Source organism: Desulfothermus okinawensis JCM 13304 (assembly GCF_054654515.1).
Genome location: NZ_BAAIEW010000018.1, coordinates 1 through 57671, shown reverse-complemented (window position 1 = coordinate 57671; position 57671 = coordinate 1). Strand labels below are relative to the sequence as shown.

At 37.9% G+C, this 57671-nt stretch carries 54 protein-coding genes and 1 tRNA gene (1 of these 55 running past the window's edge); 37 read left to right on the top strand and 18 right to left on the bottom strand.

What is annotated here, in order from left to right:
* From ACYQ0O_RS08305 to ACYQ0O_RS08275, 7 genes are all read left to right on the top strand, one after another.
* Positions 1-351, top strand: the 3' portion of a protein-coding gene (locus ACYQ0O_RS08305; RefSeq protein ID WP_075069588.1) for an FxsA family protein. It extends 36 nt beyond the left edge of the window; the window shows 351 of its 387 coding nt (coding positions 37-387); the start codon falls outside the window, past its left edge; its stop codon occupies positions 349-351.
* A gap of 2 nt (positions 352-353) precedes the next feature.
* On the top strand, positions 354-2195 hold the full coding sequence (locus tag ACYQ0O_RS08300; RefSeq protein ID WP_459892024.1) for a UbiD family decarboxylase: 1842 nt from the start codon (positions 354-356) through the stop codon (positions 2193-2195).
* A 19-nt stretch (positions 2196-2214) separates the two neighbouring features.
* Positions 2215-3288 carry an AI-2E family transporter gene (locus ACYQ0O_RS08295; RefSeq protein ID WP_459892022.1) on the top strand — a complete coding sequence of 358 codons (1074 nt, stop codon included), beginning with the start codon at positions 2215-2217 and terminating at the stop codon, positions 3286-3288.
* Positions 3278-3535 carry a hypothetical protein gene (locus ACYQ0O_RS08290; RefSeq protein ID WP_075069581.1) on the top strand — a complete coding sequence of 86 codons (258 nt, stop codon included), beginning with the start codon at positions 3278-3280 and terminating at the stop codon, positions 3533-3535. The genes ACYQ0O_RS08295 and ACYQ0O_RS08290 overlap by 11 nt, the downstream gene beginning before the upstream one ends.
* Positions 3536-3539: 4 nt before the next feature.
* The gene (locus tag ACYQ0O_RS08285) at positions 3540-4760 is read left to right on the top strand and encodes a BPL-N domain-containing protein (protein ID WP_459892020.1); all 1221 of its coding nucleotides are present in this window, start codon (positions 3540-3542) and stop codon (positions 4758-4760) included.
* Positions 4761-4926: 166 nt separating this feature from the next.
* The gene (locus tag ACYQ0O_RS08280) at positions 4927-7089 is read left to right on the top strand and encodes an acetyl-CoA hydrolase/transferase C-terminal domain-containing protein (RefSeq protein WP_459892018.1); all 2163 of its coding nucleotides are present in this window, start codon (positions 4927-4929) and stop codon (positions 7087-7089) included.
* Positions 7090-7214: 125 nt separating this feature from the next.
* On the top strand, positions 7215-7844 hold the full coding sequence (locus tag ACYQ0O_RS08275) for a class I SAM-dependent methyltransferase (RefSeq protein ID WP_459892016.1): 630 nt from the start codon (positions 7215-7217) through the stop codon (positions 7842-7844).
* Between the two features lie 14 nt (positions 7845-7858).
* Here the strand turns inward: ACYQ0O_RS08275 and ACYQ0O_RS08270 are convergent, their stop codons facing one another.
* The 6 genes from ACYQ0O_RS08270 to pyk form a co-directional block, all read right to left on the bottom strand.
* A complete protein-coding gene (locus ACYQ0O_RS08270; protein ID WP_459892014.1) occupies positions 7859-8947 on the bottom strand; it encodes a glucosidase family protein in 1089 nt (362 codons plus the stop codon).
* On the bottom strand, positions 8941-9663 hold the full coding sequence (locus tag ACYQ0O_RS08265; RefSeq protein ID WP_459892012.1) for a class I SAM-dependent methyltransferase: 723 nt from the start codon (positions 9661-9663) through the stop codon (positions 8941-8943). The genes ACYQ0O_RS08270 and ACYQ0O_RS08265 overlap by 7 nt, the downstream gene beginning before the upstream one ends.
* Positions 9650-10993, bottom strand: coding sequence for a glycosyltransferase family 4 protein (locus ACYQ0O_RS08260; protein ID WP_459892010.1), 1344 nt, complete (start codon positions 10991-10993; stop codon positions 9650-9652). The genes ACYQ0O_RS08265 and ACYQ0O_RS08260 overlap by 14 nt, the downstream gene beginning before the upstream one ends.
* Before the next feature lie 13 nt (positions 10994-11006).
* A complete protein-coding gene (locus ACYQ0O_RS08255; protein WP_459892008.1) occupies positions 11007-11483 on the bottom strand; it encodes a hypothetical protein in 477 nt (158 codons plus the stop codon).
* A 239-nt stretch (positions 11484-11722) separates the two neighbouring features.
* Complete coding sequence (locus ACYQ0O_RS08250; protein WP_459892006.1) at positions 11723-13465, bottom strand: long-chain-fatty-acid--CoA ligase; 1743 nt, start codon at positions 13463-13465, stop codon at positions 11723-11725.
* A 171-nt stretch (positions 13466-13636) separates the two neighbouring features.
* On the bottom strand, positions 13637-15064 hold the full coding sequence (gene pyk / locus ACYQ0O_RS08245) for a pyruvate kinase (protein WP_459892004.1): 1428 nt from the start codon (positions 15062-15064) through the stop codon (positions 13637-13639).
* Between the two features lie 310 nt (positions 15065-15374).
* On the opposite strand from pyk, the gene ACYQ0O_RS08240 reads away from it, so the two are divergent.
* From ACYQ0O_RS08240 to ACYQ0O_RS08100, 29 genes are all read left to right on the top strand, one after another.
* Entirely contained in the window at positions 15375-15731 is a 357-nt protein-coding gene (locus tag ACYQ0O_RS08240) for an NADH-quinone oxidoreductase subunit A (protein WP_459892002.1), read from the top strand.
* The gene (locus tag ACYQ0O_RS08235; RefSeq protein ID WP_459892000.1) at positions 15722-16231 is read left to right on the top strand and encodes an NADH-quinone oxidoreductase subunit B; all 510 of its coding nucleotides are present in this window, start codon (positions 15722-15724) and stop codon (positions 16229-16231) included. The genes ACYQ0O_RS08240 and ACYQ0O_RS08235 overlap by 10 nt, the downstream gene beginning before the upstream one ends.
* A 2-nt stretch (positions 16232-16233) precedes the next feature.
* A complete protein-coding gene (locus ACYQ0O_RS08230; RefSeq protein ID WP_459891998.1) occupies positions 16234-16707 on the top strand; it encodes an NADH-quinone oxidoreductase subunit C in 474 nt (157 codons plus the stop codon).
* On the top strand, positions 16688-17857 hold the full coding sequence (gene nuoD, locus ACYQ0O_RS08225; RefSeq protein WP_459891996.1) for an NADH dehydrogenase (quinone) subunit D: 1170 nt from the start codon (positions 16688-16690) through the stop codon (positions 17855-17857). The genes ACYQ0O_RS08230 and nuoD overlap by 20 nt, the downstream gene beginning before the upstream one ends.
* 34 nt (positions 17858-17891) lie before the next feature.
* Entirely contained in the window at positions 17892-18920 is a 1029-nt protein-coding gene (nuoH, locus tag ACYQ0O_RS08220; protein ID WP_075069569.1) for an NADH-quinone oxidoreductase subunit NuoH, read from the top strand.
* Between the two features lie 15 nt (positions 18921-18935).
* Positions 18936-19346 carry a NuoI/complex I 23 kDa subunit family protein gene (locus ACYQ0O_RS08215; RefSeq protein ID WP_459891995.1) on the top strand — a complete coding sequence of 137 codons (411 nt, stop codon included), beginning with the start codon at positions 18936-18938 and terminating at the stop codon, positions 19344-19346.
* Positions 19347-19358: 12 nt separating this feature from the next.
* Positions 19359-19877, top strand: a complete 519-nt coding sequence (locus ACYQ0O_RS08210; protein ID WP_459891993.1) for an NADH-quinone oxidoreductase subunit J — start codon at positions 19359-19361, stop codon at positions 19875-19877.
* An 11-nt stretch (positions 19878-19888) separates the two neighbouring features.
* Positions 19889-20191 carry an NADH-quinone oxidoreductase subunit NuoK gene (gene nuoK, locus ACYQ0O_RS08205; RefSeq protein ID WP_459891991.1) on the top strand — a complete coding sequence of 101 codons (303 nt, stop codon included), beginning with the start codon at positions 19889-19891 and terminating at the stop codon, positions 20189-20191.
* Between the two features lie 12 nt (positions 20192-20203).
* Positions 20204-22120, top strand: a complete 1917-nt coding sequence (gene nuoL, locus ACYQ0O_RS08200) for an NADH-quinone oxidoreductase subunit L (RefSeq protein ID WP_459891989.1) — start codon at positions 20204-20206, stop codon at positions 22118-22120.
* A 20-nt stretch (positions 22121-22140) separates the two neighbouring features.
* Entirely contained in the window at positions 22141-23697 is a 1557-nt protein-coding gene (locus ACYQ0O_RS08195) for an NADH-quinone oxidoreductase subunit M (protein ID WP_459891987.1), read from the top strand.
* On the top strand, positions 23694-25154 hold the full coding sequence (locus tag ACYQ0O_RS08190; protein WP_075069568.1) for an NADH-quinone oxidoreductase subunit N: 1461 nt from the start codon (positions 23694-23696) through the stop codon (positions 25152-25154). Before ACYQ0O_RS08195 ends, ACYQ0O_RS08190 begins: the two co-directional genes overlap by 4 nt.
* 25 nt (positions 25155-25179) lie before the next feature.
* Positions 25180-27936, top strand: coding sequence for a formate dehydrogenase subunit alpha (gene fdhF / locus ACYQ0O_RS08185; RefSeq protein ID WP_459891984.1), 2757 nt, complete (start codon positions 25180-25182; stop codon positions 27934-27936).
* A gap of 109 nt (positions 27937-28045) precedes the next feature.
* A complete protein-coding gene (locus tag ACYQ0O_RS08180) occupies positions 28046-28711 on the top strand; it encodes an HAD family hydrolase (protein ID WP_459891982.1) in 666 nt (221 codons plus the stop codon).
* Between the two features lie 16 nt (positions 28712-28727).
* Positions 28728-28979, top strand: a complete 252-nt coding sequence (locus tag ACYQ0O_RS08175; protein ID WP_459891980.1) for a HypC/HybG/HupF family hydrogenase formation chaperone — start codon at positions 28728-28730, stop codon at positions 28977-28979.
* Positions 28980-28992: 13 nt separating this feature from the next.
* A complete protein-coding gene (locus tag ACYQ0O_RS08170; protein ID WP_459891978.1) occupies positions 28993-29232 on the top strand; it encodes a hypothetical protein in 240 nt (79 codons plus the stop codon).
* Positions 29233-29253: 21 nt separating this feature from the next.
* A complete protein-coding gene (locus ACYQ0O_RS08165; protein WP_459891976.1) occupies positions 29254-30663 on the top strand; it encodes a DegQ family serine endoprotease in 1410 nt (469 codons plus the stop codon).
* A gap of 4 nt (positions 30664-30667) precedes the next feature.
* Entirely contained in the window at positions 30668-31519 is an 852-nt protein-coding gene (gene ispE / locus ACYQ0O_RS08160; RefSeq protein ID WP_459891974.1) for a 4-(cytidine 5'-diphospho)-2-C-methyl-D-erythritol kinase, read from the top strand.
* Positions 31510-31581: transfer RNA gene (locus ACYQ0O_RS08155), tRNA-Gln, on the top strand. Before ispE ends, ACYQ0O_RS08155 begins: the two co-directional genes overlap by 10 nt.
* Positions 31582-31697: 116 nt before the next feature.
* On the top strand, positions 31698-32642 hold the full coding sequence (locus ACYQ0O_RS08150; RefSeq protein ID WP_459891972.1) for a ribose-phosphate pyrophosphokinase: 945 nt from the start codon (positions 31698-31700) through the stop codon (positions 32640-32642).
* A gap of 31 nt (positions 32643-32673) precedes the next feature.
* On the top strand, positions 32674-33288 hold the full coding sequence (locus ACYQ0O_RS08145) for a 50S ribosomal protein L25 (protein WP_459891970.1): 615 nt from the start codon (positions 32674-32676) through the stop codon (positions 33286-33288).
* A 96-nt stretch (positions 33289-33384) separates the two neighbouring features.
* Positions 33385-34005, top strand: a complete 621-nt coding sequence (gene pth / locus ACYQ0O_RS08140; RefSeq protein WP_459891968.1) for an aminoacyl-tRNA hydrolase — start codon at positions 33385-33387, stop codon at positions 34003-34005.
* Positions 34006-34116: 111 nt separating this feature from the next.
* Positions 34117-34620: a CarD family transcriptional regulator gene (locus ACYQ0O_RS08135; RefSeq protein ID WP_459891966.1), complete on the top strand. Its 504-nt coding sequence runs from the start codon at positions 34117-34119 to the stop codon at positions 34618-34620.
* Positions 34621-34745: 125 nt separating this feature from the next.
* Entirely contained in the window at positions 34746-35993 is a 1248-nt protein-coding gene (gene rho / locus ACYQ0O_RS08130; protein ID WP_459892034.1) for a transcription termination factor Rho, read from the top strand.
* A 16-nt stretch (positions 35994-36009) separates the two neighbouring features.
* Positions 36010-37377, top strand: coding sequence for a M48 family metalloprotease (locus ACYQ0O_RS08125; protein ID WP_459891964.1), 1368 nt, complete (start codon positions 36010-36012; stop codon positions 37375-37377).
* A 108-nt stretch (positions 37378-37485) separates the two neighbouring features.
* Positions 37486-37836 carry a preprotein translocase subunit YajC gene (yajC, locus tag ACYQ0O_RS08120; RefSeq protein WP_459891962.1) on the top strand — a complete coding sequence of 117 codons (351 nt, stop codon included), beginning with the start codon at positions 37486-37488 and terminating at the stop codon, positions 37834-37836.
* 11 nt (positions 37837-37847) lie between these two features.
* Positions 37848-39446 (top strand): protein translocase subunit SecD, encoded by a 1599-nt coding sequence (gene secD, locus ACYQ0O_RS08115; protein ID WP_459891960.1) that lies wholly within the window; start codon positions 37848-37850, stop codon positions 39444-39446.
* Positions 39447-39467: 21 nt separating this feature from the next.
* Positions 39468-40538, top strand: coding sequence for a protein translocase subunit SecF (gene secF / locus ACYQ0O_RS08110; RefSeq protein ID WP_459891958.1), 1071 nt, complete (start codon positions 39468-39470; stop codon positions 40536-40538).
* 93 nt (positions 40539-40631) lie between these two features.
* Entirely contained in the window at positions 40632-42542 is a 1911-nt protein-coding gene (locus tag ACYQ0O_RS08105; protein ID WP_459891956.1) for a U32 family peptidase, read from the top strand.
* 122 nt (positions 42543-42664) lie between these two features.
* Positions 42665-46183, top strand: a complete 3519-nt coding sequence (locus ACYQ0O_RS08100) for a cache domain-containing protein (protein ID WP_459891954.1) — start codon at positions 42665-42667, stop codon at positions 46181-46183.
* A gap of 23 nt (positions 46184-46206) precedes the next feature.
* Here ACYQ0O_RS08100 and tsaB read toward each other — a convergent pair whose 3' ends face one another.
* The 12 genes from tsaB to ACYQ0O_RS08040 form a co-directional block, all read right to left on the bottom strand.
* Complete coding sequence (gene tsaB, locus ACYQ0O_RS08095) at positions 46207-46914, bottom strand: tRNA (adenosine(37)-N6)-threonylcarbamoyltransferase complex dimerization subunit type 1 TsaB (RefSeq protein ID WP_459891952.1); 708 nt, start codon at positions 46912-46914, stop codon at positions 46207-46209.
* A complete protein-coding gene (gene rseP / locus ACYQ0O_RS08090) occupies positions 46914-47987 on the bottom strand; it encodes an RIP metalloprotease RseP (RefSeq protein WP_459891950.1) in 1074 nt (357 codons plus the stop codon). Before rseP ends, tsaB begins: the two co-directional genes overlap by 1 nt.
* Complete coding sequence (locus ACYQ0O_RS08085) at positions 47984-49195, bottom strand: 1-deoxy-D-xylulose-5-phosphate reductoisomerase (protein WP_459891948.1); 1212 nt, start codon at positions 49193-49195, stop codon at positions 47984-47986. The genes rseP and ACYQ0O_RS08085 overlap by 4 nt, the downstream gene beginning before the upstream one ends.
* A gap of 30 nt (positions 49196-49225) precedes the next feature.
* The gene (locus ACYQ0O_RS08080) at positions 49226-50074 is read right to left on the bottom strand and encodes a phosphatidate cytidylyltransferase (RefSeq protein ID WP_459891946.1); all 849 of its coding nucleotides are present in this window, start codon (positions 50072-50074) and stop codon (positions 49226-49228) included.
* A gap of 20 nt (positions 50075-50094) precedes the next feature.
* Complete coding sequence (gene uppS / locus ACYQ0O_RS08075; RefSeq protein WP_459891944.1) at positions 50095-50799, bottom strand: undecaprenyl pyrophosphate synthase; 705 nt, start codon at positions 50797-50799, stop codon at positions 50095-50097.
* A 37-nt stretch (positions 50800-50836) separates the two neighbouring features.
* A complete protein-coding gene (gene frr, locus ACYQ0O_RS08070; protein WP_459891942.1) occupies positions 50837-51391 on the bottom strand; it encodes a ribosome recycling factor in 555 nt (184 codons plus the stop codon).
* The gene (gene pyrH / locus ACYQ0O_RS08065; RefSeq protein WP_459891940.1) at positions 51391-52113 is read right to left on the bottom strand and encodes a UMP kinase; all 723 of its coding nucleotides are present in this window, start codon (positions 52111-52113) and stop codon (positions 51391-51393) included. The genes frr and pyrH overlap by 1 nt, the downstream gene beginning before the upstream one ends.
* A 53-nt stretch (positions 52114-52166) precedes the next feature.
* Positions 52167-52769, bottom strand: coding sequence for a translation elongation factor Ts (gene tsf / locus ACYQ0O_RS08060; protein WP_459891938.1), 603 nt, complete (start codon positions 52767-52769; stop codon positions 52167-52169).
* Positions 52753-53562, bottom strand: a complete 810-nt coding sequence (rpsB, locus tag ACYQ0O_RS08055) for a 30S ribosomal protein S2 (protein WP_459891936.1) — start codon at positions 53560-53562, stop codon at positions 52753-52755. The genes tsf and rpsB overlap by 17 nt, the downstream gene beginning before the upstream one ends.
* 194 nt (positions 53563-53756) lie before the next feature.
* Positions 53757-54509 carry a fumarylacetoacetate hydrolase family protein gene (locus ACYQ0O_RS08050; RefSeq protein ID WP_459891934.1) on the bottom strand — a complete coding sequence of 251 codons (753 nt, stop codon included), beginning with the start codon at positions 54507-54509 and terminating at the stop codon, positions 53757-53759.
* Positions 54510-54529: 20 nt separating this feature from the next.
* Positions 54530-56191, bottom strand: a complete 1662-nt coding sequence (locus ACYQ0O_RS08045; RefSeq protein ID WP_459891932.1) for a ribonuclease J — start codon at positions 56189-56191, stop codon at positions 54530-54532.
* Positions 56170-56922, bottom strand: a complete 753-nt coding sequence (locus ACYQ0O_RS08040; protein WP_459891930.1) for a lysophospholipid acyltransferase family protein — start codon at positions 56920-56922, stop codon at positions 56170-56172. Before ACYQ0O_RS08040 ends, ACYQ0O_RS08045 begins: the two co-directional genes overlap by 22 nt.
* Before the next feature lie 218 nt (positions 56923-57140).
* Here ACYQ0O_RS08040 and ACYQ0O_RS08035 point away from each other — a divergent pair, with 218 nt between their 5' ends.
* On the top strand, positions 57141-57539 hold the full coding sequence (locus tag ACYQ0O_RS08035) for a GSKIP domain-containing protein (RefSeq protein ID WP_162507723.1): 399 nt from the start codon (positions 57141-57143) through the stop codon (positions 57537-57539).
* Positions 57540-57671 lie beyond the last annotated feature (132 nt).

Genomic DNA, 57671 nt, shown 5'->3' with positions numbered 1-57671 from the left:
ATTATTGAGCTCTATTTTCTCATAAAAATAGGTTCAATAATTGGTCCTTTTAACACAATTATGCTGGTTATCTTAACTGCTGTGTTCGGGGCATATCTTGCTAAAAGGGAAGGTCTAAAGACGCTTTATAAGATCAGAGAAAATATGTATCAGGGTGTTATGCCAACAGAGGAATTGGTTGATGCATTTTTGATTTTTATAGCCGGGGTATTACTTTTGACACCAGGGTTGATTACAGATATTTTAGGCCTTTGTATGTTGTTTCCTGCATCTAGAGACATCTTTAAAGAATATCTGAAAAAGTGGATGAAAAACAGGATCCACAAGACAGATTTTTATATTGATTTGTAGTCATGGGATATACCAATCTAGCTTCTTGTATAAAAGACCTCTTACATATTAAAGATCTGGTAATTGTAGACGCAGAAGTTGATCCAGACTTAGAAATTGCCGCAATCCAGAGACGGGTCTTTAAAAGGGGCGGTCCTGCCGTTCTATTCACCAAGGTAAAGGGCACAAGATTTCCAATGCTGGGAAATCTTTTTGGAACTAAAGAGAGAATCAGGTTTATTTTTAGAGATTTTTTTAAAAGATGGGATAAGGTTTTAAAGGTTGTTAAGGATCCAAAGTCCCTTATTAAAGATCCAGTGTCATGGTATTACCTATTAAAAATGGGTATCTGTATAAAACCTAAAGTTATACAAAAGGATCTAGGTCAATTTTTTGGAACCTGCAAAATAAGCGACCTTCCCTCCCTAAGGTCCTGGCCAATGGATGGGGGTGGATACATTACCTTGCCCCAGGTGTATAGTGAGGACCCTGAAATGGGGGGTTTTAAAAAGTCAAACCTGGGAATGTACAGGATACAGTTAAATGGCAATAATTATATTAAAGATAAGGAAGTGGGACTCCACTATCAAATACATAGGGGCATAGCATCTCATCATCAAAAGGCCATAAAAAGGGGTGAGAAGTTCAAAGTAAACATCTTTGTTGGAGGTCCTCCAGCAATGACTTTTAGTGCAATTATGCCCCTACCAGATGGTATGCCTGAGGTGTATTTTGCCTCCCTTATGGCAGGGCACAGAATAAAATTTTTAAAAAGTAAGGGGGCTTTGCCAATACCAGTTTATGCAGATTTTTGTATAACTGGCCATATTGAGGGAAAAGAGACAAAACCAGAAGGTCCATTTGGAGATCATCTTGGATATTATAGCTTAATACATGAGTTTCCTGTTCTCAAGGTGGAGGGGGTATATTGTAAGAAAGATGCAATCTGGCCCTTTACTACTGTTGGGAGGCCTCCCCAGGAAGACTCCATTATTGGAGAAGTGATCCACGAGATTGTAGCCCCATTTGTATCCAGGGTGTTTAGTGGGGTAGAAGAGGTTCACGCGGTTGATGCTGCAGGGGTACATCCCCTTTTGCTTGTAATTGGAAGAGAAAGCTACGTGCCCTTTGAGGAGGAGAGGATACCCCAAGAAGTAATAACTGCTGGTATGTCTGTTTTAGGCAGTACCCAGACGTCTTTGTCAAAGTATGTGTTTATAGCTGCAAAAGAAGATAGTCCCAATCTTACTACTAGAGATGTCCCTAATTTTTTTAAACACATAATGGAGAGGATAGATACAACAAGGGACCTTCATTTTATCACTAGAACAACCATGGATACCCTGGATTATTCAGGCATTAGTCTAAATCAGGGATCAAAGGTGATAATTTCAGTTGCTGGGAAAAAGAAAAGAGAATTGGCCTCAAATATAAATACTAGTCTATCCCTCCCAAATGGCTTTTATGACCCCAAGATTTTTTATCCAGGGATTTTGATTTTAAAGGGCCCACCTCACAATTTAAGCAGGGACACCCATGATCCATCAATAGTTGAGTTGAGTAGTGTACTCAAAGGTCAGGACCTAATGGGAATTTGCTTTATAGTAATTGTTGATGATGTGGATTTTACTGTAAAAAATTGGGATAATTTCCTTTGGGTTACCTTTACAAGGTCGGACCCTGCAACAGATATCTATGGGGTAGATTCATTTACTAAATGTAAATACTGGGGATGTATGGGGCCAATTATTATTGATGCAAGACTAAAAAAGTATCACGCACCTCCTTTAGAAGAAGATCCCCAAATTATAGAGAGGATTAAAGACCTGGGAAAGCGTGGTGGTCCATTATATGGACTGATTTAATTTAACCAGTGAGGGGAATATGTGGTTTAGGGAAAAAATAAGGGAATATCTAAATGACCCTCAAGTCTCTATTTTTTTGCTAATAAGTTTAACAGTTGTCATGTCCATACACTTTCTAGGTCAATATTTGATCCCTGTTTTTACCAGCATAATTTTAGCTTATATATTAGAGGGGTTGATAAGACCAATAGAGAAACTCAAAGTCCCAAGGACAGTTGCAGTAATTTTGGTATTTATCTTCTTTATGACCTCATTAATATTTTTAATCTTATGGATAATACCCATTGCAGTAAAGCAGTTTTCACAGTTTTTACAGGCCCTACCATCAATGGTAATTGCAGGGAAAACCCATATAAAAGAGCTTTTGCAAAAATATCCCAATGTAATATCCAAGATACAATTAGATGCCCTTACTGGTTTTATTGTAGAACAGATAAGAAGTATGGGGAAAAACGTCCTGTCCTACTCAATTTCATCAATAATGGGGATTGTTAATTTTCTCATTTATATGGTATTAGTTCCTCTCATTACTTTCTTTTTGCTGAAGGATAAAGATATTATTTTATCTTTTTTAAAAGATCTTTTACCAGAGAACATAGAATTTACGTCACAGATATGGTCTGAGGTAAATGCAAAAATAGCCAGATTCCTCCAGGGAAAGATGTGGGAGATAGTTATTGTATGGATTGCAACTTATCTATTCTTTATCTTCATCCACTTAGAATTTGCTTTGTTGCTTAGTTTGTTTATAGGTCTTTCTGTGTTGATCCCCTTTGTTGGGGCAATTGTTATGACCATTCCTGTAGCTTTGGTTGCATATTTTCAGTGGGGGTTTGCCAGGGAGTTGGTTGTGTCAGTAGCGGGTTATTCTATTATTCAATTTTTAGATGGAAATCTGTTGGTACCACTCCTTATGTCTGGTTTTGTAAATTTGCATCCAGTTGCAATAATGATTGGTGTCCTTGTTTTTGGAGGGCTTTGGGGGCTTTGGGGGGTGTTTTTTGCCATACCACTGCTTACTTTGATTCACACAATCATAAAAACATGGCCAAGAAAGACAAAAAAAGCCGAGGAGGTTGAAAGTGAAGGATAAAAGAGGGGTTTACTATTATCCTGTCCCTTTAAATAAAAGGGTTAAGATGTATGTGAGAGAGGTTAATGGAGTTATTGAATTTAGATTACACAATGATGACGATCCAAAACTCTATGAAGAGCATGGATGGATTACCTATGAGGCTGCCAGATTGGCGTCTGATATGTATAAAGGACCTGGTATGAATCCACTTAGATTGTATGATATAGATGCTGCTATCCATGCCCTAAAATCAGAGGAAAACTAAGTAAATGATTGGATTTTATTATCCAGACTCCCATATGTGGGGAAGTTTGTTTATACATTTTTTTCAGGAACTAGATATTGATTTTGAGCTAATTGACAATCTCAGCTTTGATAAGCTTAGGGATATAGAGCTAATTATAGTCCCAGGTGGTTTTGCTTCTCAAAAGATAAAGAGATTGAGAGATAGGGGACTTAATATAATAAGGGATTTTGTGAAAAGTGGAGGTAGCTACATTGGCATTTGTGGAGGCGCAGGTTTAGCCCTTTCTCATGGAAAATTCAATCTTGGGATCTGTCCTCTGGGTAGGAAGGATATGACTTCTCGGGTCCCCAACTTTAGCGGTCACATATGGGTGAACTTAAATTTGGACTCATCTCTTGGTATTAATGGCTCTGTTCAAACAAAAGGGCAACTTCCTGTATGGTGGCCCTCTCAGTTTAATTGGGATTTTGAGAGTAAGGTACGTGTTCTTGCCTCCTATAAGGCGCCAGGAGATGATCTGTGGATTGCAGACATCCCCTATAATATCCTAAAATGTATGGATATTTCTTTAGTCCAGGATATTTATGGCATAAATCTGGATTTTGATTTAATCAGGTCTGATCCATGTATTTTGGTTGGGGACTATTTTAAGGGAAGGTTTGTTTTGAGCTATCCCCATCTTGAAACCCCATCATCTGAGTTTGCAAATAGGCTTTTTGTTTGCATTTTGTCTGAGTTATTACAAAAACAGGTACAATATAATGAAGTGGGGGAATTTGATATAAAGGATCCAGAGATTAATTGGCCAGATGAAGATTTGGTCTTTGTAAAAGATTCCCTTGTAAAGCTTATTTGTAAGGCACAGGAAAATTTTCTCATGTGTTGGAGAAAAAAGTGGTTACTTGGATGGAGGCGGGGGGTTATTGGTCTGTGTGTAAACAGCCTACTTTGCATGTGTTCGCTTCTAATTAAATCCCATGCATCTAAAAATGCAAAAGAGTTTTGGAGAAGCTCCAAAAAAGATTTTTTAATCCTGTTTAATGAATTTGTTTCAAGTTTTGAAAAATATATAATTTTGCAGAGAGAATTTTACCTGGAAAATCCCCAGCGCCCGCCAGATAGGTTTGGCACATCAAAAATTCACAAACAAATACTTAAGTTAACAGGTCCATTTCCCGGAGATGGTGGCCTGTTTAAAGACCTTTCCCAAATCTTAGAGAAAATCACAGCAAGTCTCTTTTAATTAGCAACTTTTTTCCCAATGAAATCTGTTTGTCTTGTCAATTGGGTCTATAAAAGAAATTGTGCTTTCTAATTAAAAACCATGTTTCTTTTTTAACTTTTCTTGACATACTAGATAAATTTTCCCATAAGGTGTAAAATTTAAAATCTAGAATGGGAGATTTACTATGGGTAAAACAAGACCATTATATTTAGATCATGTGGAGGAGTGTGTAGATGAGATAATAAAAAAGGTGGGGAAAAATTTAGTTGTAGCAGCCCCATTTGGTATTGGTAAGCCAAACCACCTTCTAAATGCCATTTATCGCAGGATAAAAAAAGATAAGTCTCTTCATTTAAAGCTCATCACTGCTTTAAATCTCAATCCCCCTACCTGGAAATCAGAATTGGAAAAAAGACTCATTGAGCCTATGGTGAAGAGGCTTTGGCCTGACTATCCAGTTTTAGAATATGTGGATGAACTCTGTAATCCTCCCTCAAATTTTGAGCTCATCCAGTTTTTCTTTAAACCAGGTGCAAGGCTCCACTGTGCCCATTCTCAACAAAATTTTCTATGCTCCAACTATACCCATGCAGTGAGGGATGGTGTGATTCAGGGTGTAAATGTGTTAGTTCAACAAATCTGCAAAAAAAAGATAAATGGGAAAACATACTTCAGTATGAGTTCTGATCCTGATACCCATCTTGAAGCTGGCCAGATAATGAGAAAGGAGATGGAAAAAGGCAAAAAAGGGATACTGGTTGCCCAGACCAATCAAAAGGCACCTTTTGTGTACGGAAAGGCTACTGTGGATGAGGACTTTTACGACGTTGTGATAGACAATAGAAAATATGACTTTGAGATGTTCCACGTGCCAAAAGAGTCTGTTTCTCTTACCGACTGGACAATAGGGTTACAAGCAAGCGCCCTGGTTAAAGATGGAGGCACTTTGCAGGTGGGTATAGGGTCCCTTGGAGACGCTGTTATTAGCGGTCTGGTGCTCAGGCATCAAAATAATAATGAATATCAAAATATTTTAAAAGATCTCGGAATCCTGGATACTGCTAGTGAACTAATAGGAGACTATGGTGGAACAGGTATATTTGAACAGGGCTTACATATATCTTCTGAGATGTTTGTTGACACAATGATAGAGCTCTATAAGGCTGGAATTATTAAAAGACGGGTATATGACGATATTACGATTCAAAAGTTAGTTAATGAGGGAAAGATAAATTCAAAGATCACTCCAGATGTCCTGAAATATTTAATGGATGAGTTGGCAATTCATCAACAATTGACCAGTGAAGATGTGGATTACTTAAAGAAATTTGGCATCTTAAAACAAGAAGTGGTTTTTGAGAACAACTCCCTGAAAATAGACGGCAAAGAATTTTCAAATGATTTAGGAGATCCTTTAAATTTTAAGGAAGTTACTAAATATTGTCTAGGCGAGCATTTAAAAAATGGCATACTTATAAATGCAAGTTTCTTTTTTGGCCCAAACAAGTTTTATGAGTATTTGCGGTCCATGCCAGAAGAAAAATTAAAAGAAATAAATATGAGAGGGGTAAATGAAATAAATCAGCTCTACGGTGATGAGAAATTGAGATCCCTTCAAAGAAAGGATGGTCGTTTTATCAATGCTGCACTTATGGTTATGTTAAATGGGGCTATAATTTCCCACACCCTTAATAACTCAAAGGTCCTCAGCGGTCCAGGAGGTCAATATAATTTTGTTGCCATGGCACACGCCCTACCTGATGCAAGATTTGTTATAATGCTAAGGAGTACAAGGAATATTAAGGGTAAGGTAAGTTCAAACATAGTCTGGGAGTTTGGAGAGGTAACAGTTCCAAGGCACTTGAGGGATATAGTGGTTACAGAATATGGTATTGCTGATTTAAGGGGTAGGACAGATAAAGAAGTGATGATGGCCCTTTTAAATGTCACAGATTCAAGGTTTCAGGAAAAGCTTTTGAAAAAGGCCAAGAAAAACATGAAGATACCCAAAAATTATAGAATCCCTGACAGGTTTAGATACAATACACCAGAAAAAATAATGGGTGTTATGAAAAAGTATAAACAAAAGGGAGTTATAAAGGATTTTCCATTTGGAACTGAGTTCACAAAGGAAGAATTGGTTTTGGGTAAGGCATTAAAGGCCTTGGCTAAAGAAGATATATTTGGTAAATTAAGACTCGGCAAAAGCCTTCTCAAAAAAGTCACATATCCTTCTGAGGCCAGAGGTTATTTGGAGAGGATGAAATTGGATAACCCAAAGACCTTTAAAGAGAAGTTGATGCAAAAGATAGTTCTTTATGCCCTAAAAAATGCAAATATTATTTAAAGTTAATACAAAGAGGGGATAAGTAATTTATTTTCCATCCCTTCGTTGTACTGTTAGCCTTATAGGTTACTTTCCATTAGTACTTGTTAAACATTGAACTTTGAAGCTTTAGCTTTAGGGGAATTATGACCAACATAATACAAAAGGTCCCTTTTTTATCAGAAATAAAGGGGTTTTTAGCAGAAGATGAAATGAATCTTTTATACCAAATGGGGAAGACAGCCGCCCCAATGGGGCCATGTCTGGAAGTTGGGAGTTATTGTGGGTTATCTACAATATGTATAGGTCTTGGGGTAAAAGAAAAGGAAGGGATTCTTTACTCCATAGACCATCACAGGGGCTCTGAAGAGCATCAACCTGGTGAAGAGTATTTTGACCCAGACCTCTATGATGAAAGGTCAGGGCGGATAAACACCTTTTATGAATTTGAAAAAAACATAGAAAGGGCTAAATTACTGGATTGGATTGTGCCTATAGTCTCAAAATCACACATAGCAGCTAGAAAATGGGTAACTCCTCTATCATTTGTATTTATAGATGGAAGCCATAGCTTTGAATCTGCAAAAAGAGATTACATCTCCTGGTCTCCTCATATTATGCCCGGGGGATTTTTGGCAATACATGATGTGTTTTTTGATCCATCTCAAGGTGGAGACGCTCCCAGGCGTGTATATGAAATGGCCCTGGCATCAGGGCTTTTTGAAAAATACAGTTTTGTAAATACCCTTGGAATACTAAAAAGGATAGAATTGTAGTTAGTCCAAGTTTATCAAAATGATAAACTTGGACTAAGGTAAGATCTATTTTGCTCCCCTTCATCCTGTTGAAAGAGCCAATCCTGCAAGAATAAATTAGCTGCTGGGGTCAATTTTAAAAGGGCATCTGCTGCAAGTAAAAGTACCCCTGCTGTCCATGTGGGTTTTTCTTTTGGCCAGAATATCCTGAGTTCCTTTTGGTATCCAGTCCAATAAGCCCCATCTTTATCCCTGTTTTTGTGTAGCCAGTTAAACAGCTTAATTGCCCTTGAATTCATGGAAACAGCCAATAGGGCCATTACAAGTTCGCAAGATTCAGCAACGGTTATCCAGGGTTCATCACTAACACATCTGCATCCCAACTCTTCGTCTATAAATATACACCATTTTTCATTAATCCTCTTTCTGGCAGCTGATCCTCTTATTACCCCGCACATCACAGGATAAAACCAATCCATTGCAAAACGTTCTTTTGATGGCCATGTCCTGTCAAACCTATGGGGTTTTTCCAATAATGCGCATTTTAGCTCTTCCCTGGCCTCAATCCAGTGGGGTCTATTTATTCCAATCTCCTTTGCAATCAAGATTGCACACTCTAGGCTTTTATATATTGAGGAACACCCAGTAATAAGGGCGTCTTTATAGATCTTGTTTTCAGGAAGTGATGCCCAATATATTTCCCCCTGGGGACTCTGGAGCTTTAAAGCAAATTCAATTGCAGCTTCCACACTTTCCCACATTTTATACAAAAATTCTATATCTCCAGTGATTAAATAGTAGTGGTATAGACCAGTGGCAAGATAAGGGGCATGGTGGGATTCTTTTCTGCTCTTATCAAGCGGGATAGTGTCATCATAACCAGGCCAATATCCTCCATCTGTCTCCTGCATCTTTGCCATCCACGAGAAGGCCTTTTTGGCCTCATTGACCATTCCAGCAACAGAGAGCCCCATTGCTGCTTCAATGTGGTCCCATGGATCCAGTATGCCTTTTTTAAACCAGGGTATACCTCCTGAAGGGTATTGATTTTCTGCTATGTACTCTGCAGTCTTATTTAGTTCGCGTTTTGATATTAATTTAAAAGGAAATCCATTTTTTACCACTTTTTCCCTACCTTTTTAAAATAAAGCACAACACTTTTGCCAATTATTGGTGTAAGTATTTTATCTAAAATTCTTGTAAACCTGGGACCCTTCATTATATCTAACACAAGTAAGTTGTGGTATAGTTTGACAGGTAGCCAGGTGTCCCTTTTTCCCCAGTTTAAACATTTTAGCCACCAATATGGGGAATGGAGGCCATGGGCATAGTGTTTTTTATAGAGTTTAAATCCAAGTCTTTCGATTTCTATTTTTAGAGGACCTATCTTAAAAATTCTAATATGGCCTCCTTTTTCATACTTATAATCTTCACAAAGGGCCCAGCATATCCACTCTGGCATATATCTAGGCACAGAGACAACTAGATCACCATTGGGAGTCAAGATTTCCCAAATTTCTTTAATTACCCTGTGATAGTTTTCTATGTGCTCTAAAACCTCACTGCACACAACTATGTCAAAGGTCTCTTTTTTAAATGGCAGTACCTCGCATCTACCCTTTAGAACCAGCCAGTTTTTATCCTTGTTTTTCCCGAGGTTAAAATATTTTTCACAATTTTCATTGGTCTTTTTAAGTGCATCAAAGTCAAGGTCAAGACCAACTGCTGTTACTGATTCTTTTAGGTAAATATTGTGTAGATGCCTGCCTTCTCCGCAACCCAGATCAAGGATTTTAGTCCCTGGCCCAATATTTAGATTGGAAAAATTAACGGTTAACATGGGTTGACAGGGCCTCCTCATATACTTTCACTGTTTTTTTAGCTGCTAGCTTCCAGTTGAATTTTTCAATTATCCTTTTCCTTGCCTTTTTGCCCAACTTATCCATAATATAAGGATGTTCAAAAAGATACAAAATTGCATTTCCCAGGGCCATGTGATCTGCTGGAGGGACCAAAATCCCAGCATCTCCTACAACTTCCTTTAATGCACCTCCTGTGGTGGAGACAATGGGTTTCTCACACGCCATTGCCTCTGCTGCAGGTAGACCAAATCCTTCATAAAGGGATGGGGAGACTGCTAAAGATGCCCTTGCATACTCTTTTACCATTTCTTCTTCTGACAGACCAAACACAAACCTTACAGCTCTATTTAGAGAGAACTCGTTTATAAGTTTTTCTGTTGAACCTCCTTTTTTGGGCCTTCCAATAACTGTTAAGTTTGCCTGGGGAATTTTTTGTGTGACATGGGCCATGGCTTTAATCAAATAATTAAGCCCCTTTAGGGGAACATCTGCACTGGCAGTGGTAATAATCCTAAAGGGATCCTTATCAATGTGGGGTATGGGCCTAAATTTTTCAAAATCAACCCCATTGTAAATCACTGAAATTTTCCCTGGGTCCATATGAAAATCTTTGCAGATATCTTTTTTAGAAGTTTCTGACACTGTTATTATATGAGGGAGTCTTTTTGCCACTCTTTTTTGCATGGAAACAAAGCTATGCCACCTTTTTATGAGTAATTTCAAAAAAAAGTCTTTTTCGTGGCCAAGGGAAAATTTAAGGTCCCTTGTTATTGGATGATGGATTGTGGCAACCAGGGGAAACTTTTTCTTAATCCTTAGCAAGCCATAACTCAGACATTGGTTGTCGTGGACTATGTGGTAGTAGCCAGTGTTTGCATTCTTATGGGAAGTGGATTTTTTTGACAAAAAATTGGCTGCTCTTATGCTAAAGGCAAGGGGTTCTGGGAATCCTCCTGTGTTGTATGAGATGACTTCATATAGGTCTGCAATATTTTTTATTTTTCTCTCTTTTATGGCAGTTAGGGTCTTGCTATATCCGTAAAAATTCATCCCTGGAAGGGGTATTAGTTTAACCCCTTCAAATAGGTCGGGGTAAGGCTCTCCACTTATTACATCAACCTGGTGTCCAAGGTCGCACAATGCCTTGCTCAAGTATTTTACATAAACCCCCTGTCCACCACAAAAAGGATTGCTCCTGTAACTTAATATGCATATCTTGAGTTTATTTGGTGGATTTATTTTTTTATTTGCTAAACGGTAAGTAACGTTTTTAAAAGTCCTTTTTAAAGGATATCTTAGTATGTCCATATTATTGTTGTTTTTAACCAATTAAATGGCTTAGTTTTTCCATGGTGTTTTCCTGTCCAAAAATATAGAGAAGACCCATGACAACTATGGAAAAGACAAGGGCACCAGTGCCTATTTCTTCATTTTTTATATTGTCATCCCTTAGTCTTTCTTTTTTTAAAATATTTAAAAAGAAATTCCATAGTTCAGGTTCCAGATCTTCTATAATATCTCCAGGAAGTTTTGCAACTTTTTTATTTGAAGAGAATTTTCTCCATAATGCCTCAAAAAATCCTGAGGGTATATCTCTTTTGGATTCACTTGTTTGTCTATAGGCCATAATGGATAGACAAATGGTGTAAGTTACAATAGGTCTAATCCTTCCCAGGGAGTTTTCCTTTGATTTGAGAAAATTAAAAATTTCAGGACAAAATTTAAGTTGATCCATTAACTTGCCTGGGGTAAGTTGGTTTAAGCTTAAGTGTAAAAGTTTTTCCCTTGAAATGTACATGATTATATTGAAATTACTGTTTGTTTTAGTAGGAATTTTATTTGTTTTTAAGCTGTTGTATGTTTTTTGGGAGTTGTGGTCTCCATAAAACGCACCAAAGGAGCCCTGTTTGTACCAACTCCCAGAGTTCGAATAAGCTGTGTGTTAGAAAACATATATCTAAGAAAAGGTCAACTGGTTGTTGATTTTGGTTGTGGGGATGGTAAGGATGAACCCATTTTTGTCTATTGTCTGGACACCTAGTTTGACATCTTTTGTTTTTTTAGCTCTTCATCCTTTAGCACCCTTCTCAGTACCTTTCCAACAGCAGAGGTTGGTAGTTCTTTTCTAAATTCTACATATTTTGGTCTCTTGTAACCTGCAAGGTGCTTCTTACAAAATTTTATTATTTCTTCTTCTGTCGCCATTTCTCCTTTTTTTAATTGCACAAAGGCCTTTACAACTTCACCGCTTTTTGGATGGGGAACACCTATTACTGCTGCTTGGGCTACCTTTGGATGGGCAAATAGAACTTCTTCAACTTCCCTTGGATAACAGTTAAATCCGCCAACTATTATGAGGTCTTTTTTTCTGTCAGTGATAACGAGATATCCATCCTGGTCAATATGTCCAATATCTCCAGTTAAGAAAAATCTTTTTCCATCTATCTCTCTAAATACCTGCTCATTGGCCTGAGGATTTCGCCAGTATCCCTTCATTACTTGAGGGCCACATACTGCTATTTCTCCATCTTCCCCCTGGGGTAACTCTATTGTACCTGTATCTAAGTCCACAATTTTGATCTCAGTGTTTGGCACGGGAAAACCTACAGAGCCAAATTTCCTCTTATTTTTGTCTGAAGGATTTGCACATATTACTGGAGATGTCTCAGTAAGACCATAGCCTTCATAAATTATGCAACCAGTCCTTCTCTCAAAATCCTTTGCCAGTTCCACTGGGAGAGGGGCTCCACCTGATGCACAGCATATAATGGACGTTAGGTCAAATTTGTCAATAAGTGGATGGTTCACAAATGCAGAATATAAGGTGGGAACACCAACCACAAAGGTAGGTTTAAATTTTTCAACCTGTTTTAGTACTTCAGTAAATGGTGGATTCCCTGCCCTTGGATCAGGTATACAGATTAGTCTGGACCCACTGCCACATGAAGCGAGCATGCAAACTGTGAGTCCAAAGCTGTGATACCATGGTAGCACCCCAAGATAACAGTGGAAACCACCCCTTCTTGGAGGCTCTGGTGGTGCACCTTCTTCATGTTGTACTCTTATGTATTGTTCCAATGCCATTACGTCAAACACTAAATTGGTATGGGTAAGTACAGCACCTTTGGGAAGGCCTGTTGTACCTCCAGTATAAATTAGGACTGCTGGGTCATTTTCTGGATCAACTTCTTCGTTTCTTTCAAGTGGAGGGGTATTTTTTAATATTTCATCTAAAAATTGATGTCCAGGCTCATAAGATTTTGCCTTTGGTATCTTCCCAAGCAAAGATCCCAATATACCCTTTACCTTTGGCAACCAGTTCTTAATATTGCAGATAACAACATTGTTTTTGCCAACATCAGTGCCTTCAATTGCTTGAATGGCAGTTTTATAAAATTGGGGGTGGTCCATACAAAAGACCCAGGTGGCTCCAGAATCCTTTAATTGGTGGTTCAGCTCCCCTGGTGTGTAGAGAGGATTGCAGTTTACACAAATTCCTCCTGCTTTTAAGACCCCAAAGAATATAACAGGAAATTGAGGGAGGTTGGGCAAAAAAATGGCTACCCTATCCCCTTTTTTTAGACCATTTTTCTTTAAAAAATTGGCCACCCTGTTTGCATAATTCCTTACTTGCTGAAAGGTCTTGGTGGCGCCGTGAAAGATTGTATAGATCTTGTCTGGATAAAGCTTAGCTGACTGGTCTAAAAGATCATATAATGGCCTGTTGAATCCCTTTATCTCAGTTGGTACACCGTCTGGCCAGTAAGGACTTCTTTTCATTTTTACCTCCTGCACAATATTGATTTTAGTTGGTATTTATGTAACATAACTATGTTTAATTGTGCAAGCTTTTTTGACAGAAAAGATATTTACTTTTTAGATGTGAATAAAATAGAAGGGTTAGTTGGTGTGGTTTAAATAAGCCGGCATTAGCCGGCTTATTTAAAGCAGCTATTTAAAATATATTTTTATTTGATTTGTGTGTTTTTCCAGCTGTCCAGGGGTGGGTTGACCAGAAGTGATAATGACTTTGTCTCCAGCTCTGAATAATTCAGAATTTTGTACAAAGTTTTCCACACGATCTAAGTGATTTGGAATATCTGGATTTGAGTTAATTGGGGTTACTCCCCACATGAAATTTAAGTATTTTATTACTTCCATGTGAGGGGTGAGGCCATAGATTTTCTGTTCAGGTCTACAACTTGAGATGAGTCTTGCTGTCTTTCCTGAAGTAGAGTGGCATGCTATTCCCTTTGCATCTGCGTAATTGGCCAGTAAGCACGCAGAGTATGCCAGATAAGAACCAAGGTTTGTCTCATGCTGAGGTTTTAGGGGCTCTTTTCGTTGTTCAAAGATATAGTTCTCTGTATTTGCTGCTATCTCACTTATTATGTCGATAACCTCTATGGGATAGTTTCCTATTGCTGTCTCATCTGATAACATTACACAGTCAGCCCCATCCATAATTGCATTTGCCACATCAGTGGTCTCTGCCCTTGTAGGCAGAGGATTGTGGACCATGGAAAGTAGCATCTGTGTGGCAACTATAGCAGGTTTGTGTTGCCTTTTGCAGGCGTTTATTATACGCTTTTGGATAATGGGAAGAGATGGCAGGGGACACTCAAGTCCTAGATCCCCTCTTGCAACCATAATCCCATCTGCTGCTTCCAATATTTCTTCTAGGTTTTCAACCCCATTTGCACGCTCCAATTTTGCAATCACTGGGACAAATTTTTTGTGCTTTTGTATTTCATTTTTAATGTCAATTATGTCTTGTTTGTTTTGAACAAAGGATAGGGCAAAGGCGTCAATACCTAGATCCATGGCCTCATGAAGATTGGCCTTGTCTATATCTGTTAGGGCAGGTAGTGATATGTGTTTGCCTGGGAAATTTATTCCCTTATTTGAGGATACTGTGCCACCAGATTCAACGTCCAATAGGTATGCACAATCAGGTTCCAATACTTCTTCCACTTTAAATACTGGGACTCCATCGGACAATATGGCCTTCATTCCCACCTTAAGTCCTGCAATTGCCTCCTTTATTTTCACTCCCAAGAAGGGAATTTTCTTGTCTTCATATTTTTCTCTCAAATCCTCCACACCCAATATGGCCTTATATCCCTTTCCAAGATAAAGGGGAGAGTCCTTAACTTCACCTATCCTTATCTTTGGTCCACTCAAATCTCCCATTAAAGTTATAGGGATTTTAAGCTCTGATTCCAGAGATTTTATTGTATTGATAATGGGAATGAATCCTTTTGGGGTATTGTGGGAAAAATTTAGACGAAATATGGTTACTCCTCTTATGATCATTTCCCTTAACACTTCTTTAGATGTTGAACTTGGACCTATTGTGGCAATTATCTTAATATGCATCTTACTTCCCTCCTGAGATTTATAAAACTTTTTTAGTTTATGGAAATCTATATCAAAAGGACTCTCTATAGTCAAAGAACTTTTACACAAATAAAAAGCCCTAAATCAATAATTAATATAAAATGCATTTTTGGCATAATTAGCCCATATATTTTGCCATTTGAAATAATTTTCTTGATATTCTAATAAAATTGGGAATTGTGCAAAAAAATATGGTAAAAATATTTTTTTCCCCTTGACAAAAGATTTTCCAGTGACTTATTGAAATCTCAAAAAAACTTAACTGGTTAAAAAATAGAAGGTGATACCTATGAATGTTTATTATGTTCCAGTTTTGTTGTATTTGCTCCTGGTTATAATAATGATGTCTTCTATTGTTATCCTTTCCTCTCTGGTTGGGAAAAAGCCCCTTACTGATGTCCAAAAGATCCCCTATGAGTGTGGTCTTGATCCTGCTGGTCCAAAGGAAGCCTATGTTCCTATCAAATTTTATATTATTGCCATGCTTTTTATTGTATTTGATATTGAAGTGGTCTTCTTTTATCCCTGGCTTATTGTTTATAAGGGATTAGGTGTTGTTGGTTTTGTGGAGATGATAATATTTTTTGCTATACTTTTGATTGGATTATTTTACGTTATAAAGAAGGGTGCATTAAAATGGGAGTAGAACAATCTGGTGGAATTCTTTTAACTAAACTGGAGAAGGTAGTTAATTGGGCAAGAAAGTATTCTGTTTGGCCTCTTACTTTTGGGCTTGCTTGTTGCGCTATTGAGATGATTTGTACTGCTGCCTCAAGGTTTGACATAGCCAGATTTGGTATGGAGGCTTATAGGCCATCTCCAAGGCAAGCTGATATGATGATAGTTGCTGGTACTGTTACCAAGAAGATGTTGCCAGCTGTGCTCAGGTTGTATGAACAGATGCCTGATCCCAAATGGGTGATGGTCATGGGTTCTTGTGCTACATGTGGAGGTATCTTTAGGTCTTACGCAGTGGTTCAAGGTATAGACAAATACTTGCCTGTTGATGTCTATGTTCCTGGTTGTCCTCCTACTCCAGATGCATTGCTTTATGGAGTTACAAAGATTCATGAGAAAATTATGCAGGATAAGTGGCTTACAAAAAAATATGAACACATTAAGTTTCCTGAAAAAGTAAAGAGTTAGTTATGGCTACAAATGGATATATTGAAAAAATTACTTCTTCATTGCCTGATGGTAGTTTGGTTTCTGTAAAGGAATTTCGGGGGCAGGTCTCTCTTTTTGTAGAGTCAAAAAAATTGATTGAAGTTTTAAAGACACTAAGAGACCAATTTGGGTATAGATATTTAATTGATGTAACAGCAGTGGACCATCTGCCCAATGAGCCACGTTTTGAGGTGGTTTATCATCTGTGGTGTCATGCAGAGCGAAGACTCATTAGGGTGAAGACTTATGCGTTGGGAGATCCACCTGCAGTTTCTTCTGTTGTTGGTCTTTGGTCTACGGCCAATTGGCATGAAAGGGAATGTTTTGATATGTTTGGTATAGTTTTTGAGGGACATCCTGATTTAAGAAGGATTTTGCTTTGGGAAGGGTTTGAAGGTCATCCACTTAGAAAGGATTATCCAGTAGAAGGCAAAGATGAGAAAAGAAATTATTAAATTAAATGTAGGTCCTCAGCATCCTAGTACCCATGGTGTGTTAAGGTTGCTTGTGGAGCTTGAGGGCGAAGTAGTGGTGAGTTGTGACCCTGATATAGGCTACTTGCACAGGGGTATTGAGAAGTTGATGGAAAACAGGACCTATCACAGGTCCATTCCTTTAACTGAGAGGATTGATTATTTAGCTGGTGCTGCCAATAGTTTGGGATACATGTTGGCGGTGGAGAGGCTCTTAGGTATTGAAGAAATTCCTCCACGTGCAAGATATATCAGGGTAATTGTAGCAGAGCTTACAAGGATAGCCAGCCACCTTTTTTGGTTAGCCACCCATGGTCATGACCTTGGTGCAATGACTCCACTTTTTTATGCCTTGAGGGATAGGGAAGTGATCATGGATTTTTTTGAAAAATGGGCTGGTAAACGACTGTTCCCCAATATGTTTCGTGTTGGTGGAGTGGCAAAAGATTTCCCTGATGGTATGGAGGAGGAAATAAGGGAATTTGCTAAAAGTTTTCCTGAAAAGATGAAAGACTATGAGACTCTTCTCACCAAAAATCCCATTTGGATAAACAGGACAAAGGGAGTTGGTGTTCTTACAATAGACGAGGTCTTAGACTGGGGTTTGAGTGGTCCAATGGCAAGGGGATCTGGTTTGGATTTTGATATTAGGCGAGTGGATCCATATTTAGGTTATGATGAATTTGATTTTGTAGTACCCCTTGGGAAAAATGGGGATACCTACGATAGGTATTTGATTAGACTAGAGGAAATGAGGCAGAGCTGCAAGATAATCTTGCAGGCACTAGATAGAATTCCCAAAGGTGATATAATGATAGATGATTACAACATTGCCTTTCCGCCAAAGGATAGGGTTGTAAACGGGGAGTATTTAATTCCCCATTATCTTTTAGTTGTAAAGGGCTTTAAGACACCAGAAGGTGAAGTGTTTCACCATACTGAGGCACCAAAGGGTGAGCTGGCATTTTACATAGTGAGTGATGGATCAGAACATCCATATAGGGTTAAGATTAGGACTCCATCTTTTGTGAATTTGCAAGTTATTTCAAAACTGGCAAAGGGAAGATTACTTTCAGACTTGATTGCACTAATAGGTACCATTGATATTGTATTGGCAGATGTGGATAGATAAAAGGTATTAACAGTTTTTAAAAAGGGAATTGTTTATGTCTGATACCTTAGTTTTTGTTGTCATATCCTTGATAAAGAGTCTCGTATTGGTATCCCTTATAATGGTAAGTGTTATGATAGGAGTTTATCTGGAGAGGAGAATTTTGGGTTTTATTCAACTTAGATACGGCCCAAACAGGTGTGGTCCCTTTGGAATACTCCAGTCTGTTGCAGATGGTATTAAGTTGTTTTGTAAGCAGGATATAACCTTGCCTGTAACAGAAAAAACCTTATATGTATTGGCACCAATAATTGCTGGTGTAACAGCCCTGTTCCCATTTGTAGCCATCCCCTTTGCAGATAAGGTGCTTCCTGATACCATTCACCTTTTAGGCAAGGCAATTGATCTAACACAATACAGTCTAAATAGAGGCGTGATTGCAGATTTACCAGGAGGGGTGCTTTTTATTTTAGCTGTCTCTTCTTTAAGTGTATATGGGGTTCTTTTGGCTGGTTGGTCATCTGACAACAAATATTCGTTTCTTGGGGCAATGAGAATAACTTCTCAAATGCTCAGTTATGAACTCTTTCTTGGTATATCGATTATGGGTGTACTCATGATAACAGGTTCCATTCGAATGACAGAGATAGTAGAGGCGCAACGACATGTGTGGAATATAGTGTATCAGCCAGTGGGCTTTGTTTTATATATGATAGCGGGCTTTGCTGAGGCCTGCAGAACTCCCTTTGACTTAATAGAATGTGAAAATGAGCTTGGTTCAGGATTTAATACAGAATACAGTTCAATGAAATTTGCCCTGTTCTACTTAGCAGAATATATTCACATAATAACCATAAGTGGCATTGCAGTGACTTTATTTTTAGGTGGTTGGCAAGGACCGTGGCTTCCCTCTGGTCTATGGTTTATAATAAAGGTCGCCTGTCTCTTTATTTTCTTTATTTGGGTTAGGGGAACTTATCCCAGGGTAAGGTTTGATCAACTGATGAGCGTGGGCTGGAAATATCTCTTCCCCATTGCAATGGCCAATTTAATTGTAACTGGGATTTGCGTGCTTATCTTATAGAGGAGTTATTTTAACATGATAAGAACCATAATGTATCCACTTGTCCAGGGGCTTAAAAAGACCTTTGAAAAGGCCTTTAGCAAGAAAATAACTGTTCAATATCCAGAAGAGAAAAGGGAAATTCCTGAGAGATTTAGGGGGAGACCAAAATTAGTTCAAGATGAAAATGGAAAAATAAAGTGTGTTGTTTGTTCTCTGTGTGTGGCAGTGTGTCCGCCCCAGGCCATAACAATTGAAGCAGCTGAAGGTGCAGATCCATCAATTAGATATCCAGAAAAATATGTGATTGATTTAGGTAGGTGCATATATTGTGGTTACTGTGAACAAGTTTGCCCAAAGGAAGCAATTAAATTAACTAGAGAGTATGAACTGGCACAATATGACAGGTCAAAACTAATTTATGATTTACCAAAGTTAATAAAGTAAAGGGTAATAAAGATGGAAATGTTTTTATTTTTCTTCTTTGCATTTTTGTGTGTCATATCTTCCCTATGTGTAGTTTTTTTGAAAAATCCCATAAAAAGCGCCATTAGTCTCATAGTTAATTTCTTTTCCATGGGAGCTATTTATTTAATTTTAAATGCAGAATTTATAGCTCTAATGCAGGTGCTTGTATATGCGGGTGCTATTATGGTATTGTTTTTATTTATAATTATGCTCCTTGACGTAAAACACACCCTCAAGGAAGAGATTTTTTTTAAAAACAATCTATATCTTGTGTTGTCCTTTTGTATTGTATTTCTAACCATAATAATTTCTGTGGCAACGTCCCTATATAATTCTGGACTAATGGCAGGTCTAAAGGGGTTAGACTGGATGTTTATTGATAATAGTAATACAAAGGCTATAGGTAGGATACTATTTAGTAAGTATTTGTTGCCTTTTGAGATAACTTCTCTTTTACTTTTAGTGGCAGCTATTGGAATTATTGTTTTAGGCAAGAAAAAAAATACATAAGAGGAAACCATATGATACCCTTAAGTTATTTACTTATTTTGAGCGGACTTCTATTTACTATAGGTATTATTGGAGTTTTATTTAAGAGAAACACAATAATAATATTTATGTCCATTGAGCTTATGTTAAATTCGGCAAATTTGAGTTTTGTTGCCTTTTCAAGGTACCTTGGTAATTTAAATGGCCAGGTTTATGTGTTTTTTGTAATGGTTGTTGCTGCAGCAGAGGTAGTAATTGGCCTGGCAATCATAGTTAACATGTATAGACACTTTAAATCTATTTCAGCAGATAGGGCTAATCTTTTAAAATGGTAAAGGGATAAGCTAATGATGAAATATGTATGGCTCATTGTTTTTTTTCCATTTTTAGGTTTTCTAACTAATGGATTTTTAGGGCGATATTTTAGAAAAAAGGTAGTGGCCACCATTGGAGCAGGTGCAATTGGCCTGGCATTTATATGTGGTGTATACACCCTTTTTGACCTTTTGTCCCTGCCTTCTCATCAGAGATTGGTGGAAGTTGTATTTTTTGACTGGATCAAGACTGGGATACTAAATATACAGGGTGGGTTTTTAATTGATCCCCTTACCATGGTCATGGTGCTGGTTGTTACAGGTGTCAGCTTTTTGATCCACATCTACGCAGGAGAATACATGGAAGATGATCCGGGGTATGTTAGATTCTTTGTGTATTTAAATCTTTTTGTGTCAATGATGCTTGTCCTTGTTATGGCAAATAACTTCCTTCTCATGTTTGTTGGATGGGAGGGAGTGGGTCTTTGTTCCTATCTCCTTATAGGATTTTGGTTTGAAAAGGATTCTGCTTCAAATGCAGGGAAGAAGGCATTTATTGTGAACAGGATTGGCGATTTTGGTTTTCTGGTGGCCATGTTTATAATATTTACCACCTTTCATACCTTAAATTTTAGAGAGGTTTTTGCCAAAGCCCCTGAGATGTTTTCAGTGGGCAGCACTACAATAACCCTTGCCACCCTATTTTTATTTTTGGGAGCAACAGGAAAATCCGCACAAATACCACTATATGTGTGGCTGCCAGACGCAATGGAAGGTCCCACTCCAGTTTCCGCCTTAATCCATGCTGCTACAATGGTTACTGCAGGGGTGTATATGATGGCAAGGTGTAGTGTATTATACGCCCTAGCACCATTTTCATTGGGAGTAGCAGCAACCATTGGGGCCTTGACTGCTGTGTTTGCTGCATCCATGGCCCTTGTGCAGGTAGATATGAAGAGGGTTTTGGCATATTCAACCATTAGTCAGATTGGATATATGGTACTGGGCTGTGGAGTGGGCGCATTTGCTGCGGGCATCTTCCATTTAATGACCCATGCCTTTTTTAAGGCCCTTCTCTTTCTTGGTGCTGGTAGTGTTTCCCATGCACTTGCAGGGGAGTTGGATATTAGAAAAATGGGTGGACTCTATAAAAAGATGCCAATTACCCATATAACCTTTTTGTCAGCCACCTTGGCAATTTCAGGTATAATTCCCTTTGCAGGTTTTTTTAGTAAGGATGAAATCCTATTTGAGACCTTTGTATCTCACCACAATTTTCTGTATATTTTGGGAATTGTAGGTGCACTTATGACTGCTTTTTATATGTTCAGGCTCTATTTCATAGCATTTCATGGTGAGTCCAGAGTGGACAAGGAAGTTGAAAAGCACATACACGAGCCTTCATGGAGAATGGCCCTGCCTTTATGTGTACTTGGGATCTTGTCTCTAATAGGTGGATGGATACAACTTCCATTTTTTCACAATTTAAAGATACTAGGCGGATTTTTATCTCCAGTGTTTCACCATGCCCATGAGATTGGCTTAGAGCATGGTGGTGAAGTAAGCATCTGGTTAGAAGGTGTTTTGATGACCCTGTCTTTAGTTGTGGCTTGTGTGGGTATTTTTATTGCCTACAAATTCTATATTAAAAATCCAGATCTTCCAAAGAATTTGGGCGAGAAGTTTGCAGGCATATACAGGCTGCTCTTTAATAAATACTATGTGGATGAAATTTATCAAATGATGGTTGTGAGGCCATTATATAAATTAAGTGAGGCACTATCATTTGTTGTTGATCAAAATATTATTGATGCAGCAGTTAATGGTACTGGCAAAATGATGGTTTATGCGTCGTCTTCTCTTAGGCGTATAAATACTGGATATGTCCAATTTTATGGATTGATTATGTTCATTGGGGCAGTAGTGGTATTGCTGGTAAATATATTTTAAAACAGGAAAGGTTTTAAGTTATGCATGAATTTAACTTTCCAATACTCTCAGTTATAACATTCTTTCCATTAGTGGGAATACTTTTTATAGCCTTTACAGAGAGAAAAGATGGGTATCTCCAAAAATGGATAGCCTTTTGGACAACCCTTATTAATTTTATTATTTCTCTTCCCCTGTTTTTTGCATTCAAAAATACAGCTCAGTTTCAATTTGTAGAGAAAATAGATTGGGTGCCATCCTTTGGAATTAGCTATCATGTAGGAGTTGATGGAATCAGTTTGCTTTTGGTATTACTTACTACCTTTCTGTGTCCCATTTGTATTGCAGCGTGCTGGAGTGATATTAAGGACAAGGTCAAAGAATTTTTAATTTGTTTTCTATTCTTAGAGATTTCCATGATAGGGGTCTTTTGCGCCCTGGACCTGTTTCTGTTTTATATTTTTTGGGAACTTATGCTGATACCAATGTTTTTACTCATATTGGTCTGGGGGGCTCCAGCCAGGAGGAAATATGCCTCTATTAAATTTTTTCTATATACAATGGCTGGATCCATGCTCATGTTAGTGGGAATTCTGGTATTATATTTTTACAATGCAAAAGTCACAGGAGAATATACCTTTGATTTATTAAAGTTAATAAAGTTGTCTCTACCTTTTAACTATCAATTCTGGCTGTTTTTGGCATTTGGAATTGCATTCGCCATAAAGGTACCCATGTTTCCATTTCATACATGGCTACCCGATGCCCATACTGAAGCTCCAACTATTGGTAGTGTCATCCTTGCTGGCGTACTGCTTAAGATGGGGACATATGGCTTTGTGAGGTTTAATCTTACCCTTTTCCCCAGGGCATCAGTATATTTTATGGAACTCATGGCGATTTTAGCCATCATTGGAATCATTTATGGCGCCTTTATGTGTTTGGTCCAAAAAGACCTAAAAAGACTTATTGCATATTCCAGTGTGAGTCACCTTGGTTTTGTTATGTTAGGTGTTTTTGCTCTAAATATGCAGGGACTGAGCGGTGGGCTCATTCAGATGATAAATCACGGTCTTTCAACTGGTGCACTATTTCTTCTGGTGGGAATGATCTATGAACGCAGACACACAAGGCTCATAGCAGAGTTTGGTGGACTTGCAAAGCCCCTTCCAATGTTTGCTACTCTGTTTATGATTGTTACCTTATCATCCATAGGTCTACCTGGGTTAAATGGATTTATAGGTGAATTTTTGATAATGGTGGGTGCATTTAGGGCAAAATGGTGGTTTGGAGTTTTGGCGGCCACAGGAGTAATATTGGCTGCATGGTATATGCTATGGATGTATCAAAGGGTTATGTTTGGAAAGGTAACAAAGGAAGAAAATTTAAATTTAAAGGACTTGGTGCCAAGGGAGATTTGGCTCCTTGTACCCTTAATAGTCTTTATAGTATGGATTGGCGTTCATCCAAATACCTTTTTGTCAAAAATGGAGCCATCTATTAAACAAATCGTCTTAAGGTATGAGAAAATAGATAAAAAAGAAGTCGACATGGCAGGGGTTAACATCTTGAAAAGTATAAAGGGCGAAAGATCATGATACCAGGAATCCAGTATATTAAAGACAGTGTTGGATTTTTACCATTTTTGATTTTGCTGGCTTCAGGACTTATTGTGTTGCTGGGCTCAGCAATAACGTCCCAGGGAGAAAGTGGACGCTACGGTAGTGGTGTCTCTATTGTGGGTACAATAATAGCCATCATGAGCTTAGGGGTGTTAAAGACATTTAAGAGCAATACTCTCTTTAATGGAATGCTTATAATAGATGATTTTACTCTATTTTTAACTGCTACTATTTTAATTGGTACACTGGTTGTAATACTTATTTCTAGAAATGCAGTGGCCAAAGAGGGTGCAGAGATAAATGAATATTATATGCTTCTTTTGTTCAGTTCCGCTGGTATGATACTAATGGTGCAGTCGATTAATCTCATATTGGTATTTCTTGCATTGGAGATATTTTCATTAGCTATATATATATTGGTGGGTATTACAAAGCAAAAGAAGGTATCTATAGAGGCTTCCTTAAAATATCTACTATTAGGTGCTTTTGCGGCTGCATTTTTCCTTTATGGAATGACATATATATATGGTGCAACAGGTACATTGGACCTTATACAGATCGCCAATAAAGTATCAGAAGGTAGTGTCACTTCAAATACGTATTTGGTTTTAGGCGCATCATTAATTTTATTTGGTCTTGGCTTTAAAATTGCGTTGGTGCCTTTTCATATGTGGACACCAGACGTATATGAAGGTGCCCCAACACCTATTACAGCGTATATGGCAGTTGGTGTTAAGGCGGCAGCATTTGCTGTGTTTATAAGGGTTTTTGGGCATGCCTTACCAAAATTCAATGTTGAATGGAATACCTTGCTCTGGCTTTTAGCTGTTTTAACAATGACTGTTGGAAATATCTGTGCATTACTCCAAGACAGTTTAAAAAGGATGCTAGCATATTCTTCTATAGCCCATGCTGGTTATATATTTGTGGCCATAGTAGCTGGCTCTAAATATGGATATGGTGCAATATTATATTATTTGCTCGTTTATACATTTATGAATTTAGGTGCATTTGGTGTAGTTGTTTATGTGGAGAACTTACTTGGTCAAAAGGACCATATTGATTCTTTTAAGGGATTTGGATTTAGAAAGCCAATAATAGGTCTTTGCATGGCAATATTTTTGTGTTCACTAATGGGGCTTCCTCCAACTGGTGGATTTATGGCCAAATTTGCAGTGTTTAGCTCAGCAGTAAGGGAGGGCTATATCTGGTTAGTGATAATAGGGGTATTAAACAGTGCAGTTGCTGCTTACTATTATTTAAGGGTTATAGTTGTAATGTATACAAGACCAGAGACCATGGAGAAACTTGGGTCCCCTGCTGGAAGTATATATAATGCAATAGGTCTAATTATTTCATTGACAGGTACTTTAATATTGGGGATTGTCCCATATAGGGTACTAGAGATGGCAATAAAGGCTGTGTCTCTTTAATATTTGAGTAGAAGGAGCCTTTTTTATGAAGTGTAAAATAAATGGAATTGAGTGTGATTTTAGTACTGGAGAGACTATACTAGAAATAGCTACAAGACACAACATATATATTCCCACGTTGTGTTATTTTAAGAAGAGTGGAACACCCACAGGAAAATGCAATATCTGTGTGGTAGAACTTGCAGATAGCAATGAGCTTGTGAGGGCGTGTGTTACTGAGGCCAGTGATGGCATGGAGATACTAACTGAAAGTGAAAAATGTATTAACCATAGAAAGGAAATTTTAGAAAACCTACTGGCAATGGGTTATCATGATTGTCCCACATGTGCAGTGCCGGGAAGCTGTGAGCTTCAAGATCTGGTCTTTAGGTACAAGGCGAGGGGTATAGATTTTTCAAAGGCCAAAAAGAAATACGTTGTAAAGTATATCACTCCATTTATTAGGTGGGACTCATCAAAGTGTATCCAGTGTGGTCGGTGCATTCAAGCGTGTTTTGACATACAGGTAAATAATGCCATTAGGGTATTTGAAGTAAATGGTGAGGTAAAAAGGATAGAAGACAATGAATTTGAACAGCCCCGGGCCCAAACCAAAAAATTTGTGGATAGGCTAAAGGCTGATTTTACAGAACCAGTCCTTCCTGCACCAGATGAAAATTTTTGTGTAAGTTGTGGTGAATGTGTACAGGCATGTCCTGTTGGTGCACTTTCGTCATCGTATGAATGGGTTGGTCCTAAAAAATGGGAAATGAAAAAGGTTGAGACTACTTGCTCCTATTGTGGAGTTGGTTGTCAGCTGGAGTTGTATGTTAAGGACAACAGGGTATTTTTGGTAAATGGTGCAAATAAGGCCCCAAATTTTGGATCCCTTTGTGTGAAAGGAAGATTTGGATTCAGGTTCATAAGCTCTGAGGATAGACTGAAAACTCCTTTAATAAAGGAAAATGGAGGGTTTAGAGAGGCCTCATGGGAGGAGGCATTGGATATTGTTGCCAAGAAGTTGAGTGAGATAAAAGACAAATATGGTCCAGATTCAATAGGCGTCTTTGCTTCAGCCAGAATAACGAATGAGGAAAATTATATTTTGCAGAAATTTACAAGGGCAGTTTTAGGTACCAACAATATAGATCATTGTGCCCGTCTCTGACACTCCTCAACAGTGGCCGGTCTGGCTGCAGCATTTGGAAGTGGTGCCATGACCAATAATATTGGTGATCTCATGAATGCAGAGGTGATTTTGGTTACAGGCTCTAACACAACTGAAAACCACCCAGTAATTTCAACCTATATTAAGAGGGCAGTAAAATTTAAGGGTGCCAAGTTAATAGTAGTTGATCCCAGGAAGATTAAATTGACAGAACTTGCAGATATCTGGCTCAGGCAGAAATTGGGGACTGATATTGCCTGGATAAATGGCATGATGCATGTGATCATAAAAGAGAAGCTATGGAATAAGGAATTTGTGGAAAACAGAACTGAAGGGTTTGAGGAGCTAAAAAAGGTTGTAGAAAAATATAATCCAGAATTCGTTGAAAAAATAACAGGTATTCCAAAGGAGAAATTAATAGAGGCAGCCAGGGTTTATGCCAGTGCAAAATCTGCAGCCATTTGTTATACCATGGGGATTACCCAACATATAACTGGAACGGACAATGTGAAGTCCCTAGCAAACCTTGCACTGCTCTGTGGAAATCTGGGAATCCCTGGTGGGGGCGTGAATCCCCTTAGGGGCCAAAACAACGTACAAGGCGCCTGCGATATGGGTGGATTACCCAATGTGTATACAGGCTATCAGGTGGTTACCAATGCGGATATAAGAGAGCGGATGGCCAGGGCATGGGGTGTCAAAAACCTTCCAGATAAGGTTGGATTAAAGGTCACAGAGATGGTACCAAAGGCCCTAGATAAGAGTATTAGGGCTTTGTATATTGTTGGAGAAAATCCTATTTTATCTGACGCAGATGTGTCCCATGTGAGGAAGGCCCTTGAGAATTTAGATTTTTTGGTTATACAGGATATATTCTTAACTGAGACTGCACAGCTTGCAGATGTGGTTCTTCCAGCTGCTGCTTTTGCTGAGAAAGAGGGAACATTTACAAATACAGAGAGGAGAGTATCCAGAGTCCGTAAGGCCATTGAACCTCCTGGAGATGCAAAAGCAGACCATGAAATTGTATGTGAGATCTCAAAACGTATGGGTTATGAAATGGAGTATGCAAGTGTTGAAGAAATCTTTGAGGAGATAAGGAGAGTTACTCCTTCTTATGCTGGAATGACCTATCAAAGATTGGAAAAAGAAGGTTTGTTTTGGCCATGTCCTGATATATCCCATCTAGGTACACCTATACTTCATACAGAGAAATTCCCAATTGGAAGGGGAAAATTTCATGCAATTGAATACCTGCCACCAGCAGAGCAGGTAGATGATGAATATCCTCTCTGGCTCACAACTGGAAGGATATTGTATCAATACCATACTGGCACAATGACCAGGAGGGTAGAAGGTATAAACAGAATTGCCCCAGAGTGTTTTGTGGAAATATCTCCTGAAGATGCCAAAAAATATGGCTTGGCTGATGGAGACAAGGTTGAGGTTGCATCAAGAAGAGGCAAGGTTGTAGCAAAGGTCAAGATATCAGAGGTTTCACGAGAAGGTACAATTTTTATGCCCTTTCACTATAAAGAGTCTCCAGCAAATATGCTCACCAATCCAGTTCTAGATCCCATCTCCGGTATCCCTGAATACAAGGTATGTGCAGTGAAAATAGCCAAGGTGGCCTGATTTAGGCCACCTCTTTTTGTATTGTGTTTTTTCTGAATATGCCTTAATATTTTCTATACTTTTTTGGGCTTCAATCCCTTTTTTTCTTAGTTTATAAAGGTAAAATTTTATGTGGTTTAAGGGCATAATCTTTGATTTTGACGGTACATTGGCTAATTTGACAATTGATTTTAACAAGATTAAGAAAAAAATTTTACTACTTAAAACCATATTTGAAGAAGATTATGAGGTAAAAGTAGATGTGCCGGATTTGCCTCTTCTCGAGTGTATTGAAGTAATCACTGAAGAATTTAAGAAGGTAGATAAAGAGCTGGCCAGGGAATTTAACACCAGGTGTAGATTGATACTGGTGGATATGGAGATGAGAGCTGCTAAGAGGGGAAATCTTTTTTCTTACACTCCAACAATATTAGAGCTATGCAAAAATAATGGGTCCAAACTTGCTGTTATCACAAGAAATTGCACACCTGCAGTGAAAATGGTATTTCCAGAAATAGACCATATGGTAGATGTATTCCTGCCCAGGGAGGATGTTCCCAAGGTGAAGCCAGATCCCATTCACATTGAAATTGCCCTAAGCCTACTTGGGACCAAAAAACAGGAGTCCATTATGATAGGAGATCATCCAATTGATATTACTTGCGCAAAAAGGGCAGGCATTCATAGCGGAGCAGTGGCAACTGGCAACACACCGTTGGAGGCTTTAAAAAGGGAAAATCCTGATTTTTTTGCAAAAGACCTTTATGAGTTGTTCAAAAAGTTTGAGGAAATTTAATTAGAAGGAGTTTTGTATGTGTATAGCAGTTCCTTTGAGGGTTGAAAAAATTGAAGACGAAATTGCTCATTGTAGGGTGGGGGATGGCACAATACAGGCGTCTTTATTGCTTTTAGACGAGGAAGTTAAGGTGGGGGATTATTTGCTTATCCACGCAGGTTTTGCCATTAGAAGGCTTGATGAAAACGATGCAATGCAGACCCTTGAATTGATGAAGGAGGCACTGCAAGCTACCTCAGGGCAAAGTTCGGCTCTGGGACTGGTTTAGTAGGAGGTTTATTATGAAGTATCTTATTTTTGAAGATTTTTCAGGAGAGGTAATCCCTATTATATTTCCAGAGAGAATACTGCACGAAGAAATGAGAGAGCAGATACCCTATTCAAAGGTAGTTTCTGGGGGATATGTATTTTTAGAAAATGGAGAGTTTATATGTACAGGCAAGGTAAAGGAGTTGAGCATAGCTTCACGGCAAGAGGATTCCCAGATAATAGGCCGTTTCTTTTATCCAACAAAATCCTAAATAAACTGGAGGGGTTGTATTATGAAAAAAATAGTGAGTTTGTTTCTAGTAGTGGGTTTTTTGTTTGTAGTTTCTCCGTGTAGCGGATTTTTTGATAGTAAACAGCTACCAAGTTTTAGTGATTTAGCGGAAAAGGCCAGTCCAGCGGTGGTAAATATAAGCACAGTAAAAGTGGTTCAAGTATCCAAAAGGCTTAGGAGGTTTTTTTCTCCCTTTGGAGAAAATGATCCCTTTAATGAATTTTTTAAAAAATTTTTTGAAAGTGTGCCCCCTTCAAAGAGAAAGGAACATGCCCTTGGATCAGGTTTTATAATATCTCCCGATGGATATATAGTAACAAATAACCATGTGGTATCAAAGGCCGATGAGATAACCGTTATTTTAAAAGGTGGGAAAAAATCTTTTAAGGCAACTGTTGTGGGTACTGATCCTGAAACAGATCTGGCTTTGCTCAAGATAGATGCCAAGGAAAAATTGCCATATCTCCATTTTGGGGATTCTGACAAAATGCGTCCAGGTGATTGGGTTATAGCTATTGGGAATCCCTTTGGTCTAGACCATACAGTAACAGCAGGGATTATTAGTGCAAAGGGAAGGGTCATTGGCGCTGGACCTTACGATAATTTTTTACAAACAGATGCTTCCATAAATCCAGGAAATAGTGGTGGTCCCCTTTTAAACCTTAAGGGAGAAGTTATTGGGATAAATACAGCTATAGTGGCCAGTGGCCAGGGCATTGGTTTTGCCATTCCAAGTAATATGGCCAAAGAAGTAATTGAACAGCTAAAAAAATATAAAAAGGTCAAACGTGGTTGGCTTGGTGTTACAATACAAGATGTGGATGAAAATACTGCTAAGGCTTTGGGATTGAACGAACCAAAAGGGGCATTGGTTGCTTCTGTTTTAAAGGGACAGCCAGCTCAAAAGGCAGGGATTAAGGTAGGAGATGTCATTATTGCAGTGAATGACAAGCCTGTATCAGATTCCCATGACCTTACCAGGAAAATCGGTCAGTTGCCACCACATTCAAAGACAAAAATCACCATCTGGAGAAATGGTAAGGTCAAAGAACTGTGGATTACACTGGGAGAGAGAAAGACAAATGTAGCCTTAGGAGAGGAAGGAACTCCTGAGGGTTTTTCTGACTATATCCTTGGGATGAAGGTAAGAGAAGTGACCCAGGAGGATGTGGACAAATACAATCTCGACAATGATAAGGGCCTTCTGGTTGTAGATGTAAAACCTGGGTCAAAGGCAGAGGAATCTGACATCAGGCCCTTTGATATTTTGCTAAAAGGGAATTTTAAGGAGTTAAATAGTGTAGACGATCTAAAAGAAGTAATAGAAAAAGATGCCAAGAAAAAAGGAGCCCTACTGCTCCTCATAAGGAGAAAAGGTCAGACAATTTTTAGGACTATACCTCTTAAATAAAAAAATGATAAAGCTGGTCTGTCCTTCAAAGGTAAATATTCTTTTGAAGGTATTAGATAGAAGGGAAGATGGATACCACAATCTTTGGAGTATCTTTCTTCCCTTAAAAAATCCCTGTGACTATTTATACATAGAAGAGTCCACAGGTACTGGACTTAATCTTTCTTGTGCTATAAAGGAACTAAGTAAGGATAATATCCTCACTAAGGCTTACACAGAATTTGGGAAAATTACGGGGATTTGGCCAGGATTAAATGTAGTACTTGAGAAAAATATTCCAATGGGCAGTGGACTGGGTGGGGGTAGTTCAGACGCTGCATCCCTTTTAAATTATTTAAAGGGATATTTAAATAATAATGAGGACGCAGATAGAATTATTTTTCATGTAGCCAAAAAATGTGGTGCAGACATACCTTTTTTTTTGAAGAATCGACCTGCCATAGTCCAGGGAATAGGGGAAAAAATAACTGGAATAGAAATAGATCTTAAAGGATTCTACATAGTTGTATTTTGTCCCAGTATTGGTATCTCAACAAAATGGGCCTATGAGGAGCTAGATAAAAAAAGGGGAACTCCCGATTACTATGGCTTGACAATTGATACCTTTGAGATTAAAAACATTCCCCACTTTGGTTATAGGTTGTGGATAAATGATTTTGAGGACGTGGTTTTAAAGGTCCAACCAGAGTTATTGAAAATAAAGGCATGGTGTTACAGGTTAGGTGCTAGGGCCTGTGTGTTAAGTGGAAGTGGTTCATCCATTGTGGCATTGTTTTCTGGACTTGATACAATTGATGTGGTAACAGATTTTTTTAAGCAGAGAGATGTAAGGGTATTTGTCAACAAAGGGGTGTAGCCAAGAGGCAAGGCAACGGGTTTTGGCCCCGTGATTCGGAGGTTCGAATCCTCCCACCCCTGTCAAAAAAATAAGAAGGGGCTCTACTTAAATTCCCTTCTATGGGTCACGCCTAATTAGTTTTGTTTCCGTAAGGATTTATTGTTAACAGAAAAAATCTAGGGAAGATTCTTAAACAATGGGTAGGAATGGAACATTGAAATTAGTCACAGGAAATTCAAATTTGCCTTTAGCAGAGGCTATTGCTGAGCACCTTGGTTGTCCCCTGACCCCAAGGATCGCCAAGCCCTTTAGTGATGGAGAAATTCGCATAGAGATAGGTGATAATGTTAGGGGCAGTGATGTTTTTGTGATTCAATCCACTTGCAAGCCTGTTAACGACAATCTAATTGAGTTGTGTCTAATGTTAGATGCCTTAAAAAGGGCAAGTGCTAAAAGAATCACTGCTGTGGTCCCCTATTATGGGTATGCAAGGCAGGATAGGAAGGTTATCCCCCGTGTGCCCATTAGTGCCAAGATGGTAGCTGATTTTATTTCTGTGGCTGGGGCCAGTAGATTGCTCACAATAGATCTTCATGCAGGCCAAATTCAAGGTTTTTTTGATATTCCAGTGGATAACCTTTATGCATCTAAAGTGCTTTTGGAATATCTAAAGGAGCTTGAGGGGGACAAGGTAGTTGTGTCTCCGGATGCAGGTGGAATGGAGAGGGCAAGGGCTTTTGCCAAAAAACTTAATTGTGGCCTGGCTATAATTGATAAACGCAGGGAAAAGCCCAACCAGGCAGAGGCCATGCACGTTATTGGAAATGTCAAATCAAAGCTGGCTATTATTGTAGACGACATGGTAGATACAGGTGGTACCTTAATGACTGCGGCAAATGCATTGCTTGAGAATGGGGCCCAGAGGGTAATAGCCTGTGCTTCTCATCCAGTTCTGTCTGGTCCTGCGGTTGAGAGATTGACAAAGTCGAATATTGAGAAATTAATTGTAACTGACACAATACCTTTGGGTAAGGAAGCCATAGAGTGTGGTAAAATAGAGGTTGTTTCTGTTGCTGGTCTGCTTGCTCAGGCCATTGAAAATATACACAATGAATCTTCAGTGAGCGTTTTGTTCACGTAATTTAGTGAAATTTTTTTAAGGAGACATACAGATGGTAGGGGAATTTGTTCTAGAGGTTGAAAAAAGAGAGGGTAAAGGAAAGGGTGTGGCAAGAAAGCTAAGGGCCAAGGGATATGTTCCTGCTATTTTTTATAACAACAAAGGGGAAAATATCCCTTTAACAGTCAAAACATCTCTTTTTGAGAAGATATATTCAAAGACCCATAAGACAAAGGTGGTTGACCTGAAGATCAAAAATGGTGAAGGAGAAGAGACAAGGCATGCTTTGATATGGGATGTTCAGAGGGATCCTGTAAAGAATTTCGCCCTGCATGTGGACTTTTTAGGTGTGGATCTCTCTCAAGAAGTTTATGTGGAGGTTCAAGTTGAACCTATTGGCAAGTCCAAAGGTGAGGAGAGGGGTGGAATTTTAAACATATACAGGGAAATTATTCCTGTGGTTTGTTTGCCAACAGCCATCCCTGAAAAGATTGAAATAGATGTGAGTGAGTTGGACATTAATGAAAATATCCATGTAATGGACATTAAGCTGCCAGAGGGCGTAAGATTAGATGATGTAGAGGACAATTTTGCAGTGCTGGGAGTTGAGCCTCCAGAAAAATCCAAAGAAGAAGAGGAAGAATCTGAGGAAAGTGAAGAGGTTTAATGTCTAGGTTCCCTCTAATTAGTCCACCCAAGCCGGCTAATCCTACCTCGGCTTAGGGTTCGGTTTTGGTCCAAAAACTATTTTTTCTAAAAAACTGTGAAAGAAAAGTATATGTTGGTGGGCCTGGGAAATCCAGGCCCAGAATACGAAATCACAAGACACAATGTTGGTTTTTTGTTTGTTGACCAGTTAAAGAGTAAAAGAGAAAGATATATACGCTCTCTACATGCAAATAAGCTCTGTGAATCTTTTATGTTAGCAGATCCTAAAATTCCCTGGTGTATAGTTGTAAAACCTCTCACCTTTATGAATTTAAGTGGTGTAGCAGTTGAGAAGCTAGCCAATGATTTTAATATTTCTCCAGAAAATATATTTGTGATTCACGATGATCTGGATATTGGGTTGGGTAGAATGAAGTTAAAGTTTGGTGGGGGTCATGCAGGTCACAATGGGCTTAAATCCATTATAAATCATCTAGGTACCAGGGATTTCTATAGATTGAGGATTGGCATTGGACGCCCTGGACCTGATAAGAAGATAAATATTAGAGATTGGGTATTGTCCCCCTTTGAAGATTTTGAGATGACTGTGGTGAAAAAGGTCTTAGATATAGGGATTCAGGGAATTTACTGTTTTTTTTCTCAAGGTAAAGATAATGCCATAAATTTTATCAATGGTTTTCGGGTGGAAAACTTTGCTCAATCTAAGCTAAAATAGTGGACTAAAAATATGTTTTCATGTAAACTTAACTGCACTTTGGAGGGACTATTATTTGAGATAGATCCTTATTATATTTTTTAGGGGCTTAGTTAAAGGGGGCTTAAACAGGTGTTTAAAAAAGATCAATTAGTAGTTTACCCAGCCCAGGGTGTTGGAATTGTAGAGAGTGTCACAGAAAAGGAAGTTGGAGGTATTAAGACAAATTTCTATATTATTCGCATACTCAGCAATAATGGTACTGTGATGATTCCTGTGAACAATGCAGAGAATGTTGGACTTAGATGTGTATGTGATCCAGAATATGGTCAAAATGTCTTGAAGTATTTAGCAGACTGGAGTGATTTTAAAGGTTATGCTGGTCAAAATTGGAATAGGCGATATAGGGAATATGCAGAAAAGTTAAAGAGTGGTGAGTTGATTGATGTGGCTTATGTCTTAAAAGAACTTATTTTGATTTCTCAGGATAAGGAGTTGTCTTTTGGAGAAAGACGTCTTATGGAACATGCAATGTCTCTTATAACCACTGAATTATCCTACTCATTAAGCAGGGATAAAGAAGATATAAAGGACGAAATCTCTCGGATATTTAAAGATATCATTCAAAACAAATAATTCCTTCGTAAAAAACCATCCATAGCAATATAGATAAAAGAAGTTCTTTTAATATACAAGGCAAGTGGTGTGCTTTGTTCAATAAAAAAATTTCACAAGAGGAAGAGTATATGAATCCAAAAGTAATGAATCTGTCTGAAATGAAGAAGAAAAGCATGGACGAGTTGATGAAACTAGCAGCACAGTACCATGTTGAAAATCCAAGTAGCCTCAGAAAACAGGAACTCATCTTTGCAATCTTGCAGTCTTATTCCCAAAAATATGGAAATATCTATGGGGAAGGGGTATTGGAAGTGCTTCCCGATGGGTTTGGGTTCTTGAGGTCTCCCCTTTATAATTACATGCCTGGACCAGACGATATCTATGTTTCTCCCTCTCAAATTAGAAAATTTGGATTGAGAAAAGGAGATGTTATATCTGGTCAAATTAGACCCCCAAAGGAAGGAGAGAGGTATTTTGCCCTCCTTAGAGTGGAGCAGGTTGGATATGGTCCGCCTGAGAATTCTAAAAATTTGGTTTTGTTTGATAACTTAACACCGGTTTATCCAAATGAAAAATTTAAAATAGAAAATGGTGCAGAGAATTATTCTGCAAGGATAGTGGACCTGCTCACACCAATTGGAAAGGGGCAAAGAGGGCTTATAGTAGCTCCACCTAGGACAGGAAAGACTGTGCTACTCCAGACTATTGCCAATTCCATAATGGTAAATCATCCAGAGGTATTCTTGATTGTTTTACTCATTGATGAGAGGCCAGAGGAAGTGACGGATATGGAGAGAACAGTAAAGGGAGAGGTTATAAGTTCCACCTTTGATGAGCCACCACATCGTCATGTACAGGTGGCAGAAATGGTGTTGGAAAAGGCAAAGAGGCTAGTTGAGAGGAAATATGATGTTGTGATCTTATTAGATAGTATCACTAGGCTTGGCAGGGCATACAATGCCATAACTCCCTCTTCAGGAAGGGTTTTATCAGGTGGTCTAGATGCCAATGCATTGCAAAGACCAAAACGCTTTTTTGGAGCAGCTAGAAATATAGAGCAAGGTGGGAGCCTTACAATTATTGCAACTGCTCTTATAGATACTGGATCAAGAATGGATGAAGTGATTTTTGAAGAATTTAAAGGTACAGGCAATATGGAGATATATTTAGATAGATACTTGGCTGAAAAAAGAGTTTTTCCTGCAATTGATGTAAATAGGTCAGGAACCAGAAAAGAAGAACTCCTTTTAGATAAAGATGTACTGAACAGGGTATGGATACTCAGGAAGGTTCTAGCTACCATGAGTCCACTTGATAGTATGGAATTTTTGTTAGATAAGATGAAGGGTACAAAGAACAATAGACAATTTTTGGACCTAATGAATAAATAGTTTAGAGAGGCTCTTATTGAAAAAAAGGTTATTTTTCTTTTTTATATTTTTTATCTGCACAGTACAAACTACCTTTGCATCATTAGGTGATTTTACCATTTCAGATGAAGCAAAACTGGGCAAAAAATTTTACGTATATATTACAACCCACTACCCAATAGTTTATGATCCTTATATTGTAAATTATGTTAGAGGGGTTGCCAAAAGACTAAAGGCCGTTCTCCCTCCTCAACCCTTTGACATTACAGTTGATGTGATACACAATTCTCAGATAAACGCCTTTGCAGGACCAGGTGGCCATGTTTTTGTGAACACAGGCATTATAGTCCTTATGGATTCAGAGGCTGAACTGGCATCTGTCCTTGCCCATGAATTTTCCCATGTGACCCAGAGACATATTGCTGCAAATATAAAAAGACAGAAGTTCCTTACAGTTGGTAGTCTGGTGGGATTGCTTGCTGGAGCACTCATAGGTAGCTCCGTGGGCCAGGCTGTTGCCATGGGGTCCATTGCAGGGGTACAAAGTGCCATGTTAAAATTCACAAGAAAGCAGGAAAGAGAGGCAGATCAAGTGGGAATTCAATACCTTACAAAGGCAGGATATCCCCCTTCATCAATGGTAAAGGCATTTTTAAAGTTAAAGAAACAAAAGACCCTGTCTGGAGAGAACAATGTCCCTCCATATTTTTTGACCCATCCAGGAATAGAGGAAAGGATATCTTATTTGGAACAAATGGAGAAGTTCTTTCCTGTAAAAGGGAAAAAAGTATCAAATAGACAATTTGAAGAAATAAAAACTTTGGTCCTGGCCCACTATACTGACCCAGATTTGGCCCTGGATCTTTCTTCTAATTTAAGAAACATATGCGGCAGAAGATTGGTCAGGGCATTTGTTTTGCTAAAAAAAAATATGATACAGGAGGCGGAGAAATTAATTGCAAATGATATATGTCAAAATAAACTAAAGTTTTGGTACAGGGAAAAGGGAAGATTTTATTTTAATTTAGGCAAAATGGATCTTGCCCTGAAATATTTGAATAAAGCCATAGACGTGGATCATAATGACTATTATGCACTTTATTTTAGGGCAAGGATCTACGCAGATAAGGGAATGGCCAAATTGGCCATTGATGATTTGACCAGGATATTAGAATACGTTCCCCATGATAGTGAAATACATACAATTTTAGGTAGAGTTATGGGAAGATATATATCCCCCTTTTATGGGTATATACATTATGCTTATGCAGCCCTATACAAAGGGGATAAGGATAGAATGAATAAATATCTAGGTAGGGCAAGATTACTGGCAAAGACAGCCAAGGAAAAACAGGTGTTAAAGGAGTTTGAAAAAGAGTATAATAAGTGGAAGAAATACTGGTAAAAACTTGACACCAATTACCACTATTGGGTATTTGGTGTGAGATTAAAATCAAAGGTGCTAGGACGTTAGCTATATTTTTTTACTTTATTAAACGAGAAAGGAGTTGTTATGTTTTTTAATACTTTAGCCTTTGCAATGGCACAACCACAGGGTGGCGGAAGTGCACAAAATCCAATTATGGCCTTTATGCCCTTAATCATTTTATTTGCTATTTTCTATTTTTTACTTATTCGGCCTCAGCAAAAAAAGGCCAAACAGCATAGGCAGATGTTGGAGAGTTTGAGAAAAGGGGATCTGGTTGTCACAAGTGGGGGGCTTTATGGTCGAATAGTAGATATAGATGGAGACGAGTTGTCTTTGGAGGTTGCAAATAAGGTGGTTGTTAAGGTCAATCGAAACTATATTTCAGCACTGGTGTCAAACCGCAGGTCTCCTGAAAAGGACCAAAACAAGAAATAGAGGAATAAAAAATGTTGGGAAATTTAAGGGTGCGAGTGATTGTTGCGTCTATTGTGTTGGGTTTTGGAATTTTGTTTGCCCTGCCCTCATTTGTGTCAAAAGATTCTACCCTTGCCAAATTCCTCCCTAAAAATAGGGTAAAGCTTGGTTTGGATCTCCAGGGCGGTATCAATTTAGTCTTGGGGATTGACATGGATAAGGCCATTTCAAATGCCCTGGAACAAATAGGAGAAGATATTAGGGCTGAGGCCAGGAAAAAGGGGGCTATAATTATTCGTCCCAGGGTTATTGGAAAAGATAGGCTATCCTTTTATTTGGTGGATAGTAGTAAATCTCAGATAGTAGATGATATTATTAAAAGATACTTTAATTCTCAGATTACTGTCCTAAAAATTGACGAAATAAAAGGGAGAAAAAAATATTTATTTGCCTTAAAAGAGGAGTATAAAAAGAAGTTAAAGGACTTAACCCTTGACCAGGTATTAAAGGTAATTAGAAACAGGATTGACCAGTTTGGAGTTGTTGAGCCAGATATCAGAAAGCTGGAAAATTACAGGATTCAGGTGCAATTACCAGGGATTGAAGATGCCAATCGTGCAATAGATATAATCAAGAAGACAGCACACTTGGAATTTAAGCTGGTTGATGATGATGTAAGTAAAGAGCAGATAGAAAAAGGAGATATCCCAGTAGATGATGAGGTGTTATATTTGTATCGAAGGAGGGTAGATGGTTCTTATGCAAAAGAGCCCATTGTGGTAAAAAAACAGGCAGTCTTAACAGGAGACTATATTACAGATGCCTCTGTTGCATTTGATCAATTCAATCAACCTTACGTTACCCTTAGTTTTAATCGACAAGGGGCACGTATATTTGAACGGGTTACTGGGGAAAATGTAAATAAGCGGTTGGCCATTATCCTTGATAATAAGGTCTATTCTGCCCCAGTGATCAGAGAGAAGATTAGTGGAGGACGAGCATCCATAACTGGTCGGTTTACTTTAGATGAGGCCCATGATTTGGCAATAGTATTAAGGGCAGGATCTCTACCAGCGCCTGTATCTGTGCTCCATGAATCTTCTGTTGGTCCATCACTTGGAGAACAGTCAATAAGACAGGGTCTTACCTCCATACTCACGGGAGGTGGTTTGGTATTTATTTTCACCATTATTTACTATGGAGTGGGAGGCCTAATAGTTGATATCTTACTGGTTTTAAATCTCATATTGGTAATAGCAGTGCTGGCAGGTTTTGGCGCCACCCTCACTATGCCGGGTATTGCGGGACTTATTCTTTTAATTGGTACTGCTGTTGATGCCAGTGTACTTATATTTGAGAGGATAAGGGAAGAGCTGAGAAAGGGGCTTTCTGCGCAAAAGGCTGTGGAAATTGGATTTTCCAGATCAACTTTGACTATTGTTGATGCCAACTTAACCACCATACTTGCAGCTATAATATTATATCAGTTTGGTAGTGGCCCTGTAAGGGGTTTTGCTGTGACTTTGTCTGTTGGTACTTTTGCGTCCATGTTTACAGCTATCTATGTGTCAAAAATATTTTTTGCCTTGTGGCTTAAAAGGGTAAAACAGGGTGCCAAATTTAAACTATAAATATTGGGGGACATATATACCATGGGTATAGAGTTAATTAAGCCAGATACTAATATAGATTTTATGGGAAAGAGAAAGCTGGCTGCTTTTTTGTCTATTTCTCTGATTTTGATAGGACTTATTAGTATCCTTATAAAAGGCGGTTTAAACTATGGAATTGACTTTGCTGGTGGAATCAATATCCAGGTAAAATTTAAAAAACAAGTGGATGTAAAAAAGATAAAACAAGCCTTAAAGAGTGTTAATTTAAAAGGACTTAGGATCCAGAGATTTGGTCAATCTGACTTAAATCAATATTTACTTAGGGCAGGGGCATCAAACGATCAACCTGAGATGATAAGGAGCAGGGTGGCAGATGCCTTGAAAAAATTACAGGTTCCTTTTGAGATTCAGCGTCTTGAGATGGTGGGCCCGAAAATTGGCTCAGAACTAAAAAATAAGGCTTTGGAGGCGTTGTTTTATGCGGTTTTGTTGATATCAATATATATCTCAGGGAGATTTGAGCAAAAGTGGGGTACTGCTGCCATTATGGCAATAGCGCTATCAGCAGGTGTCTATGTGTTAAAACTCATTAATATGCCCATAACAATTTTGATTATTGCAGCTATATTTATCACACTGGTTTTATGCTGGTATTTAAAGCTAAATTATGCCCTGGGAGCAGTGGTTGCACTCATACATGATGTTACGATAACTGTTGGCTTTTTCTCTCTATTTAATAGAGAATTTGATCTAACAGTAGTAGCAGGTCTTTTAACCATAATTGGGTATTCCCTAAACGATACAATAGTTATTTTTGATAGGATTAGGGAAAATTTAAGGGGTCCAAAAAAGAAAAAGCCTCTGTTTGATGTCATTAATGAAGCGATAAATCAAACACTTAGTAGGACACTCCTCACATCAGGTACCACTTTGCTAGTAGTAGCTGCAATGTTATTTTTGGGTGGAGGAGTAATCTTTAATTTTGCCCTATCCCTATTTATTGGTATAATAGTTGGTACCTATTCATCTATTTATATTGCGGGTTCCATTCTACTTGGAATCGGACCTACCCCTGAAAAAGAACCAGAAAAAGTCCATCAACCTGCGTAACAAAAAAGAGGGGGAAAAATTCCCTCTCTTTTTATTTTCCTGTCCTTTTTATTATTATCTTAGCCAGTGGATGTGCATTTAAGGGAATTATATATGAAATCCAGCGTACCTGAAATTTTATCTCCAGCAGGTGATAAAGAGAGTTTTTTTGCTGCAATATCTGCTGGTGCGAATGCTGTTTATGTGGGGCTTAAAGAGTTTTCAGCAAGGGCAAAGGCAACAAATTTTGAAATCAAAGAACTAATAACCCTCAGGGAATTTGCAAACTCCAAAGGAGTTAAGCTCTATATAGCCCTAAATTCCCTAATAAGGGAAGATGAATTATCTAAGGTCCTTGGATATCTAATTCTTCTACAAAGGTATGTAAAGCCAGATGCGCTGATTTTGCAGGATCCAGGCCTTTTAAATATTATAAACAAAGATTTTGATTTTGAGATTCATATCTCAACACTTGCAAATGTATCTTTGGGTTCTAGTTTTGGAACTTTAAGCAAACTAGGTGTAACACGAGTGGTGCTGCCCAGGGAACTCACCATAGATGAGATAAAATATCTATCCCAGTGTTGTGGTAATATTGGTTTGGAGGTGTTTGTCCACGGTGCCCTTTGTTATGGTGTGTCGGGGAGGTGTTATTGGTCTGGAATGATGGGTGGTAAGATGGGCCTTAGAGGTGAATGTGTTCAGCCGTGTAGGAGGACATACAGGTTTAAGGACACCAAAGAAAAGTATTTTTCTTGTAGGGACCTTGGGTTGGATGTCCTGATTAAGGTACTCTTGAAAATACCCCAAGTTGTGAGTTTTAAGATTGAAGGCAGAAAAAAAGGTCCCCACTATGTCTACTATGTGACAAAGGCCTATAAGGTCTTAAGGGATAACCCAAATGACACTAAGGCCAAGAAATTAGCAATGGACCTGCTGGATATGAGTCTTGGAAGACCTACAACTCACTACTTCTTTTTAACTCATAGAAAGTATAATCCCATTGAATTGGACAGGGAATCAGCCTCTGGGCTAAAAATTGGAACAACTTCTAAGTCACGGTCTAGGGTTTATATAAGACCCAAAATTGATCTTCTACCTGGAGATAGGTTGAGGATCTCCTATGAAAAAACCAGGGGACATAATCTCGTTCGGGTTAACACGTTTGTAAAAAAAGGGAAAAAGTTTTATTTAAATAGATCTGACATAGCTAAACCGGTCTTCTTAATAGATAGAAGGGAATCTGATTTGGTGAGGGAGATAAACAGACTGAAAGGTGAGTGGTCAAACTTTTCAAAGGGTTCTGTTAGGCATAAAGTCCGTGAAAACAAATTGGGACCCATGAAATTAATATCTTATCCAAAAAATAAAAGGTCAAATTATCCTACTACCCATCTTGTTATTAACACTTCTTCCTCTTTCATGAGAAGAGATAGGGCAAGATCTTTTGGTTTATGGATATATAATCCAAATATAGATCCAGTGTCCTTGTCAAGGAATACATGGATATTTTTAGATCCTGTTATATGGCCAGAAGATGAAAAGAAATGGAAAAATCAGATAGATAAACTGGTTTCAATGGGTTTTAAATTTTTTATTTTAAATTCCCTGCATCACGTTGGATTGGTATCCTTAAATTCAATACATGCCTGGTTAGGACCCTTTGCCAACATAACAAATAGTGAGGGAGTATATTTGGCAGCAAATATGGGATTTAAAGGAGTTGTTGTATCTCCTGAAGTAAAGGAACTGAATATGTTGCAGGAAATAGTAAAACATTCACCCCTTCCTCTTGGAGTTTTTATAAAGGGACTTTGGCCTTATACAATATCTCGGACAAAGCACCAAAATATCCCACTCAAGAAATATATTTACAGTCCGAGAAAAGAACCAATGTGGTTGGATAAGTTTTATAGGAACTATTATTTATTCCCAAAGAAAGAAATTAGCTTAATCCCTAAGTTGGATCAATTAAAACAATTGGGATTTAAGTTATTTTTAGAGTTTTCAATAAATATGTTGTAGTCCTTTCTTTAATAAATTTCTTTTCAATTAATCTTTTATCCCTTGAATCTATTTTTTTGATAGGCTACCTTATCTCGAAAATATAAGTTCAGTAAGATGATTTAATTATTTGGGGAATCGTTATGTATAAAAACAGAAGTTTTTTTAAGTATCTAAAATGGATTTACATCTGGTCTCCCATATTTATTGGAATAATAATTATAACAGGAATTCTGATTAGCTATAATCTAAGTTTAAAATCTCTGTACAAGGAGTGGAGGCAAACTATAATTTCCCAGTATAAATTTATAATAAAGAGGCAAGTGAATAGTGTCACTGATATGATGGAATATGAGAGAAGAGGAACATATAAAAGGCTCAACAATATTTTAAAACAGCGCAGTAACGAGATCTATTTTCTGATAAATGATCTATATGAAGTAAATAAATCCAGAATGAGCAAAGATGAAATTTTAAAGGTAGCCATTGATACTTTGATAACTGAGGCAAGAGATAGAGGTTATGGTAATATCTGTCTTACAAAGATTAATGAGAAAAGTGTAATATGTAATACCAGTTCAAATGAAATGATTGGTAACCTGCCATATCTGATGAAATTTATTAAAACTAAAGGAGAAGGGATTTTTAAGTCAAATGTAAAAGATAATAAAGTTACTTATGTTAAGTTGTTTAAGCCATTAGATGTTGTCATAGTAGTGTCATATGATCTAAGGGAATTGGAGGGACAGTTAAAAAAAGAGATATTAGACAGGGTGTCTTATGTTAAGTTTGGAAAAGATGGATATATTTTCATTCTTGATTCAAAAGGTATAGTATTGGCCCACAGAAATAAAAAATTTATAGGCAAAAATTTATCGAACCTCAATAAAGTAAATGGTCCAGAGATTTTGGAGAAATTTTTAAGGTTAGTTAAAGATAATGGCGGGGGTTATACAAGATATGTCTGGGAAAAACCGTCCAGTGGACAACCCTCTGAAAAGATTTCATATGTGATAGAATATAAACCTTGGAAATGGATCATTGGGACTGGTGTATATTTAGACGATATGGCGGGGATGTTTGATCTTTTTAAATCTAGATTAAATGGTTTTACAAAAAACAATCTGATTTTAAGTTTGATGCTATTAATACTTATCTTATCCATATTTTGGTTTATTTTTAGATCGCTTATGCTTTCTAGTATAAAGGATATTGAAAAATTGACTTCTTTTTTCAAAAAGTCTGAAACAGAGGACGTATTGGTGGACATTGACAGGTTAAATTTTTCAGAATTCAAGAGTTTGGCAGTGCATGTGAATCGGATGCTTGCAAAAAAAATAGAGGTTCAAGACAGATTAATTAAAGAGAAGGAACAATTAGATATAAGTGAACAGAGATACAAAACTTTAATTTACGATGTCATGGATTCTTCCAATGTTGGTTTATTAATCCTGGACAAAAATTTTAAAATAGTTTGGGTTAATAAGGCATTGGAAAAAATATTTTCCATAAAAAGGGAAGACGTGATAGGGAAGGATAAGGTCCAGTTAATAGAGGAAAAGATCGCGATTTTTTTTGAGGATCCTGATGAATTTAAAAATAGGGTTATTTCATGTTATAAGAATAATACATACATAGAAAATTTTGTTTGTCACATGCTTCCTGCTGAAGGAAGATATGAAAGGTGGTTGGAGCATTGGAGTTGTCCAATTAAAAGTGGTCTTTATAAAGGGGGAAGAGTAGAACACTACACTGATATTACAGATAAAGTAAAGGCCTTTTCTGCCCTGGAAGAATCTGAGAATAAGTTGAGATCTCTATTTAATGCAATGACAGATATGATTCTTGAGATAGACAAAAATGGGAGATACATTTACGTAATTGTTCCAGAAAAGGAAAACCCAATAGGAAGGTGCAAGGATGAACTCCTTGGGAAAACCATTTTTGACGTTTTGCCTAGGAATATTGCTCATAGACGGATGGAATTGATTTTATGGTCTTTGGAAAAAAACAGAGTGGCAACCCATGAATACTCTCTCAAAATAGATGGAAAAGAAAAATTTTTTGAAGCCAGGATATCTCCAAAAACAAATAATTCTGTTTTAGTGGTTTCAAGGGATATAACTGAAAAGAAGAAGATGGAATTGGACCTGTTGGATAGAGAAGAAAATTTAAGAATTACTTTAAATTCAATTGCAGAGGGAGTTATTGTAACAAATACTGAAGGGAATATTATCAGGGTAAATCCCAGTTGTGAAAGGTTTTTAAATCTGAAAAAAGAAGATCTTGTTGGTAAAAACATAAAAGAGATAATTAGTTTAAGAGGCTATTACTCAAAAGAGCCTTTAGTAGATCCTGTTTCTATGGCATTTAAGGAAAATAGAGAAGTTTCATATGAAGAAACTGTGGTAATGGAGACAAAGCATAAAATCAATATTCCAGTTGATATTACAGCTTCTCCAATTAGAGATGCATCCTCTCCTGAAATAATTAGAGGTGTAGTAATAGTTTTTAATGATATTACAGACAAGATAAAAAGAGAGATAGATAGGCTTAATGTGGAGAAAATGAGATCCATAAGCGTTCTTGCTGGAGGAATAGCCCATGACTTTAATAACATGCTTACAGGAATTTTTGGTAATATTGAATTGGCAAAGTTAAGACTTCCCAAAGATTCTCCAGCAAATGAAAGACTTAAGACCTCTATGGCCATGTTGGAAAAGGCCAGGGGGCTCACTTCCCAACTCCTTACCTTTGCAAAGGGAGGTGATCCTGTTCTAGAGCCAATGGATGTAAAGGCCACTATAAAGGAAGCGGTTAAATTCCATTTAACAGGAAGCAATGTAAAACCTGTGTTTGATATAGATTCTGACCTATGGGTTTTAAGAGGAGATAAGAGTCAAATAGTGCAAGCAATTTCTAATATTGTTATAAATGCAAAAGAGGCCATGCCAAATGGAGGGAATTTGTATGTGGAGGTGAAGAATGTAACTGACAAGTTCCATACTTACTATTCACATATTAAGATAGCTATCAGAGATGAAGGAATAGGAATTCCTAAAAAATATTTAAACAGAATCTTTGATCCCTATTTTACCACCAAACAAATGGGCAGTGGGCTGGGTCTATCAATTGTATTTAGTATAGTAAAAAGACATAAAGGGCATATTGAAGTCCAATCAACTCCAGGAGAGGGGTCTACCTTTATTATATATTTGCCTGCCCTGAAGAAGGCAAAAGTATTAAAGAAAGATCAATATGTTGAGTCGAAAGGTATTGAGAAAATAACTGGAAGGGTGCTTATAATGGACGATGAAGAGACCATTGCTGATCTGTGTAAAGTAGCGCTTGAAGATATGGGACTCTCAGTTGATGTTTGTGGATGTGGAGAAGATGCTGTTTCTTTATATGAAGAGGCCCTAAAAAAGGGAGAAAAATTTGATTTAGTGATAATGGATTTGACAATTCCAGGTGGTATGGGTGGCAAAGATGCAATAAAAAGGCTGCTTGAAATGGATCCCAATGTAAGGGCCATTGTCTCTAGTGGATATTCAAACGATCCAGTGATGAATAGTTTTTCTAAGCATGGGTTTATGGGCAGATTGGTGAAACCATTTAAAATAGATGATTTAAAAAAAGAGGTGGTGCGTATCTTGACCTAAGTTTATCATTTCACAAACTTGGGTTAACGAAACTCTCCTAGTCCTCGATTTTTTATAATTTTATCTAAATTTTGTTCTGCATCAGATGGCCTTAAATATAAGGGATGAGGGATTTTCGTGGAGACGGTTGTGTTTTCAGAGTACTTGGCAAGTGAGTCAAGGGATGGTCTGTCAAACACATCATCCAGAATTTTTATGTGAGGTCCTTTAAATAAGTCAGGGGATTTCCTGACTCCACTACCAAGGACTTTTATATTGTCATGGATACTTATAATATCCTTTATTTGGTCAGAATTTATCACCTTTAAGTCTGTTATTGAGGAAATTGGCTCTGGCCCTACAAAGCCCTGCACATTGAATAGATCTATTTTTGCATATTGAACCACAAAGATTGTGCCTTCAATAAATCTAAATCCATTAAAAGCAAGGAGTTCAATGTAGTTTATGGGACCAATTGGTATATTCCTGGTGATTGATATTGAAGAGACAATAGATAAGGATATTCTAAGGCCAGTAAAAGAGCCAGGACCTATTACACATGCGATTTTTTCTATTTCTTCTATGTGTGAATTGGCCAGCTCAAGACACTGTTGTATCATTTTTGGAATCAAAACAATACCTTTTTTATTTGATTTTGTTTCAATACCACATATAAGTTCACCATATTCTGCCACAGCTATCTGAATCCACTCTTCTGCTGAATTTACACACAGGGTATATTTTTTTTTCATTATTTAATATTTGATCCAATTATTCTGTGTATGTCGTTGTATACAGCTAACATCATAAGAGAAATTAAAATAGTAAGGCCAATTTTAATGGCAATTTCCCTAACCCTTGGACTGAGGGGTCTTTTCATTACAATCTCCAGAGAACAAAATAAGATGTGTCCACCATCAAGCACTGGGATGGGAAGGAGATTTAAGAGACCCAGATTGATACTGATTAATGCTGTTAATGCCAGCAGGTCAAATATTCCTGCCTTTGCCTGTTGAGAGACCAGCTGGGCTATCATAATTGGTCCCCCAATATTTTCTACAGGAACCACCCTTTCAATTAGCTTAATAATTCCCTCAACTGTTAGTTTGGTGACCACCCAGGTCTGTTTAAAAGAAAGTAGCAGAGCATCTTTGGCACCGAGCTGTATGTGGACCCATTTATTGGCAGCTATTATCCCAATCCTGTTTACTTTTATTTCTTCTCCAAATATATTTTTTGTCTTTTCCACTCTAGGGGTTATTTCAAATACTTTAATTTTATTATCCCTTTTGATCTTAAATCTTAAGGGGAATTTTTTTTCATTTGATACAGCGCTTACTATCTCATGCCAATAAGTTATTTTATGGCCGTTTATTTCAATTATTTTATCTCCCTTTTTAAGACCAGCAACTTTGGCAGGAGATCTGTCCACAACACCACCAATCTCGTTTGTTAGCATCTGCTGACCAACATTTATAAATACAAAAAAATATAAGATCCAGGCAAGCAATAGATTAAATATAGGACCAGCACCAACAACCAACATCCTTTGAATGGGTGGTCTCTTTGAAAAGTCTTCTTCTTCAGAAAATCTGGGGTCATAGTCATCATCTTCCTCTCCAAATAGCTTTACATACCCTCCCAAAGGGATTGCTGATAGTATCATGTCTGTTCTGTTTAGCCTAAATCCCCAGATCTTCGGACCAAATCCCAGGGAAAAGGTTTTTACCCCAACACCCAAGGCCTTTGCCACTAAAAAGTGACCCAATTCATGGAAGAATATCAAAAGTCCCAGGACAAATACTATGGCCAGTATACTCGTCATCTTGCGCTCATCTCCTTTAAAAGGGATTGTGCCAATGTCCTTGTGGAGACATCAATCTCTAAAATGTCCTCTAACTCTTCTATTTTACGGGGTCTGTGGTTATCTAACACCATTTTGTTTAAGGTAACTATGTCCAGGAATTTTATCCTGTTAGACAAAAATGCATCAACAGCAACTTCATTTGAGGCATTTAGGGCTATGACAAAACTCTGTCCTCCCCTCAATGCATCAGTTGCTAGCCTTAGCATGGGAAACATTTTTGTATCAGGCCTAAAGAAGCTTAAATTACCAATCTCAAAAAGGTCCAATCTGTCCCAAAGCAATTCCATCCTTTTTGGAAAATTCAGGCAATATGCAATGGGTAGCCTCATATCTGGAATTCCCATTTGCGCAATTATTGATCTGTCACAAAATTCAACCATAGAATGGATTATGCTTTCCCTGTGGATGGCAACCTCAATTTTGTCTAAATTCATGCCATATAAGTAATAGGCCTCAATTACTTCCAGGCCTTTGTTCATAAGTGTTGCTGAGTCAATTGTGATTTTAGGTCCCATGGACCAATTGGGATGGTTTAGGGCCATTTCCCTGGTAACATGTTCTAGAAAACCTTTGTCCTTTCCAAAAAAAGGCCCTCCTGAGGCTGTTAGAATTATTTTGTGTACCTCTGTTTTATTTCTACCTTCCATTATCTGAAAAATTGCATTGTGCTCAGAATCTATTGGCAGGATAGATGCACCAGTTTTTTTGCACAATTTTTTTATTATTGGACCAGCCAGCACAAGGGATTCCTTGTTTGCAAGGGCAACTACCTTTCCCCGTTCTATAGCCTTTATTGTGGGTGCAAGACCAGCTGCACCACCCTGGGCCTGCACAATCATGTGGGCTTCATCCAGGGTGGCGAGTTCATTATACCCTTGTATCCCTGTAAGTATTTCAGGTGAGTAGTCTGATGGCAGAAGTTCTTTTAATGGGCCTATTAAATCCTCGTACTTTACGCAAAGATATGTGGGCCTGAATTTTTTTGCCTGATCAGCCAGCCTGTGGATATTTTCTCCAGCACCGAGTCCTATGACTGAAAATTTATCCCTCTTATCTCCAATTACCTCTAGGGTGCTAACACCAATAGAGCCTGTGCTGCCTAAAATGGAAATTTTTCTTTTTTCTGGTAGATTATATGCTTTGTCCAGAGAAGATATGTATTCCATTGTCCTTACGTGCTTTTTGTTGAAAAGTTATTAAACTGTTAGAAAATATTTGCTGAAAATCAGATAAATGGGACATACAAATAAGAGACTGTCTATGCGATCCAAAATTCCACCATGTCCAGGTAAGATGAATCCTGAATCTTTTATTTTTAGATAGCGCTTTAGAGCTGACTCAAATAGGTCTCCAAGTTGTGCTCCAAGGTTTAGAAGTGTACCTAAAATTAGAATTTGATACCAGGACATTGAGAAAAATATTTCCCCATAAATGAAAGAAAATAATAAGCAACCCAAAAGACTTCCAAATGATCCCATCCATGTCTTTTTAGGACTTACCCTGGGCCACAGCTTTCTCTTCCCAAAGAGCCTCCCAGAATAATATGCACATGTATCAGATATAATGGCTATGCCCAGAATGAACACTATTTCTTTTCTTGGGACAGAGTTGAAGAATTGTAAAATATATGGGATATAAACAATGCCTAGAAAGATTAGTTGAATATCCATCCACGATATAGAACGAGGATGTGACTGTGTATCTGTACTTTTCCCCTTATCTATACCATTTTCATCATAGGTCCTCCCTATGCCATAGGAATACAGGAAGAATAAATTTAGTATCCAGAAGGAGGAAACGAGCAAAAACTCTACTGACACGTGAATAAAATTACTAAATACCATTGGTAAGGCCAAAAGGATAGACGTTATTTTTAGATTGAAGTGGTTGTTTCCCCAAAAAAGGGAGAGGAATTCAAAAAGGGCCAGTCCACTTACACAAAAGATTAAAATCTGTAAAAAAAAATTTGATCCAAAAAGGATGATCCATGCAACAACAGGTAAAACTACTAAAGTTGTTAAAATCCTTTTTTTGTGTGAATTCATATGTCTTCCTAAAATTCTAATCAAAGGCCACCAAACCTTCTGTGTCTTTTTGAGTATTCATCAAGTGCTTTACGCAGTTCCTCTTCTGTGAAATCAGGCCACAGGACAGGGGTAAAGTACAACTCAGAGTAGGCAGATTGATAGAGCAGATAATTGGAGAGGCGGATTTCCCCGCTTGTCCTGATAATTAAATCAGGATCAGGCTGAGAATTAGTATATAAGTACTCCTTAAAATTTTCTTCATCCAGGGTGTTTGGATCTATTCCCTGTTTGATGATTTTTTTTACAGCCTGTACTATCTCTTCCCTACCTGAGTAGTTTAGAGCCAGATTTAATACCATCTCTTGGCAATTACTGGTCTTTTTTAAGGTAAATTCTATAGCCTTTTTTGCGGGAAATGGAAGTTTTGTGTAATCTCCTAATATATTTAATTTTATAGATTGTTCCACAAGAGATTTATATTCCCTGTTCAAAAAATCCACAAGCAGGTCGAAGAGAAAATTCACTTCATCCTTAGGTCTTTTCCAGTTTTCCTTTGAAAAGGTATACAGGGTAAGATATTTTATATTCAGCCTTCTACACTCCTCCACTATTTTTTTTGCAGTCTTTGTGCCCTGCCTGTGCCCCTCATACCTTGGCAGACCCCGTTTTTGTGCCCATCTCCCATTTCCATCCATTATTATAGCAAGATGGGTGAGTGGAGGTCTTTTTTTGTTATCTTCCATTTATACACTTCCTAACAGGAATGAAATTTAAAAATAGCTATATTTCCATGATTTCTTTTTCTTTTTCCTTAAAAAGTTCGTCTGCCTTTTCAATATATCTATCAGTTATTTTCTGGATCTCTTCTTGACCATCATATAGGTCATCTTCTGTGATCTCTTTATTATTTTTCATCTTTTTAAGGGCTTCATTTCCTTCCCTTCTAATATTTCTTATGGCTATTTTTGCATCTTCAGTGTATTTTTTGGCCACTTTAACAAGTTCTTTTCTCCTCTCCTCTGTGAGTGGAGGGATATTTATCCTGATCATCTTACCGTCATTTACTGGAGTCAAACCCAGATCAGATTTCATTATTCCCTTTTCAACATCTCCCATAGAATTTTTGTCCCATGGTTGAATGGCAATTGTTCTGCTATCAGGGATGGAAATAGAAGCCAATTGTTTCAAAGGAGTTGGGGTGTTGTAGTAGTCAATTAAAATGTCTTCCACCAATGAGGCAGATGCCCTGCCAGTTCTGAGTTTATTAAAGTCTTTTTTTAATTTTTCAATGGCCTTTTCCATTTTGGTTTCGCAATCTTTAAATACCTTGTCCATCATACACCTCCTTTTACCACAGTTCCCACAATTTCTCCAAGAACTACCCTTTTAATGTTGTGTCGCTTGAGGAGATTGAATACCACAATGGGTAGGCCATTGTCCATACATAAAGATATGGCTGCTGAGTCCATGACCTTGAGCCCTTTTTTTAATACGTCAATGTAAGAGATTTGAGAAAATTTTTGAGCGGTTCTGTCTTTTTCTGGATCCCTGTCATAGACTCCATCAACCCTGGTGGCCTTGAGCAATGCATTTGTTTTCAGTTCCATTGCCCTAAGGGCTGCAGCTGTATCTGTTGTAAAATATGGATTCCCTGTACCTGCTGCACAAATTACTATGCGTTTTTTTTCCAGGTGTCTAAGCGCCCGTCTACGGATATATGGTTCAGCCACTTCTTGCATCCTAATGGCAGTCATAAGCCTGGTTGGCAGACCAAGGCTCTCAAGTCTATCTTGCAGCGCAAGCCCATTCATCACAGTGGCAAGCATTCCCATGTAATCTGCCTGTGCCCTGTCCATGCCTTTGGCGGATGTTGATACTCCCCTAAAAATATTTCCACCGCCAATAACCAGGGCGATTTCAACTCCCATTTTAGCCACTTCAGCTATATCATTGCAGATATTATCAATGGACGTTAGGTCAATTCCATATTTTTTTTCACCAGCAAGTGCCTCTCCACTTAGCTTTAAAAGTATTCTCTTATACATAATATTTTTCATAACCAGGACTCCATTTATTTTTGCAAAAAAAAAGGGCCTCTGAGGCCCTTTTTTTAATCCAGTTTTTCTCCTACTTCAAATCGCACAAATCTGCGAATTACTATCTTTTCTCCCAAAACAGAGACCAGTTCATTTAAAAGGTCTTGGATTGAGAGGGAATCGTCTCTAATATAAGGTTGCTCTAACAGACACACTTCTTTGTAAAATTTTTTTAATTTCCCTTCTACTATCCTTGGAATAATATTTTCTGGTTTTCCCTCCTCTTTTGCCTGATTGGTATAGATCTGTTTTTCCTTTTCTAAAACATCTTCTGGCACATCTTCTGAAGAGACATACAGGGGATTTGAGGCAGCTATTTGCATGGCCACATTTTTGGCAAATTCCTGGAATTTATCGCTTTTTGCAACAAAATCAGTTTCACAATTTATTTCAACTAACACACCTATTTTCCCATTCATGTGTATATATGATCCAATCATGCCCTCAGATGCAGTTTTTCCAGCCCTTTTCTGGGCCTTGGAAATTCCCTTTTCCCTGAGCCAGGCAAGGGCCTTTTCCTCATCTCCCCCTGACTCTTGAAGTGCCTTTTTGCAGTCCATCATTCCAGCACCTGTTTTTTCTCTTAATTCTTTGACCATCTTAGCTGTTATCTTCATTTTTATTGTCCTCCTCTTGGGTTTTTTCCATATTTTCTTCTGTTTTTTCTTCTACAACCTCTTCTCCTTTTTCCTGTCTTTCCTTCTCTGCTTCAGCTTCCAATTCCTTTCTCCTTGCAGCACCTTCAATACATGCATCAGCAATTTTTGATGTAAATAGTTTAATGGCCCTGATTGCATCGTCATTTCCAGGGATAATATAGTCAATTACATCTGGGTCGCAGTTGGTATCTGTTATTGCAACAATGGGAATTCCCAGCTTGTTAAATTCTTTTACTGCATTTTCTTCTTTTTTGGGATCCACAATAAAACCTGCCTGGGGATAACCTTCCATGTCCCTGATTCCACCAAGGGCATTTTGTAATTTTTTCAATATCCTTTCCATCCTGATGATTTCTTTTTTTGGAAACTTATTTATGGACCCATCTTCAAACATCTGTTCAAGCTCTTTCATCTTGTCTATACGCTTTTTTATTGTCTTAAAATTAGTAAGGGTCCCCCCAAGCCAACGGTGGACCACATAAAACATACCACACCGCTGGGCTTCTTCCCTGACAATGTCCTGGGCCTGTCTTTTGGTTCCCACAAAAAGGACCTTGCCGCCATTTGCAACAACATCTGAAATAAATTCATAGGCGCGTTCAAAAAGTGGAATAGTCTTTTGCAGGTCAATGATGTGGATGCCCTTCCTTGATCCAAAGATAAAGGGCTTCATTTTGGGATTCCAGCGCCTGGTCTGGTGGCCAAAGTGCACACCTGACTCCAACATCTCTTTCATTGTGATTTTTGCCATAATGCCTCCTTTGGGTTTTTCCTCCACCCAAGCAAAACCAACTCCCACTTTGCTGTTAATTTTCTGTATTCACCTAAAATTCAGGTGAAAATTCCCTGTGGGACCCAAAGGTTTGTGCTGTGGGTGTGTGTATTTTTGCACGCAAGTTGTGCCTTTTAGACGAAAAAAGGAGAGTTTGCAAGGTAAAAATTTGCCTATTGTTCTTCATTTACTACCTTGTTTATAAGTGTTCCAAGTCCTTCAATTTCTATTTGTACTTCATCTCCTACTTTTAGTTCCCCTACGCCTGGGGGCGTACCTGTTAAAATAACATCTCCAGGCAGAAGTGTCATTATTGAGGAGATAAAACTGACCAGCTCAAAAGGGTCAACTATCATATCAGATGTCTTACCTTCTTGTTTTACTTCACCATTGACTATGGTTTTTAGGGTTAAATCCTCTAGTTCTCTAAAATCTGTCTCAATCCATGGTCCAACTGGGCAAAAGGTATCAAAACCTTTGGCCCTGGTCCACTGTCCATCCTTTTGTTGCAGGTCCCTGGCAGTTACATCATTTGCGCATGTAAACCCAAAGATGTACTCTGGCGCATCTTTTGGTGATACATTTTTACACTGTTTGCCCATAACCACTGCAAGCTCCCCTTCATAGTGGACATTTTTTGACATCTTTGGATAAACAATATTTTCTCCAGTGCCAATCACTGATGATGGGGGCTTTAAAAAGAGAATTGGCTCTTCAGGTATGTCCATGCCTAGTTCCCTTGCATGGGCCTTGTAATTTAGCCCAACGCATATTATCTTTGATGGAACAACCAAGGGAAGAAGTTGAATATCTTTAAGTGGTAATGGCCCATATTGTTTTGCTTCTTTGTCTAAGGGGTAGACCTTTTGATCTGCAATGGCCCCATAAAATGCTTTGCCTCTGAAAAAAACTCTAATTAATTTCATTACAATCCCTCTTTTTTTTATTAAACTGAAATAATGACTGGTATTACAACAGGGTCCCTCTCCAAGGTTCTTCTAAAGTATCTCCTAAGGGAGTTTTTTACCTTTTTCTTTAACGTGGACTTGGAAATCTTACCTGATTTATTGTATATATCTAGTACGATGTTTTCTGCCTCTTCGAGAATATACGAATATTCTTGTTCAAATATAAAGCCCTTTGACTGTAACTTTGGACCAATTAGGACTTCGCCACTATTTCCATCCAACACCATTATGAGTATAACCATACCTTCGTCAGCGAGCAGTTGCCTTTCTTTTAAAATAGTGGTGCCAACATCTCCAACGCCTTTTCCATCCACAAGGATGGCGTTTGCTGGGAATGAGTCCTCAAATTTTATTCCATCTGAATAAAAGGTTATTGGATTTCCATCTTCTAAAATAAGGGATCTCTCTGGAGCAACTCCACACTCTATGGCCAGGTTCTTGTGTTTTACAAGGTGTCTGTATTCCCCATGGATGGGTATAAAAAATTTAGGTTTTACACTATTTAGCATAATTCTAAGCTCTTCCTTGTGGGCATGTCCAGATGCATGTACATCTTGAACCTTTTCATATAACACCTCTGCCCCAAGCTTGTACAGTTTATTTATGACCGAGGTAATTGCCTTGGTATTCCCAGGGATAAATCTAGATGACATTATAACTGTATCACCTTCATATATTCTAAGATGTCTGTGTGAGCCTTCAGCAAGGCGGGTTAAGGCAGACATGGGCTCACCCTGGGAACCAGTAACTAGGAGGACAATTTCTTCATCTTTGAGCATGCTTAAGTCTTCTAAAGGGATGAGGTACTCTTCATCTAGTTTTAGAAGCCCGAGCCTCCTGGCTATGTCTATATTGGACACCAGGCTCCTTCCGCAAACGGCCATTTTTCTATTTAAACTCTTTGTAAGTTCAAAGATCTCCTGAATTCTCTGTATATGGCTTGAAAAAAGGGTTATTAATATCCTGCCCTTTGCTGTATTAAATATCCTTTCTAAGGATGCCATTACCTCTCTCTCTGTTAGGGCAAATCCATCTAACTCTACATTTGTGGAATCTGATAAAAGAAGCATAACCCCCTTTTTTGAGAACTCAGATATGCCTTCTAGGTCTGTTGCGTGTCCACCAAGGGGATTTTGGTCAATTTTAAAATCTCCGCTATGGACAATTTTACCAACTGGTGTTTCAATGCCAAGGCAGTATCCCTGAATAATGGAATGACATACAGAAAAGAATTGAAATGACATGTCCCCAATTTGTACTGTTTGTCTGGGGGCAACTTCTCTTAATACAAGTTTGTTAGGATCTGATAGGTTGTAGTCTCTGACCTTATTTTCTATCAAAGCCAGGGTAAACTTAGATCCATAAATTGGGACATCAATATCTTGAAGTAGCCAGGGAAGTGCCCCAATGTGATCTTCATGGCCATGGGTTACAACTATTGCCTGCAATTTGTCTTTTTTGGAAATTATAAAATCCAACCTGGGGATAACAACATCAACCCCATAGTGAAAGGAATCAGGGAACATCAGTCCACAATCAATTAGCACACCTGTTTTTTCTGTTTCCAGATATAGGCAATTTAGACCAATCTCTCCAAGGCCTCCTATGGGATATATGGTTATTCTGTCTCTTTTATCCATTTAGTAAGCTCCACATATTTATTTTCCATAAAATCTTTTGTCTTATTTTTTAAATCATCCCGCTTTTTTAAAGAAAATTCCTTTGGCCATTCAATGGGTTTATGTATCCACACATATACCTTTGATGGTTTAATAAAAACAGAACCCCGTGGAAGACATTCATTGGTTCCATATATGGTGATGGGAACCATCTCCATGCCCAGTTTTATGGCCAAAATAAAAGGCCCCACTTGAAAATCCAGGAGTCTGTCTTTATAGTTGTTTCTGGTACCTTCAGGGAAGAGTAGTACAGATTCTCCCTGTTTTAAGGTGTTAACTGCATTATTTAGGTCTTTTAGTGCCTGTCTTTTGTTTTCCCTGTGTATTGGGATATGCCCTGCTGCCTTCATTCCCTGTCCAAATATAGGGATTTTAAACAGGGAATCCTTTGCAATGAATCTCGGGGAAAAATCTTTTAAAATACTCATAATTATTGGGGTATCGAGATGTGAAAAATGGTTAGAAATAAAAATATAACACCTGTCTTTCTCAGGTAGTGCACCTTTAAGTATAATATGAATTCCCGACGCCCACACTATTGACTTTGCCCAGATAAGTTCAATTTTTTTTAGTAAAGGGGATTTCTTAGAAAAAAAATTTACTATTATCACCAAAAAGGCACATGCCACACTGGATACAATTACTGTGGGAATAAAGATTAAATTTTGTAATACATTTCTTAGTCTATCCATGGTTACCAAATAAAAAACAATAATTTCAAACAAACAAAAATGTAGTTTTTTTTTTGAAAAAAAGCAACTTAAAGATAGGTGATTGGTGTCCATGAATTCAGGCTAACGTAAGGTGTGTGGGTTTTTTGATGACAAAATAGGGAATTTGGGATATAAAGATGACTACTTAACCAGTAAAATGAAAACCCTATACAATCTTTGTTGTAATAGGAGGAATTATGGAGAGAGGGTCTTTGGCAGAATTAATACAAAGTGAACTCAGTGCAGCTATATTAAATACAGATAAGGAAGCCATCAAAAGGTTCAGTATTTTACTTAGCGAAAAGATATCTAAAATAGAAGAAGTTGAATATAAACATGAAGAGACCAAATCAGATCTAAAAGTTTTAATTGAAGTAGTGAAACAGGGCTTTGATGATATGAATAGACGTTTTGATGATATAAATAAACGTTTTGATGATATGAATAAACGGTTCGAAGATATTAATGGACGTTTTGAAGATATGAATAAAAGATTTGAAGATATTAACAAGAGATTCGATATGATGTTTAAATTTATGAGTCTGGGATTTACAATGATGACAATCTTAATTGTGGTGTTTAAGTTTATTCATTGACATGTAACAAAATATTGTAATGGGAGGAATTATGGAGAGAGGGTCTCTGGCAGAATTAATACAAAGTGAACTCAGTGCAGCTATATTAAATACAGATAAGGAAGCCATCAAAAGGTTCAGTATTTTACTTAG

What these genes read in the sequence shown, in the direction of transcription:
- ACYQ0O_RS08175 (WP_459891980.1), top strand. Translation starts at nt 28,728, where the DNA reads ATGTGTATAGCAGTTCCTTTGAGGGTTGAAAAAATTGAAGACGAAATT.
- ACYQ0O_RS08165 (WP_459891976.1), top strand. Translation starts at nt 29,254, where the DNA reads ATGAAAAAAATAGTGAGTTTGTTTCTAGTAGTGGGTTTTTTGTTTGTA.
- ispE (WP_459891974.1), top strand. Translation starts at nt 30,668, where the DNA reads ATGATAAAGCTGGTCTGTCCTTCAAAGGTAAATATTCTTTTGAAGGTA.
- ACYQ0O_RS08235 (WP_459892000.1), top strand. Translation starts at nt 15,722, where the DNA reads ATGGGAGTAGAACAATCTGGTGGAATTCTTTTAACTAAACTGGAGAAG.
- ACYQ0O_RS08265 (WP_459892012.1), bottom strand. Translation starts at nt 9,663, where the DNA reads ATGTTAACCGTTAATTTTTCCAATCTAAATATTGGGCCAGGGACTAAA.
- rpsB (WP_459891936.1), bottom strand. Translation starts at nt 53,562, where the DNA reads ATGGCAAAAATCACAATGAAAGAGATGTTGGAGTCAGGTGTGCACTTT.
- ACYQ0O_RS08275 (WP_459892016.1), top strand. Translation starts at nt 7,215, where the DNA reads ATGACCAACATAATACAAAAGGTCCCTTTTTTATCAGAAATAAAGGGG.
- frr (WP_459891942.1), bottom strand. Translation starts at nt 51,391, where the DNA reads ATGGACAAGGTATTTAAAGATTGCGAAACCAAAATGGAAAAGGCCATT.
- tsaB (WP_459891952.1), bottom strand. Translation starts at nt 46,914, where the DNA reads ATGAAAAAAAAATATACCCTGTGTGTAAATTCAGCAGAAGAGTGGATT.
- ACYQ0O_RS08285 (WP_459892020.1), top strand. Translation starts at nt 3,540, where the DNA reads ATGATTGGATTTTATTATCCAGACTCCCATATGTGGGGAAGTTTGTTT.
- ACYQ0O_RS08035 (WP_162507723.1), top strand. Translation starts at nt 57,141, where the DNA reads ATGGAGAGAGGGTCTTTGGCAGAATTAATACAAAGTGAACTCAGTGCA.
- ACYQ0O_RS08255 (WP_459892008.1), bottom strand. Translation starts at nt 11,483, where the DNA reads ATGTACATTTCAAGGGAAAAACTTTTACACTTAAGCTTAAACCAACTT.
- ACYQ0O_RS08280 (WP_459892018.1), top strand. Translation starts at nt 4,927, where the DNA reads ATGGGTAAAACAAGACCATTATATTTAGATCATGTGGAGGAGTGTGTA.
- yajC (WP_459891962.1), top strand. Translation starts at nt 37,486, where the DNA reads ATGTTTTTTAATACTTTAGCCTTTGCAATGGCACAACCACAGGGTGGC.
- ACYQ0O_RS08230 (WP_459891998.1), top strand. Translation starts at nt 16,234, where the DNA reads ATGGCTACAAATGGATATATTGAAAAAATTACTTCTTCATTGCCTGAT.
- ACYQ0O_RS08170 (WP_459891978.1), top strand. Translation starts at nt 28,993, where the DNA reads ATGAAGTATCTTATTTTTGAAGATTTTTCAGGAGAGGTAATCCCTATT.
- ACYQ0O_RS08040 (WP_459891930.1), bottom strand. Translation starts at nt 56,922, where the DNA reads ATGGATAGACTAAGAAATGTATTACAAAATTTAATCTTTATTCCCACA.
- nuoD (WP_459891996.1), top strand. Translation starts at nt 16,688, where the DNA reads ATGAGAAAAGAAATTATTAAATTAAATGTAGGTCCTCAGCATCCTAGT.
- ACYQ0O_RS08240 (WP_459892002.1), top strand. Translation starts at nt 15,375, where the DNA reads ATGAATGTTTATTATGTTCCAGTTTTGTTGTATTTGCTCCTGGTTATA.
- ACYQ0O_RS08150 (WP_459891972.1), top strand. Translation starts at nt 31,698, where the DNA reads ATGGGTAGGAATGGAACATTGAAATTAGTCACAGGAAATTCAAATTTG.
- tsf (WP_459891938.1), bottom strand. Translation starts at nt 52,769, where the DNA reads ATGAAGATAACAGCTAAGATGGTCAAAGAATTAAGAGAAAAAACAGGT.
- nuoL (WP_459891989.1), top strand. Translation starts at nt 20,204, where the DNA reads ATGATGAAATATGTATGGCTCATTGTTTTTTTTCCATTTTTAGGTTTT.
- ACYQ0O_RS08295 (WP_459892022.1), top strand. Translation starts at nt 2,215, where the DNA reads ATGTGGTTTAGGGAAAAAATAAGGGAATATCTAAATGACCCTCAAGTC.
- secF (WP_459891958.1), top strand. Translation starts at nt 39,468, where the DNA reads ATGGGTATAGAGTTAATTAAGCCAGATACTAATATAGATTTTATGGGA.
- ACYQ0O_RS08210 (WP_459891993.1), top strand. Translation starts at nt 19,359, where the DNA reads ATGGAAATGTTTTTATTTTTCTTCTTTGCATTTTTGTGTGTCATATCT.
- nuoK (WP_459891991.1), top strand. Translation starts at nt 19,889, where the DNA reads ATGATACCCTTAAGTTATTTACTTATTTTGAGCGGACTTCTATTTACT.
- pyrH (WP_459891940.1), bottom strand. Translation starts at nt 52,113, where the DNA reads ATGAAAAATATTATGTATAAGAGAATACTTTTAAAGCTAAGTGGAGAG.
- ACYQ0O_RS08085 (WP_459891948.1), bottom strand. Translation starts at nt 49,195, where the DNA reads ATGGAATACATATCTTCTCTGGACAAAGCATATAATCTACCAGAAAAA.
- pyk (WP_459892004.1), bottom strand. Translation starts at nt 15,064, where the DNA reads ATGCATATTAAGATAATTGCCACAATAGGTCCAAGTTCAACATCTAAA.
- rseP (WP_459891950.1), bottom strand. Translation starts at nt 47,987, where the DNA reads ATGACGAGTATACTGGCCATAGTATTTGTCCTGGGACTTTTGATATTC.
- nuoH (WP_075069569.1), top strand. Translation starts at nt 17,892, where the DNA reads ATGTCTGATACCTTAGTTTTTGTTGTCATATCCTTGATAAAGAGTCTC.
- ACYQ0O_RS08045 (WP_459891932.1), bottom strand. Translation starts at nt 56,191, where the DNA reads ATGGATAAAAGAGACAGAATAACCATATATCCCATAGGAGGCCTTGGA.
- ACYQ0O_RS08050 (WP_459891934.1), bottom strand. Translation starts at nt 54,509, where the DNA reads ATGAAATTAATTAGAGTTTTTTTCAGAGGCAAAGCATTTTATGGGGCC.
- ACYQ0O_RS08300 (WP_459892024.1), top strand. Translation starts at nt 354, where the DNA reads ATGGGATATACCAATCTAGCTTCTTGTATAAAAGACCTCTTACATATT.
- ACYQ0O_RS08215 (WP_459891995.1), top strand. Translation starts at nt 18,936, where the DNA reads ATGATAAGAACCATAATGTATCCACTTGTCCAGGGGCTTAAAAAGACC.
- ACYQ0O_RS08100 (WP_459891954.1), top strand. Translation starts at nt 42,665, where the DNA reads ATGTATAAAAACAGAAGTTTTTTTAAGTATCTAAAATGGATTTACATC.
- ACYQ0O_RS08260 (WP_459892010.1), bottom strand. Translation starts at nt 10,993, where the DNA reads ATGGACATACTAAGATATCCTTTAAAAAGGACTTTTAAAAACGTTACT.
- ACYQ0O_RS08145 (WP_459891970.1), top strand. Translation starts at nt 32,674, where the DNA reads ATGGTAGGGGAATTTGTTCTAGAGGTTGAAAAAAGAGAGGGTAAAGGA.
- ACYQ0O_RS08180 (WP_459891982.1), top strand. Translation starts at nt 28,046, where the DNA reads ATGTGGTTTAAGGGCATAATCTTTGATTTTGACGGTACATTGGCTAAT.
- ACYQ0O_RS08250 (WP_459892006.1), bottom strand. Translation starts at nt 13,465, where the DNA reads ATGAAAAGAAGTCCTTACTGGCCAGACGGTGTACCAACTGAGATAAAG.
- ACYQ0O_RS08105 (WP_459891956.1), top strand. Translation starts at nt 40,632, where the DNA reads ATGAAATCCAGCGTACCTGAAATTTTATCTCCAGCAGGTGATAAAGAG.
- ACYQ0O_RS08080 (WP_459891946.1), bottom strand. Translation starts at nt 50,074, where the DNA reads ATGAATTCACACAAAAAAAGGATTTTAACAACTTTAGTAGTTTTACCT.
- ACYQ0O_RS08195 (WP_459891987.1), top strand. Translation starts at nt 22,141, where the DNA reads ATGCATGAATTTAACTTTCCAATACTCTCAGTTATAACATTCTTTCCA.
- rho (WP_459892034.1), top strand. Translation starts at nt 34,746, where the DNA reads ATGAATCTGTCTGAAATGAAGAAGAAAAGCATGGACGAGTTGATGAAA.
- secD (WP_459891960.1), top strand. Translation starts at nt 37,848, where the DNA reads ATGTTGGGAAATTTAAGGGTGCGAGTGATTGTTGCGTCTATTGTGTTG.
- ACYQ0O_RS08190 (WP_075069568.1), top strand. Translation starts at nt 23,694, where the DNA reads ATGATACCAGGAATCCAGTATATTAAAGACAGTGTTGGATTTTTACCA.
- uppS (WP_459891944.1), bottom strand. Translation starts at nt 50,799, where the DNA reads ATGGAAGATAACAAAAAAAGACCTCCACTCACCCATCTTGCTATAATA.